This window comes from bacterium, assembly GCA_035307765.1.
Taxonomy (GTDB): Bacteria; Sysuimicrobiota; Sysuimicrobiia; order Sysuimicrobiales; family Segetimicrobiaceae; genus Segetimicrobium.
In genome coordinates this window covers 57672-115072 of record DATGHU010000007.1, presented here as the reverse complement: position 1 = coordinate 115072, position 57401 = coordinate 57672, and the positions used below count along the sequence as shown (strand labels likewise).

General features: G+C 68.5%; 53 protein-coding genes and 1 tRNA gene (2 of these 54 cut by a window edge). 44 read left to right on the top strand and 10 right to left on the bottom strand.

Annotated elements, in window-relative coordinates; all coding sequences use genetic code 11:
- The 11 genes from VKV57_02830 to VKV57_02780 form a co-directional block, all read left to right on the top strand.
- Window positions 1-442 carry the 3' portion of an ABC transporter substrate-binding protein gene (locus VKV57_02830; GenBank protein HLW58841.1) on the top strand. The gene continues 434 nt to the left of window position 1, outside the view, so 442 of the gene's 876 nt are visible here — the last part of the coding sequence; the start codon falls outside the window, past its left edge; the stop codon is at window positions 440-442.
- A 51-nt stretch (window positions 443-493) separates the two neighbouring features.
- Window positions 494-1741: a M20 family metallopeptidase gene (locus VKV57_02825; protein HLW58840.1), complete on the top strand. Its 1248-nt coding sequence runs from the start codon at window positions 494-496 to the stop codon at window positions 1739-1741.
- Window positions 1722-2843: a mandelate racemase/muconate lactonizing enzyme family protein gene (locus VKV57_02820; protein ID HLW58839.1), complete on the top strand. Its 1122-nt coding sequence runs from the start codon at window positions 1722-1724 to the stop codon at window positions 2841-2843. The genes VKV57_02825 and VKV57_02820 overlap by 20 nt, the downstream gene beginning before the upstream one ends.
- 41 nt (window positions 2844-2884) lie before the next feature.
- Entirely contained in the window at window positions 2885-4249 is a 1365-nt protein-coding gene (locus VKV57_02815) for an aspartate aminotransferase family protein (GenBank protein HLW58838.1), read from the top strand.
- Complete coding sequence (locus tag VKV57_02810) at window positions 4246-5655, top strand: neutral/alkaline non-lysosomal ceramidase N-terminal domain-containing protein (GenBank protein ID HLW58837.1); 1410 nt, start codon at window positions 4246-4248, stop codon at window positions 5653-5655. Before VKV57_02815 ends, VKV57_02810 begins: the two co-directional genes overlap by 4 nt.
- A 112-nt stretch (window positions 5656-5767) precedes the next feature.
- Window positions 5768-7369: an ABC transporter substrate-binding protein gene (locus VKV57_02805; GenBank protein HLW58836.1), complete on the top strand. Its 1602-nt coding sequence runs from the start codon at window positions 5768-5770 to the stop codon at window positions 7367-7369.
- A gap of 48 nt (window positions 7370-7417) precedes the next feature.
- A complete protein-coding gene (locus VKV57_02800) occupies window positions 7418-8368 on the top strand; it encodes an ABC transporter permease (GenBank protein ID HLW58835.1) in 951 nt (316 codons plus the stop codon).
- Window positions 8365-9258: an ABC transporter permease gene (locus VKV57_02795; GenBank protein ID HLW58834.1), complete on the top strand. Its 894-nt coding sequence runs from the start codon at window positions 8365-8367 to the stop codon at window positions 9256-9258. Before VKV57_02800 ends, VKV57_02795 begins: the two co-directional genes overlap by 4 nt.
- A gap of 6 nt (window positions 9259-9264) precedes the next feature.
- Window positions 9265-10287 (top strand): succinylglutamate desuccinylase/aspartoacylase family protein, encoded by a 1023-nt coding sequence (locus VKV57_02790; protein HLW58833.1) that lies wholly within the window; start codon window positions 9265-9267, stop codon window positions 10285-10287.
- Between the two features lie 34 nt (window positions 10288-10321).
- A complete protein-coding gene (locus VKV57_02785; protein ID HLW58832.1) occupies window positions 10322-11722 on the top strand; it encodes a hypothetical protein in 1401 nt (466 codons plus the stop codon).
- 29 nt (window positions 11723-11751) lie between these two features.
- Window positions 11752-12621: a creatininase family protein gene (locus tag VKV57_02780; GenBank protein HLW58831.1), complete on the top strand. Its 870-nt coding sequence runs from the start codon at window positions 11752-11754 to the stop codon at window positions 12619-12621.
- Between the two features lie 52 nt (window positions 12622-12673).
- On the opposite strand, the gene VKV57_02775 is transcribed toward VKV57_02780, so the two are convergent.
- From VKV57_02775 to VKV57_02760, 4 genes are all read right to left on the bottom strand, one after another.
- Complete coding sequence (locus VKV57_02775) at window positions 12674-13549, bottom strand: fumarylacetoacetate hydrolase family protein (protein HLW58830.1); 876 nt, start codon at window positions 13547-13549, stop codon at window positions 12674-12676.
- Window positions 13550-13574: 25 nt separating this feature from the next.
- Entirely contained in the window at window positions 13575-13925 is a 351-nt protein-coding gene (locus VKV57_02770; GenBank protein HLW58829.1) for a 4a-hydroxytetrahydrobiopterin dehydratase, read from the bottom strand.
- 161 nt (window positions 13926-14086) lie between these two features.
- Complete coding sequence (locus tag VKV57_02765) at window positions 14087-15928, bottom strand: ABC transporter ATP-binding protein (GenBank protein ID HLW58828.1); 1842 nt, start codon at window positions 15926-15928, stop codon at window positions 14087-14089.
- Entirely contained in the window at window positions 15925-17670 is a 1746-nt protein-coding gene (locus VKV57_02760; GenBank protein HLW58827.1) for an ABC transporter ATP-binding protein, read from the bottom strand. The genes VKV57_02765 and VKV57_02760 overlap by 4 nt, the downstream gene beginning before the upstream one ends.
- A gap of 203 nt (window positions 17671-17873) precedes the next feature.
- Here VKV57_02760 and VKV57_02755 point away from each other — a divergent pair, with 203 nt between their 5' ends.
- Both VKV57_02755 and VKV57_02750 read left to right on the top strand, forming a co-directional pair.
- Window positions 17874-18473, top strand: a complete 600-nt coding sequence (locus VKV57_02755) for a hypothetical protein (protein HLW58826.1) — start codon at window positions 17874-17876, stop codon at window positions 18471-18473.
- Window positions 18474-19110: 637 nt separating this feature from the next.
- Window positions 19111-20442: a M24 family metallopeptidase gene (locus VKV57_02750; protein HLW58825.1), complete on the top strand. Its 1332-nt coding sequence runs from the start codon at window positions 19111-19113 to the stop codon at window positions 20440-20442.
- A 33-nt stretch (window positions 20443-20475) separates the two neighbouring features.
- On the opposite strand, the gene VKV57_02745 is transcribed toward VKV57_02750, so the two are convergent.
- Complete coding sequence (locus VKV57_02745; GenBank protein HLW58824.1) at window positions 20476-21876, bottom strand: pyridoxal-dependent decarboxylase; 1401 nt, start codon at window positions 21874-21876, stop codon at window positions 20476-20478.
- Between the two features lie 220 nt (window positions 21877-22096).
- On the bottom strand, window positions 22097-22867 hold the full coding sequence (locus VKV57_02740) for a DMT family transporter (protein ID HLW58823.1): 771 nt from the start codon (window positions 22865-22867) through the stop codon (window positions 22097-22099).
- A gap of 414 nt (window positions 22868-23281) precedes the next feature.
- On the opposite strand from VKV57_02740, the gene ssb reads away from it, so the two are divergent.
- The 7 genes from ssb (at window position 23282) to VKV57_02705 (ending at window position 30858) form a co-directional block, all read left to right on the top strand.
- Entirely contained in the window at window positions 23282-23716 is a 435-nt protein-coding gene (gene ssb, locus VKV57_02735) for a single-stranded DNA-binding protein (GenBank protein HLW58822.1), read from the top strand.
- 304 nt (window positions 23717-24020) lie between these two features.
- On the top strand, window positions 24021-24899 hold the full coding sequence (locus VKV57_02730; protein ID HLW58821.1) for a replication-relaxation family protein: 879 nt from the start codon (window positions 24021-24023) through the stop codon (window positions 24897-24899).
- Window positions 24896-26524 carry a type IV secretory system conjugative DNA transfer family protein gene (locus tag VKV57_02725; GenBank protein HLW58820.1) on the top strand — a complete coding sequence of 543 codons (1629 nt, stop codon included), beginning with the start codon at window positions 24896-24898 and terminating at the stop codon, window positions 26522-26524. The genes VKV57_02730 and VKV57_02725 overlap by 4 nt, the downstream gene beginning before the upstream one ends.
- 287 nt (window positions 26525-26811) lie before the next feature.
- Window positions 26812-27948 (top strand): FAD-binding oxidoreductase, encoded by a 1137-nt coding sequence (locus VKV57_02720; GenBank protein HLW58819.1) that lies wholly within the window; start codon window positions 26812-26814, stop codon window positions 27946-27948.
- Window positions 27945-28721 carry a TatD family hydrolase gene (locus tag VKV57_02715; protein HLW58818.1) on the top strand — a complete coding sequence of 259 codons (777 nt, stop codon included), beginning with the start codon at window positions 27945-27947 and terminating at the stop codon, window positions 28719-28721. Before VKV57_02720 ends, VKV57_02715 begins: the two co-directional genes overlap by 4 nt.
- A 265-nt stretch (window positions 28722-28986) precedes the next feature.
- A complete protein-coding gene (locus tag VKV57_02710; protein ID HLW58817.1) occupies window positions 28987-30129 on the top strand; it encodes a M48 family metalloprotease in 1143 nt (380 codons plus the stop codon).
- An 18-nt stretch (window positions 30130-30147) separates the two neighbouring features.
- Window positions 30148-30858 carry a 2-phosphosulfolactate phosphatase gene (locus VKV57_02705; GenBank protein ID HLW58816.1) on the top strand — a complete coding sequence of 237 codons (711 nt, stop codon included), beginning with the start codon at window positions 30148-30150 and terminating at the stop codon, window positions 30856-30858.
- A 7-nt stretch (window positions 30859-30865) separates the two neighbouring features.
- Here VKV57_02705 and VKV57_02700 read toward each other — a convergent pair whose 3' ends face one another.
- Window positions 30866-31498 (bottom strand): glycosyltransferase, encoded by a 633-nt coding sequence (locus VKV57_02700; protein ID HLW58815.1) that lies wholly within the window; start codon window positions 31496-31498, stop codon window positions 30866-30868.
- Window positions 31499-31629: 131 nt separating this feature from the next.
- Here VKV57_02700 and VKV57_02695 point away from each other — a divergent pair, with 131 nt between their 5' ends.
- Window positions 31630-32601, top strand: a complete 972-nt coding sequence (locus tag VKV57_02695) for a polymer-forming cytoskeletal protein (GenBank protein HLW58814.1) — start codon at window positions 31630-31632, stop codon at window positions 32599-32601.
- 51 nt (window positions 32602-32652) lie between these two features.
- On the opposite strand, the gene VKV57_02690 is transcribed toward VKV57_02695, so the two are convergent.
- The gene (locus tag VKV57_02690) at window positions 32653-33639 is read right to left on the bottom strand and encodes a transposase (protein ID HLW58813.1); all 987 of its coding nucleotides are present in this window, start codon (window positions 33637-33639) and stop codon (window positions 32653-32655) included.
- 156 nt (window positions 33640-33795) lie between these two features.
- Here VKV57_02690 and VKV57_02685 point away from each other — a divergent pair.
- From VKV57_02685 to VKV57_02675, 3 genes are all read left to right on the top strand, one after another.
- Window positions 33796-33871: transfer RNA gene (locus VKV57_02685), tRNA-Arg, on the top strand.
- Window positions 33872-34028: 157 nt separating this feature from the next.
- Entirely contained in the window at window positions 34029-34427 is a 399-nt protein-coding gene (locus tag VKV57_02680) for a cytochrome c (protein ID HLW58812.1), read from the top strand.
- Window positions 34428-34814: 387 nt separating this feature from the next.
- Window positions 34815-35867: an ABC transporter substrate-binding protein gene (locus VKV57_02675; GenBank protein ID HLW58811.1), complete on the top strand. Its 1053-nt coding sequence runs from the start codon at window positions 34815-34817 to the stop codon at window positions 35865-35867.
- A gap of 30 nt (window positions 35868-35897) precedes the next feature.
- Here VKV57_02675 and VKV57_02670 read toward each other — a convergent pair whose 3' ends face one another.
- On the bottom strand, window positions 35898-37211 hold the full coding sequence (locus tag VKV57_02670; GenBank protein ID HLW58810.1) for an amidohydrolase: 1314 nt from the start codon (window positions 37209-37211) through the stop codon (window positions 35898-35900).
- Between the two features lie 279 nt (window positions 37212-37490).
- Here VKV57_02670 and VKV57_02665 point away from each other — a divergent pair, with 279 nt between their 5' ends.
- Window positions 37491-38645, top strand: coding sequence for a M20 family metallopeptidase (locus VKV57_02665; protein HLW58809.1), 1155 nt, complete (start codon window positions 37491-37493; stop codon window positions 38643-38645).
- A 54-nt stretch (window positions 38646-38699) separates the two neighbouring features.
- Here VKV57_02665 and VKV57_02660 read toward each other — a convergent pair whose 3' ends face one another.
- Window positions 38700-39473 (bottom strand): methyltransferase domain-containing protein, encoded by a 774-nt coding sequence (locus VKV57_02660; protein HLW58808.1) that lies wholly within the window; start codon window positions 39471-39473, stop codon window positions 38700-38702.
- A 59-nt stretch (window positions 39474-39532) separates the two neighbouring features.
- On the opposite strand from VKV57_02660, the gene VKV57_02655 reads away from it, so the two are divergent.
- The 19 genes from VKV57_02655 to VKV57_02565 all read left to right on the top strand — a co-directional run.
- The gene (locus VKV57_02655) at window positions 39533-39946 is read left to right on the top strand and encodes a hypothetical protein (GenBank protein ID HLW58807.1); all 414 of its coding nucleotides are present in this window, start codon (window positions 39533-39535) and stop codon (window positions 39944-39946) included.
- 442 nt (window positions 39947-40388) lie between these two features.
- Complete coding sequence (gene ilvB / locus VKV57_02650) at window positions 40389-42119, top strand: biosynthetic-type acetolactate synthase large subunit (protein HLW58806.1); 1731 nt, start codon at window positions 40389-40391, stop codon at window positions 42117-42119.
- 53 nt (window positions 42120-42172) lie between these two features.
- Complete coding sequence (gene ilvN, locus VKV57_02645; GenBank protein ID HLW58805.1) at window positions 42173-42658, top strand: acetolactate synthase small subunit; 486 nt, start codon at window positions 42173-42175, stop codon at window positions 42656-42658.
- 14 nt (window positions 42659-42672) lie between these two features.
- Window positions 42673-43722, top strand: coding sequence for a ketol-acid reductoisomerase (gene ilvC / locus VKV57_02640; protein HLW58804.1), 1050 nt, complete (start codon window positions 42673-42675; stop codon window positions 43720-43722).
- 36 nt (window positions 43723-43758) lie between these two features.
- A complete protein-coding gene (locus tag VKV57_02635; GenBank protein HLW58803.1) occupies window positions 43759-45294 on the top strand; it encodes a 2-isopropylmalate synthase in 1536 nt (511 codons plus the stop codon).
- Between the two features lie 5 nt (window positions 45295-45299).
- Complete coding sequence (cimA, locus tag VKV57_02630) at window positions 45300-46883, top strand: citramalate synthase (protein ID HLW58802.1); 1584 nt, start codon at window positions 45300-45302, stop codon at window positions 46881-46883.
- A complete protein-coding gene (gene leuB / locus VKV57_02625; GenBank protein ID HLW58801.1) occupies window positions 46880-47962 on the top strand; it encodes a 3-isopropylmalate dehydrogenase in 1083 nt (360 codons plus the stop codon). The genes cimA and leuB overlap by 4 nt, the downstream gene beginning before the upstream one ends.
- Before the next feature lie 170 nt (window positions 47963-48132).
- Window positions 48133-49149, top strand: a complete 1017-nt coding sequence (locus VKV57_02620) for a 2-dehydropantoate 2-reductase (GenBank protein HLW58800.1) — start codon at window positions 48133-48135, stop codon at window positions 49147-49149.
- Window positions 49150-49161: 12 nt separating this feature from the next.
- Window positions 49162-49485, top strand: coding sequence for a YerC/YecD family TrpR-related protein (locus VKV57_02615; protein HLW58799.1), 324 nt, complete (start codon window positions 49162-49164; stop codon window positions 49483-49485).
- A complete protein-coding gene (locus VKV57_02610) occupies window positions 49482-49895 on the top strand; it encodes a cytochrome c-type biogenesis protein (GenBank protein HLW58798.1) in 414 nt (137 codons plus the stop codon). The genes VKV57_02615 and VKV57_02610 overlap by 4 nt, the downstream gene beginning before the upstream one ends.
- 151 nt (window positions 49896-50046) lie before the next feature.
- Window positions 50047-51327 carry an ATP phosphoribosyltransferase regulatory subunit gene (gene hisZ, locus VKV57_02605; GenBank protein HLW58797.1) on the top strand — a complete coding sequence of 427 codons (1281 nt, stop codon included), beginning with the start codon at window positions 50047-50049 and terminating at the stop codon, window positions 51325-51327.
- A complete protein-coding gene (hisG, locus tag VKV57_02600; GenBank protein HLW58796.1) occupies window positions 51324-51968 on the top strand; it encodes an ATP phosphoribosyltransferase in 645 nt (214 codons plus the stop codon). The genes hisZ and hisG overlap by 4 nt, the downstream gene beginning before the upstream one ends.
- 15 nt (window positions 51969-51983) lie before the next feature.
- The gene (gene hisD / locus VKV57_02595) at window positions 51984-53294 is read left to right on the top strand and encodes a histidinol dehydrogenase (protein HLW58795.1); all 1311 of its coding nucleotides are present in this window, start codon (window positions 51984-51986) and stop codon (window positions 53292-53294) included.
- Window positions 53291-53881 carry an imidazoleglycerol-phosphate dehydratase HisB gene (gene hisB / locus VKV57_02590; GenBank protein ID HLW58794.1) on the top strand — a complete coding sequence of 197 codons (591 nt, stop codon included), beginning with the start codon at window positions 53291-53293 and terminating at the stop codon, window positions 53879-53881. The genes hisD and hisB overlap by 4 nt, the downstream gene beginning before the upstream one ends.
- On the top strand, window positions 53878-54504 hold the full coding sequence (gene hisH, locus VKV57_02585; protein ID HLW58793.1) for an imidazole glycerol phosphate synthase subunit HisH: 627 nt from the start codon (window positions 53878-53880) through the stop codon (window positions 54502-54504). The genes hisB and hisH overlap by 4 nt, the downstream gene beginning before the upstream one ends.
- A complete protein-coding gene (gene hisA, locus VKV57_02580) occupies window positions 54482-55204 on the top strand; it encodes a 1-(5-phosphoribosyl)-5-[(5-phosphoribosylamino)methylideneamino]imidazole-4-carboxamide isomerase (protein HLW58792.1) in 723 nt (240 codons plus the stop codon). The genes hisH and hisA overlap by 23 nt, the downstream gene beginning before the upstream one ends.
- A gap of 4 nt (window positions 55205-55208) precedes the next feature.
- On the top strand, window positions 55209-55967 hold the full coding sequence (hisF, locus tag VKV57_02575; GenBank protein ID HLW58791.1) for an imidazole glycerol phosphate synthase subunit HisF: 759 nt from the start codon (window positions 55209-55211) through the stop codon (window positions 55965-55967).
- Between the two features lie 16 nt (window positions 55968-55983).
- On the top strand, window positions 55984-56664 hold the full coding sequence (gene hisIE / locus VKV57_02570; protein HLW58790.1) for a bifunctional phosphoribosyl-AMP cyclohydrolase/phosphoribosyl-ATP diphosphatase HisIE: 681 nt from the start codon (window positions 55984-55986) through the stop codon (window positions 56662-56664).
- 14 nt (window positions 56665-56678) lie between these two features.
- On the top strand, window positions 56679-57401 hold the 5' portion of the coding sequence (locus VKV57_02565; GenBank protein HLW58789.1) for a metallophosphoesterase family protein. 12 nt of this gene lie beyond the right edge of the window; 723 of the gene's 735 nt are visible here — the first part of the coding sequence; it begins with the start codon at window positions 56679-56681; the stop codon falls past the right edge of the window.

Sequence of the window (57401 nt, the reverse complement as noted above, 5' to 3'; positions counted from 1 at the left end):
CAAGGGGAACCCCAAGAACATCCACACGGCGGCCGACCTCGCCGGCAAGATCGTGGGGACGGTCCGCGGCAGCTTTAACCACGACCTCCTGTCGCGGCGGAAGGATCTGAAAGAGCTCAAGCTCTACGCCACGAACGACGCGGAATTTGCCGACCTGCTGGCGGGGCGGATTGACGTGTCGATGGAGGACGACATCAAGGTCGGCCTGTTCATCAAGAACCACCCCGGCGTGCCGATCGAGTTTGCCACCGGCTATTCGCCTTCGCTGGAAGAGTACGGCTATGCCCGGTACGGGATCCGGAAGGACGACGTCGACCTCAACTTCGCCATCTCGCGCGCCATCGACGAACTGCGCGGGAAGCGGGACGGGATCCCCAAGATCCTCGAAGACGGCGGCCTCGGCCTCCGGAATATGTGGTACTGGCCCGTTGTGACCAAATAGGCGCGGTCGTGGGGGCGGCCCCGGGCCGCCCCCACGACTCGGACCCCGGTGATGATGCCGATGCCCCACGGACCGGTCGACCGGCAGGAGGTCGGCGAGGACGCGGACCCCGAGCGCATGGCCGCCTTCCTCCTGGAGATGGTGCGGATTCCCAGCCCGACCGGGGACAGCGGCGCCGCGGCGCGCCACTACGCCGAACGGCTCCGAACGCTCGGCATGGCCGTCGAGATGATCGAGGAGTTCCCGGGGGCGCCGAGCGTGGTGGCGCGGATGCCCCTGGATGGTCCCGGTCCCGTGCTGGAGTTCAACGGGCACCTCGACACGGTGCCCGTCCCCCATGCGCCGCCCCGGCGGGAGGGGTCGCGGGTCTACGGCCGCGGTGCGGCAGACATGAAGGGCGGCCTGGTGGCGATCTGCGAGGCGGTGCGCCTGCTCTCGGCGCGCCGGGAGGCCCTGCGGGGCGAACTGCTGGTGGTCGCGCACGGGCTGCACGAGGCGCCGACGGGCTACGGGGAGGATCTCGAGGCGCTCGTCCGGCGGGGGGTGAAGGGCGACGCCGCGATCGTCGCGGAGGGGGCCAGCACCATCCTCCCGGTCATCGGCAAGGGCAATGTCGTCTTCGAGGTGACGATCCGCCGCGACGGCGAGGGCACCCACGAGGTGCGCACGCCGCCCGGCACCCCGAATCCGCTGCTGCTCGCCGTCGAGGTGGCGCGGGCGATGGCCGCCCGGTCCCGGGAGCTGGCGTCGGCTCCTCTGCCGCACGTCGGCCCCGAGACGTACTTCGTCGGGATGCTCCACAGCGGCGATTTCTACAACCGTTTCCCCACGGCCGCGCAGATCACCGGCACGCGCCGGTACGGCGTCCGGACCGGGTTCGCCCGCGTGCGCCAGGAACTCGAGGAGCTGGTCGCGCGCGCCGTGGAGGGTCACGACGTCGTGTGGGAGGTCCGGGCGCAGCGCGACCGCGATGCCTTCGAACTCGATCCGCTCTCTCCGATCGTCGCGGCGGTGCGGAGCGCCTACCGGGAGGTCACGGGGCAGCCGCTGCCGCTCGGCGGGGTGAGCATCGTCGGGGACGTTTCGATCTTCGTGAACGACGGCGGCATCCCCGCCGTCTACCACGGTCCGCAGGGCGCGGGCGCCCACGGCGACGTGGAATGGATTGAGGTGGACGAATTGGTGCGCGCCGCGCGGGTGTACGTACAGGCGGCCCGCCACTACTTGGGCGGCGGGCCGGGGGCGGCAGCGGACGAAGCGTCCGAGCAGAGGAGGGGGCATGAAGATCACCAACGTTGAGGCGATCCCTCTGCGGATTCCCGATCTGGATTGGACCCGCGCCGACGGCATCCAGGACGACGTCATCGTGCGCGTGCACACCGACGCCGGGATCACCGGAATCGGCGAGGCCGACGCTTCTCCCGATGTGGTTAAGGCGATCGTGGACGCTCCGGAGTCGTGGATGCGATCCCGGGGACTCGCGGGCGTGCTTGTGGGAGAGGACCCGCTGCATACGGACCGGCTGTGGGACGCGATGTACCACGGTACCCTCTGGATGGGCCGGGGCGGGGTGACGATCGAGGCGATCAGCGCGGTCGACCTCGCCCTCTGGGATATCAAGGGCAAGGCCCTCGGCCTCCCCGTGCACACGCTCCTCGGCGGCGCGCGCCGGGATTCGATTCCGGTGTACGCGAGCATGCTGTTCGAGGCGGATCTCGGCCTGATGCGCGACCGCGCGCAGCGCCACATCGCCGAGGGCTACCGCGCCGTCAAGTTCGGCTGGGGGCCGATGGGCCCGGACCTGGCCACCGACGTCCGGCTCGTCCGGGCGGCGCGGGAGGCGATCGGGGATGCCGCGTTGCTCGTGGACGCGGGAGCTCCGTGGACGGCGCGAGAGGCGATCCGCCGCCTCGATGCCTTCCAGGAGTACCAGCCGTTCTGGCTGGAGGAGGCCCTCGCCAGCGACGACCTCGACGGTTGGGCTCGGCTCACCGCCGCCTCGCGCGGCACGCGCATCGCCACGGGGGAGCAGGAGACCCTGGCGGAGGCGTTCCGGAACCTGCTGGAGGTGGGCCGCGTCGACGTCATCCAGCCGGACCTGGCCCGCGCCGGGGGGTTCACGCAGGGCCGTCGGATCGCCGATCTCGCGGTCGCCCACCACGCGCTGTGCGTGCCGCACGCCTGGAAGTCGGGCATCCTGGTCGCCGCGACGCTCCACTTCGCGGCCACCTTGGCGGAGATCCCGTTCGTCGAATACACGGTGGCGGAGTCGCCGCTGCGGCGGGACCTCGTCCGCACCGCCGTCCGCGTCGAGGACGGGGTGGCACAAATTCCGCAGACGCCCGGCCTCGGCGTCGAGTTGAACGAAGAGATCGTCGAGCGGTACCGGTCGGACCGCTAGGGTCGACGGGGCGCTCGGACTCGCAGGAGCGGGGAGGCTCGATGGGGATGGATGCGACGCAGACGATCCCGCACATCTTTCTCGACTTCATGCAGATGCGGGAGTTCGCCAAGGACCCGCTCGTGTTCGCCGGCGGCGAGGGGATCCGCCTCACCGACACCGCCGGGCGGCGGTACATCGACGGTCTCTCCGGCGTGTTCGTCTGCAGCCTGGGGCACGGCAACATGCCGGTGATCGAGGCGATGACGGCCCAGGCTCGGCAGCTGGCGTTCGCGCCGCCGCTGCACGGCACCAGTCTGCCGGCGCTGCAGCTGACCGAGCTCCTCCTGCGGATCGCCCCACCGGGGGTGGGAGCCCTCAAGCTCCTCAGCGGCGGTTCGGAGGCGACGGAGTCGGCGATGAAGCTGGCCCGCCAGTACCATCAGCAGACCGGGCACCCGCGCCGGTATAAGATCATCAGCCGGTACGGCGCCTACCACGGGGGCACGATGGGCGCGCTGTCCGCGGGCGGCGGCCGCGACCGCAAGTCGGTTTACGAGCCGCTCGGCGTGGGGTTCATCCACGTCCATCCGCCGTACTGCTACCGGTGCCCGTTCGATCAGACCTATCCCGGGTGCGGGCGGACCTGCGTCGGCCTGATCGAGCGCACGATCGAGGCCGAGGATCCCGAAACGGTGGCGGCGGTGATCGTCGAACCGATTTCGATTTCCTCGGCGGGGTTCGTCGTCCCGCCCCCCGACTATCTCCCGCGGCTGCGCGAGATCTGCACCCGACACGGCGTCGTGCTCATCTACGATGAGATCATCACCGGGTTCGGCCGCCTGGGGACGATGTTCGCCTCCCAGTTCTACGATGCCGTCCCCGACATCACGTGCTGCGGCAAGGGGATGAGCGGCGGCTACGCGCCGCTCGCCGCGATCTTGATCCGGGACCGCATCGCCGAGGCGTTTTACGGCGAGGCCGATGAGAACCGGCAGTTCCACCACGGCCACACCTATGCCGGGAACCCCGTCGCCTGCGCCGCGGGGGTGGCGGCGCTGACCCAGTTGATCGAACGCGATCTCGTCGGGAACGCGAAGCGCCAGGGGGAGCGCCTTCGGGCGCGCTTGGTCGAACTTGCCGATCGCTATCCGATCATCGGGGACGTCCGGGGCGCCGGGCTGCTCCAGGGCGTCGAGTTCGTGCAGGACCGCCGTACCCGGGCGGCATTTCCCCCACCGGCGCGCCCCGGTAAGCTCGTGGAGCGCGCGGCGCGCGAGCGGGGGATGATCCTGCGCTGCGGGAACGAATTCGCCGCGTTCGCCCCGCCGCTCGTCGTCACGCCGCAGGATATCGATGAGATGTGCGCGATCCTCGGCGAGAGCATTGCGGTCGCCCAACGGGCGCTGGTGGGGGTCGGGGCGTGACCCCCGGATTCCGCGCCGGCGCCGGCCGGGCGATCATCACACCGCCGCTCGTGGTCCCGCACGCCGGTTGGGGGGCGCAGACGCACCTCTACGCGGACGGCGTCGAGACCGATCTCTGGGCGACGGTCCTGGTGGTCTCCGATGGGGAGGAGACCGCGGCCGTCGTCGACCTGGATCTGGTCGCCGTCACGATCGCGGACGCCGAGGCGGTGCGGGCCGAGGTGGCGCGCGTCCTCCGGCTCCCCCCCCAGAAGGTCCGGGTGGCCGAGACCCACAACCACGCCGGCCCACCCCCTGGCACCTGGGCGTGGATGGAGGAGGGGACCGCGGCGCTCCGGCGCTATTATGAGCAGCTCCCCGATCTGGCCGCGGGAGCGGCGCGCATGGCGATGGCGCGTCTCCGGCCGGCCCGCGTCGCGGTGGGGGCGGGGGACAGCCGGGTCGCCGTCAACCGTCGGGAAACGGCCCCGGGCGGGCGGGTGGTGACCGGGGTCAACCCGGAGGGGGTGATCGATCCTCACGTTCTGGTGGTTCGCATCGACGGCGCGGACGGCGCCCCTCTCGCGGTGATCGCCGGGTACACGATGCATGCCACGACGATGGGTCCCACGAACCGGTACATCAGCGCCGATTGGCCCGGGCACCTGAAGCGGGTGGTGGAGGGGCTCACCGGGGCGACGTGCCTGTTCGCCCAGGGGGCGACGGGCAACGTCGGGCCGGGGCCGGAGGGATTCACCGACGATGCGCGGGTGATTCGAAAACTGGGGGTGCAGGTCGGGTGCGAAGCCGCCCGCGTCTACTTCGCGCTGGCCGTCCCGGCGGTGCAGTACCGGCACGAGCGGGTCTGGGAGTCCGGCGCGCCGCTCGGCAAGTGGACGGGGGTGCCGGTGGCGGAGCCCGTCCCGGTGGTGCGGGTGTCCTCGCGCGAACTGCGTCTCCCGCTTCGCCCCCAGCCTGCCCTGGCGGAGGCGGACGCGCAGGCCGAGGCGGCGCGCCGCCGCCGGGAGACGCTGGTGGCGCATGACGCGCCGGCGGCGGAGATCGAGGCGGCCACGTTCGCCACCAAGCGGGCGGCGATGGCCCGGGAGCGGGCGCGCGCGTTTGGGGGACGGCCCGATCTGCCGGTTGAGCTGCACTTGCTCCGGATCGGCCCGGCGGTGCTGGCGGGGATCCCGTGCGAGCCGTTCGCGGACATCGCGCTGGCGATCAAGGCCCGCTCGCCGTTCCGCCACACCTGGTTCGGCGGGTACGTGGGCGGGTGGTCGGGGTACATCCCCACACCCGCGGAGTACCCGCGCGGGGGGTACGAGGTCGAGACCTCGCCCTTCGCGCCCGAGGCGGCCGGGCGGGTGATCGACGGGACGGTCGCGGCGCTGCACGACATGCACCGGGAAACGGTGCGCTAAGCTCGCCAACGAAAATGGGGCCCGCCCGGGCGGGTCAGCCGTCCCCCCGGGTCCGGTCACCACGAAGATCCAGCCGCCCGGGAGCACCCCGGGAGGCCAGAAGGGGGAGCCCATGGACGCGACGAGGATCCGAGGCACGATGGGGTGTGGGGTTCTCAGCCGGCGGGATTTCCTGATCGGGGCCGCGGCACTGGCCGGGGCGGGAGGGGTGTCGCTCGGCGTCGTCGGAGGCGCGCACGCGGCGAGCGCGCCGAAGCGGGGGGGCAAGGTCACCTGGGGGATGACGTCGGATCCGGTGGCGACGATCCCCTTTGGCGCCGTCAACGGATCGAACTTCGAGATCACGTCGCTCGTCTACGAGTCGCTGTTGGGGTGGGACCGCCAGTTGAGCCTCAAGCCGGCGCTGGCCGAGTCGTGGGAGATTCCCGACGACAAGACCTACATCTTCCGGCTGCGCAAGGGGGTGAAGTTCCACAGCGGCAAGGCGCTCGACGCCGCCGACGTCAAGTACTCGCTCGACCTGCAGAAGACCCCCCCGCCCCCCGGGGTCACGCAGAGCTACTATCCGAAGATTGCCGGCGTCGAGGTCGTGGACAACTACACGGTGCGCGTGGCCATGACCCAACCCGACGCCACGATGCTGGGCTATCTGGCCTGGGGACGATACTCGTGGATCATCCCCAAGGGGCTGTACGACCGGATGGATCTGCGCACCCACGCCGACGGGACCGGGCCGTTCAAGTTGGAAGAGTACATTCCCAACGACCATACGCGCTTGAGCCGGTTCAAGGATTACTGGCGGCCCACGCTCCCGTACGTCGATGAGATCACCATGAAGGTCCTGCAGGACGAGCAAGCCCGGGTGGCCGCGCTGCGTTCCGGGGCGATCGATGGGGCATCCGTGACCGCCGACTCGGCCGCCACCCTTCGGGGCGACCCGTCGCTGGAGACTTTGAAGGGGTTGACCGCCGTCTTCCGGGAGCTGGAATTCACCCTGAAGAACGACGGCAAGCCGTGGGACAACGTCAAAGTTCGCCAGGCGGTAAGCGCGGCGATCAACCGTCAGGAGATCATCGAGAAAGTGTACGGCGGCGACGCCGTGTACACGAGCAAGATCCCGCAGGGCTACGGGGCGTGGCCCCTCTCTCAGGATGCCCTCAAGCTCAAGTGGGAGCGCTACGACATCCCCCGGGCCAAGCAGTTGATGGCGGAGGCCGGATTCGCGAACGGCTTCTCGGTGACGGTGCAGTCGATCGCGCATCCGATCGATTATACGCAGAACGCCGAGGTGATCAAGGACCAGTTGAAGCTGATCAACGTCAACGTGACGGTGCAGCCGCTCGAGATCGGCACCTTTGCCCGGAACAACGGCCGGGGAGAGTTTGAGTGGCAGTCCACCGGCCGGGGGATGCGCGGAGACCCCAGCGGGTTCCTCGCCGATTTCGATCCCGCGGGCGACGTGTACAAGGCGTGGTATCAGGCCGGGTACAACAACAAGGAGTTGACGGACCTGTTCTACGAGGGCCTGCGCACCACCGATCGGGCGAAGCGGCTCCAGATTTACCGGCGGCTGCAGGAGATCGTGCTGACGGAGTGGCCGGCGATGCCGCTGGTCAACCCGATGAAATATCAGATCGTGCGCCGGCGGCTGAACGGATACTACGTGTCGTACGACGACACGGAGCGAGGTCTGATCGGGGCCTGGGTGGAGTGAACCCCACGCGTACGAATTCGGGCGACGGCTAGTCGGTGGAGGGGGGGCGTGGCTCGGTTTGCTCTGCACCGGTTGCTGCTCGTCGTTCCGACGCTGGTCGGGATGTCGGTGCTGATCTTCGCCATGGTCCGTCTGCTCCCCGGCGACGTCGTGGACGCGATGCTCGTCGGCGACGCCAGCGCCTCCGCGGGGGCCAAGCAGGCGGTCCGCAAGGCGCTGGGCCTGGCCGATCCGCTGCCGCTCCAGTATTTCCGCTTCGCCGGGGGGGTGGTCACCGGCAGACTCGGCACGTCGTTGACGAGCGGCGAGCCGGTGGCGAAGATCATGGTGCGGGCCATTCCGATCACGGTGGAGCTCGCGGCGCTCGCCACGATCACGGCGACCGCGGTGGGTGTGCCGCTGGGGGTGGTGTCGGCCGTTCGCCCGAATACCGGGGTCGATCTCGCGGCCCGCGTGGGGGGATTGGTCGGACTCTCGCTGCCCAACTTCTGGTTCGCCACGCTGGCGCTGCTCGTCACCTCCGTGTTCTTCCACTGGATCCCGCCCGTGACCTGGATCCCCCCCTGGCAGGACCCTCTCGGGAACCTCGGACAGATGGCCCTGCCGGCGCTCGCCATCGCCGTGTACCTGATGGCCGCGGTGATGCGGATGACGCGGGCGAGTATGCTCGAGGTCCTGCGGGCGGACTACATCCGCACCGCCCGGGCCAAGGGCGCGCCGGCGGGTGTGGTGATGTTCCGGCACGCGCTCCGGAACTCGCTGATTCCGGTGATCACGGTGATCGGATTTCAGGTCGGAACGCTGATGGGCGGAGCGACGATCGTCGAGGTGATTTTCGGCCTCCCCGGGATGGGCTACACGCTGGTGCAGGGGATCTTCACCCGCGACTACACGGTCATCCAGTTCACGGCGCTCTTTCTCGCCGCCGTGTTCGTGATCGTCAACCTGTGCGTCGATCTCCTCTACGGGGTGCTGGATCCCCGGATCGAACAGGCATGACCGCCCAACCGTTGCTCGATATCTCCATCGGCGCCCACTCCCGGATGGGTACACCGCGGCTCTGGGGGCAGGTTTCCCGCCTGCGGCGGAACACGATCGGCGTGCTCGGAGCCGCGATCATCCTCGTCACCGTGCTGATCGCACTGCTGGGACCCCTGGCCTGGCAGCCCGACTACGCCAGCCAGGCTTCCCGGCGGCTGCTCGCGCCGGCCGCCGGCCATCCGCTGGGGACCGACGAGCTCGGTCGGGACGAGTTGAGCCGGATCATCCACGGGGCGCAGGTCTCCCTCCAAGTCGGGATGATCTCGGTGGTGATCGCCCTCGTCGCCGGGACGGTGATCGGGGTCGCCGCGAGCTTCTACGGACGGGCGGTCGACGCGGCGCTGATGCGTGGGGTCGACATCATGTTCGCCTTCCCCGGCCTCGTCCTGGCGATCCTGATCGCGGGGCTGCTCGGCCCCAGCCGGACCAACGCGATGATCGCGATCGGCATCGTCTACGCCCCGGCCTTCGCGCGCGTCGTCCGGGGGTCGGCGTTGAGCGTGCTCAGCCTCCCCTATGTCGAGGCGGCGCGAAGCCTGGGAACGTCGGACGCCCGCATCATCGTCCGGCATCTCCTCCCCAACATCCTGGCGCCGCTGATCGTGCTCACCACGGTCTACCTGTCCACGGCGATCCTCGCCGAGGCCGCGCTGAGCTTCCTGGGGCTGGGGACGCAGCCGCCCGAGCCCTCGTGGGGGAGCATGCTGAACGCCTCGCGCTCCTACATGGAGCGGGCGCCCTGGCTGGCGATCTCGCCGGGGCTGGCCATCATGACCGTCGTGCTCGGCTTCAACTTTCTGGGGGACGGCCTGCGGGACATCCTCGACCCTCAACTCCGGGATGCATAGGAGACCATGAGCGACTCGCCGATCATCGCCAGCGTGGATTTCGACAAGCCGGGCAAACAGGTCGGCCGGCTCCAGATCCCTCGGTCCACCAACGAGAGCGGGTGGTCGAACCTCTTCGTCCCCCTGATCTGCCTCGCCAACGGCCCCGGGCCGACCGTGGTCGTGACGGGCGGGGTGCACGGGGACGAGCCCGAGGGGCAGATCGCCGCGCTCGCCCTGGCCCGGGCAGTCCAGCCGGCCGACGTGCGCGGACGGTTGATCATCCTCCCCTGTCTCTCCCCGGAGGCCTCGCGGGCCTACACCCGCCTCTGGCCGAGCGGGGCAAACCTCAACCGCAGCTTCCCCGGCTCTCCCGCCGGGCCTCCCGACGCGCAGCTCGCCGACTATCTCACCCGGATGTTGTTCCCGGTCGCGGATGCCATCTGCGACATGCACAGCGGCGGGCGATCGATGCGCTGCCTCGCGTGGTCGGAGGTGCACCTGGTCGACAACCGCGGGCAGCGGGCCCGGATGGTCGAAGCGATGCGGTCCTGGATCACCGCGTACCACTTCGTGTACATCAACATCGCCGGGGGAGGGCTGCTCGTGGACGAGGCCGAGCGGCAGGGGAAGGTGGTCGTCGGGACCGAGCTCGGGGGTGGGGGCCACGCCACCGCGGGGATCCACCGGTTGGCGGAACGCGGCCTGAGGAACTTTCTCAGGCAGACCGGCGTGCTGGCCGGCCCGGTGGAGACGCGGGCGTCGCTCGGCCTCCCCGAGGCCGTGGTCCTCCGCGCGCTGGATCCTGGCGACTACCACCTCTCCCCGGAGAGCGGCCTGTTCGAACCCCTGGTCGAACTCGGCGAGACGGTGGGGGGAGGACAGGTCGTCGGCCGGCTCCACTTCCCGGATCGGCCCGATCGCGCGCCGACGGAGATCGTCGGCCAGACCTCCGGGACCGTCTGCTCGCTGCGGGCGATCGCGGCGACGACGCAGGGCGACTGCGTGATGGTGGTGGGGCACCCCTGCCGGCACGAGGAACTCCTCTGAACGGGGGCTCGGTGAGGGACGGGGGGCGATGGGGGTGAGGACCGCGATCCAGGTGGGGGTGGGCGAGGCCGACATCACCCCGCCGTACGGGCTGCCCCACGGCCTGTGGCGTCTGCGCACGGGATTGGCCGTGGGGAAGCACGAGCCGCTGCTGGCGCAGGCCGCGGTCTTCGATGACGGGGAGCGCACCGCCGCGGTGGCGGCCGTGGATCTGGCGTTTGTCACCCGTGAACTCACCGACGCGGTGCGCGCGCGGGTTCACGAGCTGACCGGCATGCCTCCCCAGGCCGTCCTCATCAACGCCTCGCACAACCACAGCGCCCCGAGCCTCCCCCGGGCGGCCGCCCGCGCCGGATTGGGGACCGTCCCCGCGTTCGGGCGGTACGAGGCCCTGCTGCCGGATCTGATCGCCGGCGCGATCTACGGCGCGCACGTCCACCGCCGGCCCGCGCGAGTCGGCGCCGGGAGCACGCATGCGCCGGGGCTGTCGATCAACCGCGTCCGGCACGAGGTGCCGGTCGACGACACCGTGTCGGTGCTGCGGGTCGACGACGCGGCCGGTCGGCTGCTGGTCGTGATCGCCGCCTTCGCCTGCCACCCGATCACCCTGGCCGGCCACACGCGGCTCTGGAACGCGGAGTTCCCCGGTCCGTTCCGCGCCGCCGTCCGGGCGGCGCACCCCGGGGCGGCGTGTCTGTTTCTGCAGGGGTGCACGGGGGACATCGGCCCCTGGAACTATTGGTTCGGCAACGCGGAGGCTCTGCCGCAGACGTATGCGCACCGCGACCGGCTCGGCGCGGCGCTGGCCGACCACGTCCTCCGCCTCCTCCCCGAGATCCGCACCGTGCCCGACCGGAAGATCGGGGTCCGCGCGCGGCGGCTCGCGCTCCAACGGCGGCGGCTGCCCTGGGCCGACGCCGAGGTGCTCGCGCTCGAGGCCCGCCTGGCCGGCCGGGCGGAACCGGCGTATCCGGAGATCTGGCCGGACGACCTGCACACGATGAACTCCGCGCAGCGGTTCCCGCTGCTGTATCAGAAGGGCGCCGCGGCGATGTACGCCGACATGGTGCGCCGGCGCGACGAACCGCTCGACGTGGAACTGCAGGCGATCGCGATCGGCGATGTCGCCGTGTCCGGCAACCCGTTCGAGTTGTTCAACGGCTGCGGGCAGGAAATCAGGCGGCGGAGTCCGTTCCCCACCACGTTCCCCCTCGGCTACTGCAACGACTACCTCGGGTACTTGCCGGGGACCTCCGAGTTTGACCTGATCCCGCAGGTCTCGCTGGAAGAGATTCTCGACCAGGACCGGCATCGCTGGGCGTACGGGCTCACCAACACCAATGTCGCGCGGGGGGAGGCGGACCGCGTGATTGAGGCGAGCGCCCAGCTCCTGCGGGCGGTGCGGCACGGCCTGGCGGGGGACGACCGACGATAAATTCGCACCATCCTCAAGGAGGGGAGACGATGAGTTCCTCGGAGTCAGTGTCGACGCAGTACCGCTACGACCTCTTGACCTGGCCGGAGATCAACGAGGCCGTGGCGATGAAGAAGGTGGTGATCCTGCCGGTGGGGGCGACCGAGCAGCACGGCCATCATCTTCCGCTGGACACCGATTTCAAGCTCGCGTCCTCGGTGGCCTACGAGTCCGGCCGCCGCTCGCCCGGGGACATGCTCGTCATGCCGCCGGTGCCCTATGGGTACACCCACCACGTCCAAGACTTCCCCGGTACCATCAACATCGAGCCCGCCACCTTCATCAGATACCTCGTGGATATCACCCGGTCGGTGGCCTACCATGGTTTCAAGCGGATCATCATCCTCAACGGCCACGGGTCCAACCATCATCTGGTCGAGCAGGCGGGCCGGCAGACGATTATGCAGACCGACGCCCTCTGCGTCACCCTCAGCTGGTGGCAGCTCGTCGGCACGTTCTGGAACAAGGAATTGCGAACCTCCGTGATTCCCGGAGGATGCGCCCACGCCTGCGAACTCGAGACGTCGATGTACCTTCACGTCGATGAGGCGCACGTGCACACCGACAAGATCAAGGACCACCTCGCGGATTACAAGGCGCTCCCCGGCGAAGAGCGGTGGCATTTCAGCGACCTGACCGAGAGCTCGGTCGCGACCCTGATCGAGTGGACGTCGACCTACACGCCGACCGGCGTGATCGGCCAGCCCGAGCAGGCGACCAAGGAGAAAGGGCGGCGGGTGTTTGACCACGCCGTCACCCAGCTGGTGGAGATGGTGCGCTGGTTCCGGACGCGGCCGGCCCCGCCGCGGCGGGAGCGGCACGCATCGCCGCCGACCTTCGCCCTGCCGTTCGGCTTCTAGCCGCGCGGGTCGAGTGAGGTTGTTCCTCGAGCCCGCGCGGCGTCGGCGTCGGCTACGCCGGACCGTCGGCTGAGGCGGGGTTGGCGAGCGTGCCGAGTTTGGCGATGGTGATCTCGACCCGGTCTCCGGGCTTGAGGAACACCGGGGGCTTTCTGGTGAACCCCACCCCTCCCGGTGTGCCGGTCGCGATCACGTCGCCGGGCTCGAGCGTCATCACCCGCGAGAGCTCGGCAACGAGGTCGAACACCCCGAAGATGAGATGCCGGGTGTTGGACCGCTGCATCTCCTGGCCGTTGAGCCGCAGGCCGACGTCGAGGACGTGCGGATCGCCCACCTCGTCGGGGGTCACCAGCGCCGGGCCCATCGGCGCGAAGGTGTCGAACGTCTTCCCGATAAACCACTGGCTGGTGCGGAACTGCCAGTCCCTCGCGCTGACGTCGTTGACGATCGTGTAGCCGGCGACGGCGGCGCGCGCCGCCTCGGGGGTGACGCGCCGGCACCTGGCGCCGATCACGACCGCGAACTCTGCTTCATAGTCGACCTGCTGGGACTCCGGCGGGAGCGCGATCGCCGCCCCCGGGCCGATGACGCAGGAGGGAGCCTTGGTGAAGAAGATCGGCACCTGAGGGATCGCCGCCCCTGTCTCCTCGGCGTGGTCGCGGTAATTGAGCCCCACGCAGAGCATCTTTGGAGGGCGGGGGATGGGCGCGAGCAGCCGGACCGAGGCGAGGGGCAGCCGTGCCGACGCCGGCGCCGCCCCGGCGACCTCGCGGGCGCGGGCGATGGCCGCGGGGCCGCCGCTGAGGAGCGCCAGCATCGTCGCCGGGCCGCCGTCCTTGCCCCACGCGCCGCGGAGGTCGATCACCACGTTGTCGCTCTGAACCCCCACGCGAGCTTCGCCGCGGTGTTCGAAGGTCACCAGTCGCATCCGTCTCCCCCCTGTGCGCGAGCGTCTACCGCGGCCGCCGGGCGGTGTACACGCGGTCGATCTTCGCGGCCATCACAAAGTCACTTTCGGTGAGGCCGTCGATCTTGTGGGTCCAGAGGTAGGCCCGGACTTCCCCCCAGCGGACGTAGAGATCGGGGTGATGCTGTTCCGCCTCCGCGACCGGGGTCACGGCGTTGACGAAATCCACGGCCTCAACGAAGTTCCGAAATTTGAACGGCTTCACAAGCTTTTTGTGCTCCTCGACCTGCCAGCCGTCGAGTTGCGCCAGAAGCGGCGCGATCTGCGCCGCCGTCAGGGGCGGGACGCCTCCCAGGCAGGGAACACACTTCTTGTCGGCGAGCGGGCTTGTCGCCATGGTGGACCATCCCTCCAATCCCGTCGCGGGTGCCGGTCTGCGGGTCCTGAGAGGCGGCAGCCCGGCATCCTGCGGCCAAGTGGACCCGGCGGGCTCGAATACGTGCTCATTCGCCTCGGGGCGGGACGAGGCCTCTCCGCGCGGCGCCGGAACCCCGAGGATCAGGTCGCGCGCGGGTCGGCGATGATCGATTCGGTCCGTTCCTGATCCTTATACTGCAGCTGGTAGAGTTTGGCGTAGATCCCGCCCCGGGCGAGCAGTTCGCGGTGGGTCCCCTCCTCGGCGATCCGCCCCTTGTGCAGCACGATGATCCGGTCGGCGTGCTGGATCGTCGACAGCCGGTGGGCGATGATGATCGAGGTCCGTCCGCGGAGGAGTGTGGCCAGCGCCTGCTGGATCAACTGCTCGGTGTCCGCGTCCACGCTGCTCGTCGCCTCGTCGAGCACCAGCACGATCTCCGGGTTTTGGGCGATCGCCCGGGCAAACGCGATCAGCTGCTTCTGCCCGACGGAGAGGCGGGCGCCGCGCTCCTGTACCTCTGTGCCGTAGCCCTGCGGGAGTCCGTCGATGAACCGGTCGGCCCCGACGTAGCGGGCGGCCTCGCGGATCTGCGCATCGGTGATCGCGGCGTTGCCCAACCGGATGTTGTCCGCGATCGTCCCGGAAAAGAGGAACACGTCCTGCAGCACGAGGCCGATGCGTCGGCGCAGGTCACGCTGGCGCACCCGGCGCACGTCGACGTTATCGATGCGCACCTGTCCCCGCTGCGGATCGTGGAAACGCGTCAGCAGGTTGATGATGGAGGTTTTCCCGGCCCCGGTGTGCCCGACGACGGCGACGGTCTGCCCGGGCTCGATGGTGAAGGACACCCCCCGCAAGACCCAGCCCTCGTCCTCTTCGTAGGCGAACCAGACATCCCGGAACTCGATCCGTCCCTCCACCCGGGGAAGCTCCACGGGGTCCGGGGGGTCCTGCAGGGTGACGGGTTCGTCGACCAGCCGGAAGATGCGTTCGGACGATGCCATCGCCGCCTGGAAGATGTTGAACTTGTCCGAGATGTCCCGGATCGGCTCGAAAAAGCGGTCGGCGTACTGGAGCGCGGCGACGAGGACCCCCAGCGTCACGGCATGCCGGACGGCCTGTCCGCCTCCAAACCACAGCAGCAGGGCGACGGCGATCGTCCCCACGACCTGGATCGCCGGGTAGAACTGCGAGAAGTTGCGCGTCGCGGAGAGGCTCGCGTCCAGGTAATCGGTGTTCAGGGCCTCAAACTTGCGCAGGCTCTCCCGTTCGTGCGTGAAGAGCTGGACGACCGTCACCCCCATGAACTGTTCGTTGAGGTAGGCGTTGATTCGCGCGAGGCGGGTGCGCACGGCCCGGTAGGCGTCTCTCGCCCGCAAGCGGAACTGCTCGGTGATCAGGTAGACCAGCGGCAGCACAGAGAACACCACGAGCGCCAACCGCCAGTCCATCCACAGCATCACCGCCATGATCCCGAACAGCGTGGCGATATCGCCGAAGATCGCCACGACCCCCGACGTAATCAGCTCGTTGAGGGCGTCGACGTCGTTCGTCACGCGGGTGAGCAGTCGGCCCACGGGCGTCCGGGCGAAGAACCCGATGGGCAGCTCCTGCACGTGCCGGAAGATGTGCATCCGCAGGTCGTACATTGCCCGCTGCCCGACGACCTGCATCAGGTAGCTCTGGAGCCACCGGGCGATGAACCCGATCCCGAGGACGCCCAGGTAGAGGACGGCGATCTGCGCCACCCCGCGCAGATCTCCCGCCCTGGCTCCGCCCGCTGCCCCCGGCACGATGTACCGATCGATGGCGATCCGGTACAGGTAGGGGCCCACCAGATCGGTGAACGAGGCCAGGAGGAGGAGCGCCACGGCCAGCCCGGTCACCCCGCGATACGGGCGCACGTATCCCAGCAGTCGCCCGATCAGCCTGGCATCGTAGGTCTTTCCGAGAATGTCGTCTTCTTGAAAATGGACGCTCACGGCGCCGGATCCTCGGCCTCCAGGGCGTCCCGGATCAGCTGTTTCTCAACCAGCCCCGTGTAGAGCCCTCCCTGCGCGAGCAGCGAGGCATGCGTGCCCTGTTCGACGATGCGTCCTTCGTTCAGGACCACGATCAGATCGGCGTCTTGGATCGTGGAGATCCTGTGGGAGATCAAGAGCACCGTCCGCGACGCTTTGATCCGTCTGAGTCCGGTGAGGATCATCTCCTCGGTGTGGGTGTCCACACTGCTCAGCGCGTCATCCAAGATGAGGATGCTCGGATCGCGGAGGAGCGCGCGGGCGATCGCGGTTCGCTGCTTCTGGCCGCCGGACAGGGTTACCCCGCGCTCGCCGACGACCGTGGCATATTTGTGGGGGAACTCCTCCACGTCCCCGGCGATCCCGGCGACGGCCGCGGCGCCGGCAATCGCGTCCTCGGTCGCGGTGGCGTCGCCGAGGGCGATGTTCTCGGACAGCGTGTCTGAGAACAGGAATGTTTCCTGCGGGATGATGCCGATCGCTCGCCTCAGCGACGGGAGGGCGATCTCGCGGACGTCGTGGCCGTCGATGAGGACCTGTCCCTCGCTCACGTCGAAGAGACGCGGGATCAGGTTGACCAGCGTGCTTTTCCCCGCTCCGGTGGGGCCGACGATCGCGACGCTGCTCCCCGCGGGGATGGAGAGGGTGATGTGGCTCAGGATCGGCGTCGTGCCGTAGGCAAAGGTCACGTCGCGAAACTCGATCCGGCCGTGTGGGGCGTCGAGGACGACGGGGTTCGGGGCGTCCGCGATCCGCGGAGACTGCATGAAGATTTCGTCCAGCCGCTCCATCGACGCGCGCCCCTGCTGCCAGAGGTTCGTGACCCACCCCAACGCGATCATGGGGAAGCTGAGCCGGGCCAGGTAGTAGGAGAACTGCACCATCTGGCCGAGGGTGATCCGCCTGCGGATCACGTCGCTTCCTCCCTGCCAGAGGAGCAGGACGGCCGCGATGCCGAGGATGAGCCCGATCGCCGGCCAGAGCGCTCCTTGAATCCTGGCCAGCATCAGGTTGGTGTCGACGAGCTTTTCGTTCTCCACGCGGAAGCTGGCGGTTTCGGCGTCTTCTTGAGCGAAGGCCTTGACGACGCGGATGCCGCTGAAGTTTTCCTGCGCCCGGGCGGAGAGCGCGCTGAACTGTGCCTGCACTCGGTCGAACCGCTGGTGGATCTGCCGCCCCAGCGCCACGAAGAGCACGGTGACCAACGGGAGGACCGTCATCGTCCATACCGTCAGTCGGCCGTCGATCGAGAACATGAACGCCACGGAGACGATCAGCATGACGGTGGTATGGCAGGACCGCATCAAGCCCACCCCGGCGAATCGCTGGACCGCCCGGATGTCGTTGACCGCGCGCGCCATCAGGTCTCCGATCTTCGCCGCCTGGAAGAATCCCAGGTGCATCCGCTGTAGGTGCGCGAAGTAGTCCCGTCGCAGCTCCGCCTCTATCCGGTATGCTGCGCCCAGGATCTGAATCCGCATGGTATAGTTGCAGGCACCCTCCAGCAACGCCAGGAGCACCAGGACGCCCGCGTACGCGAGCAGCCGCGTGCTCGACACGTTTTGCCGGATGCCGTCGATGGCGAGCTTCAGCGCCCACGGGGAGAGCTGGGCCATCAGGATCGATGCGAGCACCGCCGCATACCCCCAGAGGTACGCACGCCGGTGCCGCTGGATGTACTCCCAGAATCGTCGGCTGAGCATGAGGCTCCTGCGGATCAGCGGTCGGGGACGTTACCGGCGATTATACCACTCCGCGCCGCACCGGTCGTCCGTCCTCCGCCGCGCTGGGTCCCCCTCGCCGGTCTGCGAAATTACGGATGTGACGGAACCGTTGCATGGACGAGGAACCATGAGAGGGGAGCGGACGGCGTGCAGGGAATGACTCCTGGCGCGGAGGGTCGCCGATGAGACGGAAAAGCGCTGTGGCACTGGCAGTGCTCGTGAGCGCGGTCATCCTGTTGGGAGAACCCGGGGGCGCCGCCCCCGGCGTCAAATCGGTGGGGGTGGTGGATTTCTACTCCCCCACTCCGCTGGGGGTGTTTGTCGGCGTCTTTCCCGAGCGCTTCGCGGCCGACGATCTCTCCGCGCAGCTCGCGCGTGCGGCGAACGGGCGGTTCACCGTGATCCCTCGCGGGACGATGGAACGGGCGGAGGGGTCGCTGCGGTGGCAAGATGTGGACGTCCTCCATTACGATCGCCTGGGTGTGCTGGCCCGCTCGGTAGGGGCCGATGCGCTGATTTTGGGGTGGATCCCGCTGCTGTCCGTCGATGCCGGCGGCGGCGGCATGGCGATCCCCCCCGACGGGGAGGGCCCGCCGAACGCCGAGGTCAACCTTGTGATCCAGGTGTTTGATGCGGCACAAGGACGCCGCGTGGCCGAGACCCGGCAGGCGGCGTCCGCGCTCGGCACCACCCGTTCCCTCCTCACCCAGCGGGTCCTGCACGATGCCCTGGTGCCGGCCGTCGCGCCGGTCGCCGACGCCCTGACCGCACCCGCTCCGTAATGCCGCGCCGCGCTGAGCCGGCAGCCCGCTCCCCGCTCCGGCGTCCGCCGTGGGGGGCGGGCGGCGGAAGGGGTTCTCGGTGAGGCACACAAATGCACTGGGATGGCCGTTGCGGTCCCGCCCCTTGACCTGAGCCCTTCTCCGGATGTGCGCAGGGGTCTGCTCACGCGCCGGACCCTGCGCGCCTTTCACCGGCGCCCCGTCGGCGCTGACACGCGTGCCTCGATCCTCGACGCGGCACGCTGCGCGCCGGCCGCGGGCGACCGCTACCCCGTGCGATTCATCGTGTTGGATGACCCCGCGCTCAAGCGGAAACTCCAGCGGCTGACCCGCGAGTCGAAGGACATCTCCAATCACTGGGAGGGGCTGTTCAAGCCGTCGGGGCTGCGGGGGTATGTGCAGACGTGGGCCTCGACCCCTTTTTGTATTGCCGTCTGTGCGGATTCGGTCCTAGGACCCCGCCACATCCACAACACCTGGAACCACCAGATCGCGATGGCCGCGGCGACCGAACACCTGGCGCTGGCGGCTCGATGTCACGGGATGGCACTCGTGATGTACACGCACTTCTCCCACGAGAAGCTGAAAGCAGCTCCTGGACATTCCATTCGAGTGGGACACGATCGGGGTGATGGGGGTGGGCTCTCCCGATCTCAAGCGCATCAACCCGAAAATCCTGGAAATTTCCCTCACCCGCTTGCCGCTTCGCGATCTGGTCTCATCCGAGCGGTACGGCGCTCCGGCGCCGCCCGAGCTTCTGGTTGAGCGTGACGCGGCGTTTCCGCTCCCCGCCCTGCGGACCACGATGACCGGGCTGTGCCGGAACACCCAGTTCGTCGAGCGCCCCATTCCCGCGGAATATCTCTTCGAGGTGTTGCGGGCGGCACGCTGGGCGCCCTCCGCGGGCAACTTCCAGCCGATTCGCTACGTGACCCTGCGCGACCGCGCACACCTCGCCCGCCTGCAGGATCTCGCGGAGGAATCGGTTCGGATCTCCGGTCATTGGTTCCCCGAGTACAAGCAGAGCCGCGGCGAGCATCCCGAGTGGAGTGGGGTGCCGGCCGCGATCGCGCTCATCGCCGACCCGTCCAAGGGCGGGCCGCACATCCACGGCGAGGCGACGCACATGCTGGCCGGAGGGTTGGCTGCGCAGAACATGTGGTTGATGGCCGAGGCGCTGATGCAGGAAGCCCGGAAGATCAAGACCCAGGATGAGATCACCCTGACCACCACCGCGGTGATGATGGTGGACGCGGCATACGAGGAGCTCTTTCGCGCCCTCCGCCCCGGAATGCGCGAGAACGAGTGCGTTGGCTTGGTGAGTAAGGTGCTCTACGATCTGGGCTCGGAGCACGTCGGGGATCCGGCGTACTTCGACATCCTGCACAGTTACAATGGCTATCGCACCTGCTACTACCGGACCTTTTGTGTCGGCAGCGCCTCCCCCGCGATGGTGGACGCCTACAAACGGTGCCGGGACTATCTGGACAGCGCGTTGAGTCTGATTCGGCCGGGGGTCACCACGGCCGACGTGGTCAGGGTTTGGCCCAAGGCGAAGGAGTTCGGGTTCGCCAACGAAGAGGCGGCGTTCGCGCTCCAGTACGGGCACGGGGTCGGGCTCTCCATCTGGGAAAAGCCAATCTTCAGCCGGTTGGTCTCACTGGATCACCCCGAGGTGATAGAGGAGGGGATGGTCTTCGCGCTGGAAACGTTCTGGCCCGCCTCAGATGGTTGGTCCGCGGCGCGGATCGAGGAACAGCTGGTCGTGACCAAAGACGGATGCGAAGTGATCACCCGCTTCCCGGCGGAACAGCTCCTCGTGGCGGGGACCCGTTACTGGACCGTCGACGGGCCGCTCCCCACCACGCGGGAGACGCAGTCCAACCTGAACCGTCCGTCGGGGACCCCCAAGGACCGAGTGGCCGCCGGCGCCCGGCACGAAGGCAGCGGCGCGGGCGGGCGTCGGTAAAGAAGACCCGCGTCACCGCCTGACGCACACCGGTTACAGCGTGCGCGCCGCCCGGGCCCCCGCCGCCTGGACGAGGTCCACCAGGGCATCGAGGTCCTCGGGCGAGGCCCGGGGATTCACGATGCAGGCCCGAAGCACGAACCGGCCGCCCAGCGTGGTGCTGGAGAGAAAAGCCTGGCCGCCCAACTGGATCTCCTCCAACACCGCTCTGTTGACGGCGTCGAGTCGGGGATCGTCCCCACGCAGGGGGGACGGAGCGTACCGGAAACAGACGATGCTGAGGCCTGGAGGAGCTGACAGTTCCAAGGTGGGGGTCGCCTCCACCCTGGCGGCGAGATGCTCGGCGAGGGCGATGTCCCGCTCGATCGCCTCGGCATAGCCCCTGAGCCCGTGGTGTTTGAGGGCCATCCAAACCTTGAGGGCCCGGAACCCTCGGGTCTGCTGGAAACCGAACTCGCTGAACCACGGGGGGCCTCCCACGCCGGCGGGACTGCCGTCGGTTCTAAGGTAGGGAGGGATCAGGCTGAACGCGTCGCGCATCACGGCCGCGTCCCGCACGAGCACCAGGCCGGCCTCCACCGGCACGTACATCCATTTGTGGGGGTCCACGGCGATACTGTCCGCCAGCGCGATCGGCGCCAGCGCCTCGCGGTACCGCCCGGTGAGGATGGCCGGCGCGCCGTACGCCCCGTCCACGTGAAGCCACAGGCCGTACCGCCGGCATACCCCGGCGAGGTCGTCAAGAGGGTCGATCGCCCCGCTGTTGACGGTGCCGGCGCTGGCGACCACGGCGATGGGTTGGGCGTGGTCGCGCAGATCGCGCTCGATCGCGGCTTCCAGGTCCGGGACCCGCATGCGGAAGTGGGCATCCGACGGAATGATGCGCAGGTAGTCGCTTCCGATCCCCAATAGTTCGACGGCCTTGCGCACGCAGCTGTGCCCCTCGTCGCCCGCGTAGACGGTGAGCGGGGAGGTTCGGCCCTGGACGCCCCGCGCCCGGACGTTCGCACCCGCCTTGGCGTGGCGGGCGACCGCCAAGGCGGTGAGTGTGGCCATCGAGCCTCCGCTGACCAGCAGGCCCATGCTCTCCCGCGGGAAACCCAGCATCGACTTGAACCAATTCAGCACGAGCCGCTCCACGTAGATGGCCGCGTGATTTCCACCGGCGCAACTGGGATTCATCGCCGCCGCCAGGGCTTCGGCGAAGATCCCCATGACGGCCGGGGGTGAGTTGACCCAGCCGTAGAAGCGCGGGTGGCCGTTGCCGAAGGGATACGGCTCGATCCGGGCGGCAAACTCGTCGAGGATCGCCAAGGGCTCTGCGCCCTCCAGCGGAGCGGCGTCCTCGACATACTCCCTGGCGAGATCCTCGGGAAGCGGCCGGAACACCGGCCGCTCTGCCAGGGTGCTCAAGTGTTCGGCGATGAGATCCACCACCCGGTGGCCGACGTGCCTGATCTCCTCCGGGGACCACTCCCATCGCGAGTTCGTCTCCGATCGGAAGGAGAGTCGAGATGAGGACCTCTCCCCACATCCTGACGATGGCAATCCCTCGCTGGCCCCCACGGATCTCCTCCTCTCACGGACCTTCGGGCGGCGGCCCGCGGGCCCCGCTTGTTGTAGCGTATCGCGCGGCGTCGGGCGGCGCCAGTGCTCAGGCTGCGATCAGCGGGATGGCGATCAGCACGGCCGCCATCCCAATCGCCTGTGCCCGGGTGATGTGCTCCTTGAGCATCCCGCGCGCCAGGAGGACCGTGGTGGCCGGGTAGAGCGAAGAGAGGACGGCAGACACGTCGAGGCGGCCGACCTGAGAGGCCAGCAAGAAGAAAACGTTGCCGCCGACATCCAATCCCCCGGCCAGGGCCAACACGGGGATCAACGACATCGTCGGGACCCACCGGCGGCGGCCGAGCAGGGCGGTGGCGGACATGAGGGCCACCGAGGTGGCCTTAGCCGCGGCCAGCGGCCAGAACACGGCGGGCGCGCCGACCTGATGGATCAAGATCAAGAACGCGCCGAAGCCAACGCCGGCCAGCACCGCAGCGCCGATCCCATCGAACCGGTCTACCCGCCCGCCCCCCTGGGAAATACGCCAAATTCCCGCGATCGCCATGGCGAATCCCACGAGCCTGGGGGTCCCGGGGATTCCTGCGGACAGGACCCCATAGAGCACCGGGAGGGCGGCGGCAACGACTGCCGTGATCGGGGCCGCGACCCCCATCTGGCCAACCGCCAGAGCCCGATATAGGGCGGTCAGCCCCACCCCGCCCGATAGTCCGGCCGCGCTCGCCCAGATCAGGTCGGCGATGGTCGGGAGCGGTTCGGTACGGATGAGGGCCAGGGAGACCAGAAAGAGCACGCCAGCCGCTTGCGAGATGACCACGACTCCCAGCACATGTGTCCGCCGGGCGGTCAGCCCTCCCACGAAATCGCCGGCCCCCCATGACACAGCAGAAGCCAGGCCCAGGATGGAAGCGAGTAGGTCGCGGCCGATCGGCTCGACTCCCCCACGGTTGCCGTAGATGTCCCAGCGCCTGCCGAAACGGGGGCTCCCGCCTTCCAATTCCCGGACCCGGTGGGCCGACGTCCCGCCCCTGGTGCGGAGATCTCCTCGGATCGGTGCTGAAGGAGCGCAGGTGACGGGAACATTTGTAATAGATATTTTGATATCTTGACATCTTAACATCTCACTGGTATGCTGGGCCCACTGATTGACGACGAACCTGTCGCGGGCCAGTGGCGGCGGCGGGTGGGAGCGGGGCGGCCCTTCGTGGAGCCCCAGTGCGCAGGGCACGAACGAGCACGGGTGTGGAACGCAACCCATGAAGGAGGTGGCACGATGTTGAACCGCATCCACCTGATCGGACGGCTGACACGCGATCCGGAACTGCGGTATGTGACCAATGGGCACCCGATGGCGCAGTTTACCATTGCCGTCGACCGAGATTTCAGAAACTCAGCGGGGGATCGGGACGCTGACTTTATTCACTGCATCGCCTGGCGGAAACTGGCGGAGCAGGTGGGACAGTACTGCGCCCGAGGCCGACTCGTGGCGGTGGAGGGTCGTTTGCAGACTCGCGCCTACGAGGCCCAAGACGGTTCTCGGCGGCGCGTCACCGAGGTCGTCGGTGACCGGGTCTGGTTTCTCGACAGCCCGCGCGGCGAGGGGGAACACGCCGTCGGGGGAGTGACGAGAGAAGGTTCGACGGATGGGCCGGACGATGCTCAGCCCGACGTCATGGAGGACGTCGAGGTCGCCTCAGCAGACTCCTAACCTCGATTCCCTGCTGATCCGCGCGGACGGGGCGCCTTTCGCGGGGGGCGCTTCACCCTCGGAAGCGTCGAGGATCCCGTACGCCTCGTCCGTGCGGGGTAGGCAGCCCCGGAATTCTCGCGGCTGATCCGCCCCGGCGTAAAGGTCGTCCCGCAGTCCGCCACATACCCGTCCCTCCCAGTGCCGCGCACCGGTTTGGTCCTTTGCTAGCCTGCTCGTTCTAGGTCCACCCGACGTCACCACCTCTAGGTGGGACCACCCTCGACCGGATGCCGGTCGGGGTATTTGATGTTGGAGAAAGGGGATGATCGAGATGGCCGTGATGCCTGCTGCCGCAATCATGCGATTGACCCCGCGCGATCGTGCGCTGCTGGAGATCCTGAATGAGCTGCGCTACCTGACCGCGGCGCAGATCCGCGCAGTCTGCTACCCATCGATTTCCGTGCGCAGCGCCTCTCACCGGCTGTCGCTGCTGGGCCGGCACGGGCTGCTCACCTGCCTCACCCACAGAGCGTTCGACGACCGGCGCGCATTCTGGGGCCTCGCCCCCCTCGGCCGCGCCGCGGCGGGGGGGCTCGCCGAGGCGCCGGCAGACCGGGCCCGAGCGTGCGCCGTGGCCGCCCTGCAGATCGATCACCTCATTGCGACCAACCAGGTGTTTTGCGATCTGTGCGCTCTGCACCACACCGGGCGGCTGGGGGCCTTTCGGTGGCTTGGCGCACAACACGCCCAGGTGGACTTGGGCGACACCCACCTCGTGTCCGATGCGGTGATCCTGATCGCTTCCCCGGGCGGCTGTGTGTGGATGTACTGCCTCGAACTCGACCGGGGCACGATGTCACCCCTGGCCCTCCGGGCGAAGTTCGCCCGCTACCGGCTCCTTCACCAAATCGCGGACCGCCGCCGCGACGATCCGCTCTGGGACATCCGCGCGACGAGCTGGGTGCTGTTCGCCTGCAGCGACACCGCGCGTGCCGCCCAAGCCGCGCATTTGGCCGGCGAGTGCGGCGTGGAACGATTGTGGGCGGGGACCGCGGCGGAGGTCGCCGGGGGGCTCGCCGCCTCGGTGGGGGGAGAGACGGCTCCATGGCCTGGAGATCTGCCTCCTGGTCTGGCCGGGGGGATCCTCCCCCCAGGACACAGCATCCGCCGACCGGCGGAGCGGGAGGAAGGGCTCCGATGACGCGAAGAGGCCTCGTGCTCGTCGCTCTTCCCGCTATGCTGCTCATCGTCTGGATGGGGCTGCTCCGCTCTGCCCCGATGCTCTGGGTGAGCCTCGCCAGTGCGGCGGTGCTCGCGGGATTGCTCCGCTCCACCGAGAGGTCCGGCGGCGCACCGTGCCCGCTTGCTGTGGGGCGGTGGGCGGATCGGGCGGAGGCCGGGGCCTTGATGGCCCCCGGCCCGTTTCTTCTCGGCCTGTGGGGGGAACTGCGGACGCCGCTGTACCTGACCGAAGAACGGCTGTCCGGACACGTGCTCGTCGTCGGCCCATCGAGGAGTGGGAAGACCGCCGGTGCGATCGCACCCAACCTGCTCCTGCGGGATCCCGCGCGCGAGAGCATCGTGGTGCTGGACGTCAAATCCGGCCCCCGGTCCCTCTGGAACGTGACCGCCGGACGGTACGGGGCGAGAGCATACCTGTTCTGCCCGCTCTTTGAGGGATCCATCGGGTACAATCCACTCGCTCGGGTCGAGTCGATCGGGGGGGCTCAACGGAAGGCCGCGCTGCTCGTGCAGAATACGACGCCGCGCGGTCTCTCCGGGGACGCACGCGTCTATGCCGCGGCGACCGCCGATCTTGCGACGCTGCTGTTCCTCCACGTGCAGCAGGACCGCCCCTCGGGGGGAAACACGGTCGGGGCGGTGTACCGACTGGCCATGGGCGGCCCGACGCTCCTGCGGGAGCTCCTCCGGGAAAGCCGCATCACCGAGGTCCGCGACCGCCACGGGATCTTCTCGGCCCGCGAGCGGCGCGTCCAGGAAGCCGCGGTCACCGGCCTGCTCGAGCGCCTTGCGCCGTGGGCAGACCCGCTCGTGGTCGAAGCGACGGCGCACGATTTCGATCTCGGGCAGATCGGTCAAACGCCTTCCGCGCTGTACATCCTGATGCCGGAGACGGACGGCTCGCGCCTGCAGCCGATTGTCGCGTGGCTGATCGCTGACCTGCTGGACGACCTGGTGGAGCAGTCGGAACGCATCGGGCTGCGGTGTCCGGTACGATTCTATCTCGATGAATTCCGCCAATTTGGCTACCTGCCTGGCCTCAGCGAAGCACTCCCCACCCTGCGGGAGCGCGGCATCAGCATGATGCTGGGGGTCCAAGTCCTGAGCCAGATCGAGGAGGTCTACGGACGGGTGGAGGCGCGCACCCTGGTCGGCAACACCGAGACGAAGCTTCTGTTTCGAGCGGGCGATCTGGAGACCGCACGGACGATCAGCGCCTGGATGGGGCAGACGACGGTGCCGACCGTCTCACTGACGACCAGTGGCCGCGGGGGCCAGAGCGCCACGATCTCTCCCCGCGTGCGCCCGCTGATGCCGCCCGAGGAGCTCACGCGGATGCCCGACGGGGCGGTGATCGCCCTGGCGGGATCGTCTCCTCCGCTGCCCCTGTGGCAGGCCCGCTACTTTGCGATCCCAGGGTTCGTCGTGCCGACCCCGCCGTTCCCGCTCCGGCGGAGGGCGGAGCCGCCGCTTGCCATTGTCCCTCCCGGCCCATCCAAGACGGCGGCGCGCCGGCCGGCGCCGCGGCCGGCGGGTGGGGTTTCCGTCCGACCCTCGATCGGCGGCACCAGGATGAAGACGTAAAACGCATAGGGGCGGCCCTCGCGGGACGCGCATCGCGCTCCCGGGAGGGCCGCCGCGCGAGGGGTCACCTTCTCCCCGCGTCGGTGCGGATGAGCCGCGGGCGGTTGCGGTTCGATGTCACGTCGGCGCCGCCCGCGGGACAGCCCGCCCGACCACGGTGTGAAGCCCGCCGTGCCCCCGGGCGGCGGGGGGATGCTCGCGCGGTGACGATCGGAGGAGACCCCTCCAAGGCGTAGAACCCGAGGCAGCGGCGGTGAGTCCCGAGGCACCGCCCCGGAGGGAGCGGGTTGGAGACAGCCGACGTAGTGATCATCGGCGGCGGAATCATGGGTGCTTCCACCGCTTTGTTCCTGGCTGAAGCCGGCGTGCGAGAGGTTGTGCTGCTTGAACGCGCCAGCGTGGGCGCGGGGGCCAGCGGGCGCGCCGCCGGCATGATGGTGCTGCAATCGCGGTCGGAAGAGGCCCTCAGGTTTCAGATGGAGAGCGTCCGAATCCACCAGCGGTTTCGTGACGAGTTCGGGACGGATCTTCAAGAGCACGGGAGCCTGCTGCTGTGGTGCTCCCCACAGGCGGCGGCGGACGCACGTGCGCTGGTCCCGATGCACCAGCGAGTCGGGGTGTCCGTCGAACTCCTGACGCCCGACGAGATCCAGCGGCGGTTCCCCTATCTCTACACGGAGGACGTCGCGGTGGCGACCTATTCCGCCGCGGATCCATGGGCCACACCACTGCCCACCGTCAAGCGCATCGCGGAGGCCGCCCGCGCCCGCGGGGTGCAGGTCCGAGAGGGGTGCCAGGTGTTGGGTGTCGAGGCTGAGCGGGGCCGGGTCCGGCTGGTGCAGACCACGGCCGGGGTGATCCATGCCCCGGCCGTGGTGAACGCTGCGGGGGCCTGGGCGCGGGAGGTTGGGGCGATGACTGGGGTGGCCGTTCCGGTCGCCCCGAGAAAGCGGCAGGTCTTTGTGGTCGATCCCGCCACGGTCCTTCCCTCGGGGGGGCCGTTTATTATGGAAGAAGAGAAGGACTTTTACTGCAAGACCAGAGCGGAAGGCCTGATCATGGTCCAAGGACAAACGGTGGGGGAGACGTACGAGACCACCGTGGAGTGGGGGTATCTCGACCAGGCGCTTGAGACCACGGTGCGCCGGATTCCCTCCCTGGCCACCGCCCCGATCACCGGAGCCTGGGCAGGGATCCGCCCGATCTCCCCGGACGGCCGTCCGTATCTTGGCGCCGTCCCCGGCCTCGACGGGTACTTTGTGGCCGGGGGGTTCGGTGGGCAGGGGTTCACCCAAGGGCCCCTCGGCGGGAGGGCGATCGCGGAGCTGATCACGACCGGACGGACGGGCGTGGATCTGTCTCCCTACCGGGTGGACCGAGGGGAGGGACACCACGCGCCGGCCGCAGGCGGCGCCTCGCCGTGAGCGGGTGGATCGACGCACACGTCCACCTGGATGCCGCGGCGTTTGACGTCGATCGCGACGCCGTGGTTGCGCGGGCGATTCAAGCCGGCGTTGGGTTGATGGTGTCCGCGGGAACATCAGCGGAGAGCAGTGAACGCGCGGTTGTGCTGGCCGAGCGGTATCCGTCCGTCGTCGCCGCCGTGGGAATCCATCCCGAAGGGGCCGAGGGTGTGACGGCCGGGACCGTGAAGGCGGTCGCGGCGATGGCGCGGCACCCCCGGGTCGTGGCCATCGGCGAGGTCGGCCTCGACTATTACCGCAACTCCGTTCCTCGGAACGCCCAGATCGAGGTCTTCCGCGCCCTGCTCCGCCTGGCCCGAGAGGTGAACCTGCCCGTGATCGTCCACGATCGCGACGCACACGAGGACGTCGAGCGGATCCTGGTCGAAGAGGGGGTCTCCCGGGTCGTCCTGCACTGCTTCGGCGGAACACTGGAGCGGGCCCTCCGCTGCACCGCGGCCGGATGGACGCTCTCGTTTGCCGGTCCACTCACCTTCCCGAAGTCCGCGGAGCTCCGCGATGTGGCGAAGGCCGTGCCCCTGGACCGGGTCTTGGTGGAGACCGATGCCCCCTACCTGGCTCCGCAGCCCATGCGAGGGCGGCGGTGCGAGCCCGTCTTCTTGCTCCACACCGCGCGGGTCCTCGCGGATCTGCGTCAGATGGAGGAAACGGCTCTCGCGGCGGCGCTCGCACAAAACGCCAGGCGAGTCTTCGCCCTCACCGGTGAGGAGTGAGCGCACCCTGCGGTCTTCAGGGCATGCCCTCCCTGTGGAAGGAATTCGCCGCATGCCGGGACGAGCGCCCCGGCGGGACTAGGTTCGCGAGATCCTGGGCATTGAGGAAGAAGGCGCGCCGGGCCGACGCGTTGGAGACAGGCCTCCCGCTGCGGCGGACGTTAGAAGGTGGTGGGTTGGTGCTCCGGGAGGATATAATTCGTATAGACGGCGCAGGATCGGCCCGGCGCAGCTGCAGGTCGGTCCGGGAGCGCATGGGCGAACGATGTTCCGAAACCTGCATCTCTCAGAGTTGACTCATCGGATCGGGGTGGCCGTCGTGGGAGTGGCGTTGTGCGCCCTCGTCTGGCCCGCCGCTGTGCGCGCCGACCAGACCAGCGATGAAGTCAAGCTCGGCGCCCAAATCGCCAAGGAAATCGAGTCCCACTACCGGGTGGTGACCGACCCGGAGATGGTCGAGCGGGTCAACCGGGTCTCCGCCGCTCTGGTCCGGGCGGTGGATCGCCAGGACCTGACGTACCACTTCAAGATCCTCGATATCCCGGGGCCAAACGCGCTCAGCCTCCCCGGAGGGTATGTCTACGTCACCAAGGGAATGATGAAGTTCGTCCGATCGGACGACGAACTCGCCGCGGTCCTGGCCCACGAACTGACCCACGTCGCGCACCGCCACTACTATATTCAGGAGGCGCGTCAGAAGCGGGCCATCCCGGCGATGGTCGTTGCGGCGGCCCTTTCCGTGCTCGCCAGATCGGCGGTGCCGCTCGCCGGCGCGCAGCTCGCCGTTCAGGGCGCGATGTCCGACTATCAGCGGGATCTTGAGAAGGAAGCCGATCTTACCGGGATTTCCTACCTCGTTAAGACGAGCTACTCCCCGGTGGCGATGCTGACCCTGCTGGAACACCTCGCTCAGGTGGACAAACTGACGGGACAGCCGGATGTGAGCCTGGTTTTCTACGACCACCCGAAACCGGATGAGCGGGTCGTCTACGTCGAGCAGGATCTCAAGTCCCGCGGCATCCCGATCGTTCGACGGATCCCCGAGGGCTACCTCAGGCTTGCGCTCGCGCCCGCGACCCCTGCCGCCGGGCAGCCGGTGACGGTGCTCGTCGACGGGCGGCCGATCATTCAGCTGGGAGCGACGGTGAACGGGCAGGACCCGGCCGAGCGGGCCCAGACGCTCATGGCCGGGCTGAACGCGTTCTTCAACACCGACCCCGAGCCGTACGACGTGCGGGCGGTGGCTCTGCTGGACCGGTGGTCGGTGATCGGAGGACAGACGCGGCTATTCGAGGTCACACCCGAGGACGTCGCCTACGCCAAGGGGACGCCGAAGGGCCTTGCGGAGACGGTTCGGGCTCGCCTCGCTGAGGCGCTGGCGGCGACTCCCTACTATAGGAAGTTCTAGGATCCTGTGGAACTGCACGTGGCGTTCCTCCCAGAGGAGGTGGGGCCGGTTCGCGGCCGGACCATCGTCGTCATCGATGTGATCCGGGCGACGACGTCGGTGCTGGCGATGCTGGAGCGGGGGTGCGCGGAGGTGCTGATCGCGCCCGAGGTTGAGGCGGCCCGACGATACCGTGAGGCCCACCCGCAGGTACTCCTGGCGGGGGAACAAGGGGGGGTCGCTCCCCCGGGGTTTGACTTCGGGAACAGTCCCCCGGCGTTTGCGGGCGCCGATCTCGCAGGCCGGCGGGTGGTGTTTGCCACGACAAACGGCACCCGCGCCATCCGCCTGACGCGCGAAGCCTCGGTGGTCCTGCTCGGCTGCCTGCGCAACCGATCGGCCGCCGCCCGTGAGGCGGTGGCCGCGGCGGAGGGTCCAGGGATCACGCTTGTCTGTGCGGGGCGCGAGGGCCGATTCAGTCTTGACGATGCCTACACCGCGGGGGCGATTGTCGACGCGGCGGTAGCGATCCCGAGCGCCCACGGCCCGATTGACCTGACGGACGCGGCGCGTGCGGCGCACGCGCTCTATCAAAGCAATGCGGATGCCGCGATGGTCTTTCGGCAAACCCGGGCAGGGCAGAACGTGATTGCGATCGACCTCCCGGGTGACCTCGACTACTGCGCGGAGCAGGACCGGTCCGTGCTGGTACCGAGGTTGGGGGAGCGCGTGCGGGTGGTCGCCCCGTGAAGCGGGATCAGGCTTTGGCGCGGCCGTTGCGGCCGCTCCATTTGGCGATCTGCCATGTGGCTTTCAATTTGCCGACGTAACCGCGAAACAGTCCGTGTTTTTCTTGTTTGGGGACGTGGGTGAGATGGCCCAGCGATACGGTGCACGCACGCAGGCCCGACGATTTCAGGTGCCTACTCAGAACGGCCTCAATGCCGAAGCCCGTGTTCTCGAGATCGGGAATGGCCTCGAGGACTTCACGGCGCAGAGCCCGCTGACCCGAGAAATTTGGAAACAGCGTCTGCATCAGGTCGCGCTTAATCTGGCCGATGCTAACTTCCGCGGCCCCGCTGAGCACAGGTCGCAAGAGGTCTTCCACGTGCTGGGTGGTCAGTCCGACGAGATCGCCGTCCAGGAGGACGATAAATTGCGCGTGGGTCGCTCCGAGCCCGGCGGCGATCGCGCCACCCTTCCCCAGGTTCTCAGAGAGTTCGATCACCCGGGCGCCGTGCCGACGGGCGGCCAACACCGTCGAATCCCGGGAACCATCGCTGACGACGATCACATCGTCGACCAGCCGGCATCGCCTCGCCGCGCCGACGACGTCCCCGATGGTTCGTTCCTCATTGAACGCCGGTATGATCGCCGCGACTCGAGGCATATTCCCCCCTTGCGCCGGTCTAATTCCGCGATGGGGGGTGAATTCCTGCTGTTGAACGAGCGGAGGGGGACGTGTCGGTGGATACGATGTGCAAACATTGCGCAGCAATGAGGAGGGCGGTCGCATATGCCGTGCTCATCTCCGCAACCGCACTCCTCGCCGGTTCCCGACCGGCGGGAGCGGCGGAGCTGCTTCTCCGGGTCGGCGATCTCCAGGTGCCCGCGGGGACGATCGTGCGCGGAGACGCGATTGCGGTGGGGGGGACGGCGACCATCGACGGTACGGTTGAAGGCGATGCGGCCGCTCTTGGGGGAAGCGTCGAGGTCACCGGGCACATCGAAGGATCAGTCCGCGCCCTCGGGGGCAACGTGATCCTTCATTCCGGGGCGGTAGTCGACGGGCAGGCTCGGGCGATCGGCGGAACGGTCGAGCAGGAACCGGGCGCCTCTGTTGGAGGGGCTCAGCCGCAGGCGGGGCCGCTGCCCCAACTGCCGCCGCTGCCGTCGCCTGGGCCCCGCGCGTTTCCCCTCCCGCCGCCGTGGGTCCATCCGTTTCCCGCTCCCGGTCCGTGGTCCCCCTGGCCGTGGGGGTCGGCGGGCTCGATCCTCGCGCTGAAGTCATTTCTCTCGCTCCTTTACCTTGGCGCATTGGCCACCTTTGTGGGATCGGCCTGGCTCGTCGCCATCCTGTTCCCCGGGCTCACGGCCCGCCTGGCAAAGGTGATGGAGAGGGACCCACTCGGAACGTTTGGGATCGGGCTCCTGGGATGGCCGATCGCGGCGATGCTGGCCCTTATCTTGGTGATCAGCGTGATCGGGCTGACCGTGGCGTTCCTGGTGCCGGTGGCGGTCCTCGTCGCTCTGCAACTCGGAACGACCGCGGTCGCCCTCCTCATCGGTCAGCGCGTTCGGCGGTCGGACGTGGCCCACGAGGTGGTGATCGGGGCCGTGATCCTCGCCGTCGCGTTCAGCATTCCCCGTCTAGGATGGCTGTTGGTACTCGCGGTGTCGACCTGGGGGCTTGGGTCGGTGTTCCTGGCGATACTGGAGGGGCGCCGGTCGCGGTCGGTTCCCCCGCCCCCGGCGTTCCCACAGCAATCATGACCTCTCCGGCATTCCCTCACCCTCCCGGGATGGGCATCACTTCGGGTAGTGTCAAGGTTTTTGTGTAGATTCCCACGAGAGAGGACGCCCCGCGGCATGTTGATTGAACGCCCAGATCACGGCAAACATGATGCGATCGCAACTGGCCGTATTCGTGAAGCAGGACATGGGGCGGGTGCGCCGGCGGACCTCGCGGAAGGCCCGTTCAATCGCGTTCGTGGTCCGCACGTTGCGCAGGACGTGGACCCAGCAGGCTTGGCGCGGGACCTGCGGATAGACGAGGGGGAGGGCGGCGTGCAAGCTGGCATGGCCGTCGGTCGTGATCAAGCGCAGCGCCGCGCCGGTGAGGCCCTGGCAGGCGAGATTGATGAGGAAGGGCTCCCAGGTGGCCTGGCATTCTTGCCGGACGAGGCGGTAGTCGAGGAGTTCGCGGCGGCCGGTAGCGGTGAGACCGTAGGCGACGAGGGCATGGCGCCGCCGGGTGCCATCGGGGGTTTTGACGCGGAGCGTGACCGCATCGAGGAAGAGATAGCGGTAGTGATCGGCGAGGCGACGGACATGAAAAGCCGCCACGGCCTGATCGAGGGCCTGGGTGATCTTCGACACGGTGGCGGGACTGACCGTATCGCCCAGGAGGGGGGCCAGGATCGGGCCCACCCGGCGGGTACTGAGGCCACCGAGGAAGACGGCGTGGACGAGGCGATTCACCTGGTCCGTGCGCGGTTGGTAGCGCGCCACCACGGAGGGCTGGAAACCCGCATCCCGCGCCCGGGGGATCTGGAGATCTGGGATGGTGCCCCAGGTCGTGGTGAGGTGCCGGCGGTAGACCCCATTCCGGTAGCCGACGCGGCCATGGTCGCGGACATACCGGCCGGCATGGAGATAGGCGTGCAGCTCGTCATGCATGCGGTTCTCCAACAGGAGCTTGACCGTCCGCAGCGTTTGCTGCGAGACGCCGCCCCACAGGGTGGCCGGATCCTTGACCTCCCTCCACAGATCGGCTACGGTAAGATCGGTCAGTGGTCGTACACTGGCCATGGGCGTATCCCTCCCTTGACTTGGTTGGCCCTAGGTTTGGGGTTGGGGATACGCCCTCTCTCATCGGAGCCCTGCCTTTTACACAAAGCACTGTACACTACCTCACTTCGGGGTGGGCCGACTCTCTTTCGCTTCCTTTGTTATAATAGGGACGACGCGCCCGTAGCTCAGCGGATAGAGCGTCGGCCTCCGGAGCCGTAGGTCGGGGGTTCAAATCCCTCCGGGCGCGCCAAATTATCAAGCGTTTCCGAAAGCTGACTCCGGGCGCGGTGTCCGATTTTGCTAATCACCGTGCACTCGGTGAGCGCACAAGGTGGGCAACATCTGGGTGGAAGGTCGAGAATGGGAGGCCCGCCGGAGCAAAAGGCAAGTGGGAGGTGGGATTGGCCATGTCTCTCAAACTGTGGCTGGCGCTTTGGATCGTCCCCGGTGTACTGGTGTTGGCCTTGATTGGGGGGCCATCTTCCCCGGTGACCGGAGCAACCTCCATGATGACGACGAATCTGTCCGGTCAGCAGTTGTTCACCTTAGCCTGCGCGTCCTGTCATGGCATGACGGGGGCTGGACATAAGTTCACGCGCAAAGGGCAGACGATCGAGGTCCCCGCGATCACCTATTCCGAATTGTCGAAAGCATATGCCAAGGACTTTGATAAAAAAGCGCGTGCGGCGATAGTGGAAGGACTTGACGAAGAGGGCAAGCCCCTCCACCCAATGATGCCACGGTGGACGATGCTCTCTCCGGCGGATGTGAATAAACTCATCGCCTACATGAAGACCCTGAAGTAACACAACTTCCTCGATCCCGAGCGCGAAGGTAGGGAGATCTCCTCCTTCTCGGTTTGCCCCCGAGCATGCACGGACGGCCGCGCCCGCAGTTCTCGATAATCCCGAGGGGCTTCATTCCCCGGCTCGCTCCGGTGGGACATTTCTCGCCGGCGGATCAGCGCAGCGGGCTCGAGAAAACAAGGCTCTTGATCCTCCAATAGCGAACGGACTTATCAAGAAGCCGTCACCCACCTCCGGTCGCGTCAGGCGGGATCCGCTCCGAGCGGCGCGTCGAGGTGGTTCTCATCGCCCGATTCGACGGAGCGTGTGCGGCTGGGCGTGTCGTGCGAAAGAGCCGTGGGGATTGCACGGCTGGATGTGGGAAGAGGACGGGACGGAGGTGAGGGGATGGGGGATGATCGGATCACACTGTTCACGCATCCGTTCAGCAGGCGGGGTCTGATCAAGGGAGGAGCTGCGGTCGCTCTCGGGTGGGCCGGAGGACAACTTCCGGGATTGCTCCCCCCCGCGAGTGCGCAGGGCATGACCGGTCTCTCCGAGCAGCTCGGCTGGCTGGCCAACGCGCAGATGGCGGGCGACTTTGTGGCGGTTGGCAAGGGATACTTCAAAGAGGCGGACATCGACCTCAAGATCCAGCCCGGGGGGCCTAACATCGACGCGGTGCAGATCGTTGCCGGGGGCCGGATTCCGATGGGGAACGCCTCCTCGGTGGCGGTCCTCGTGACGGCGAGGAGCCACGGGTTGCCCGTCAAGGCGTTCGGCACCGTGCTGCAGAAGCACCCGTTCGCGTTCATCTTTATGACGAAGTCCGGGATCCACACCCCGCACGACTTCATCGGCAAGACGATCGGCATCCAAGCGACCGCGCGGCCGCTCTTGGAGGCCGTCCTCGCCAAGTACCAGATCCCGAGCGATAAGGTGAAGGTGCTCTTCGTCGGCGGAGACACCCACCCCCTGGTCACCGGGCAAGTGGACGTTATCACCGGCTGGATCATCGATGCGCCTCAGATCGAGGCGGTGCGGCAAGCGGGGAGCTTCAGCTATTTCCCTCTGTGGGATCTCGGGATCAAGCTGTACGCCTACACCTACTTCACGACGGATCGAGTGCTGAGCGAGCGGAAGGATGTGCTCGCCCGGTTCCTCTCCGCCAGCGCCCGGGGGTGGATCTACGCGGCCGAGCACCCGGACGAGGCGGTGGATTTCGTGATGAAGCAGACCACCGGCCTCGACCGCACGCTGGAGCTCCAAACATGGAAGAACGAGATCCCGTACATGACCTCGCCGCTCACGAAGCAGCATGGGTGGGGATACATGGAGCCGAAGGTGTGGACCGCGATCAGCGACACCTACTACGGCCTCAAGCAAATTCCAACCGCGGTCGCTGCGTCAGATGTGATGACGGACGAGATCGTGGAGATGGCCAAGACACCCAAGGTGTGACGCGCGTCGGCGCGGCAATCGAGGGGGCGGTCAGGCCTCAGACCGCAGGCGGCGCCAGATCTTCGCCGTTTGGGTGAGCAGTTCGGTCACGTCAAGGTGGATCGGCTGGCGGTCTCGGATGAGCCGCCGGCCATCCACCCACACGTGCCGGACGTCGTGGCCCTTTGCCGAGTACACGAGCGTCGCGGCGATGTTGTGCCACGGCTGCAGGTGGGCAGCTTCCATCGCGATCGCGATCAGATCCGCGCGCTTGCCGGGCTCGAGGCTGCCGGTCTGCGCCTCGATCCCGAGGGCCCGGGCGCCATCGATCGTCGCCATCCTGAGCAGCCGATCCACCGGGACCGCGGTGGGATCGTCGGCCCCCACTTTGCCGAGCAAGCCGGCGGTCTTCATTTCATCGAAGAGGTCCATTCCGTTGTTGGTGGGGGCCCAGTCGGTGCCCAGCGCCATCCGGACCCCGGCCCGCACCATCGCGGCCGTCGGCGCGACGCGCGCTTCGATCTTGGCGTTGCTGGCCGGGCAGTGGGCGACCCAAGTGGCGGTGTCCGCGAGCAGCCGGATCTCCTCCGCATCAATATAGAGGCAGTGTGCCGCGACGACGTCGGGGCCCAGCACGCCGTTCTCGTGAAGGCAGCGGACGGCGCCCGCGTAGCCACGTGCGCGGACCGCGGAGAGCTCCGCTTCTGATTGGGCGCAGTGGATGAAGATTCGGGCCCTTGTCTCGTGTGCCAGCGCCCGGATCCGCCGCAGCAGCGCGTCGGAGCATGTGTCCGGCGCGTGCGGGCCGAGGCCGCAGTGGATCCGACGGGCGGGATCGGTGCCCCACCGTTCGACCAGAGCGAGCGCCGGGTCGAGTTCGAGCGCTCGATCGACGTCGTAGACGGTATGGCAGAGGACGGCCCGCATGCCCAAAATGTCGAACCCCTCGGCGATCGTCGCCATGTGGCCAAAACGATCGGCCGCCGTCGTGACGCCGTTGAGAAGCATTTCCAGGCCGCCGAGCAGCGTGCCCCAATAATAGTCGTCCGGACGGGCGCGGTCCTGGTGGGGGAGGGTGTACGCGGAGCGCGTCCACGCGTCGCGGGGGAGATCCTCCGCCAGCCCGCGGAACAGGGCCATGCATGTGTGGGTGTGGGCGTTGATCAGTCCCGGCATCACCAGGTGATGCCGGCAGTCCACCAGGATATCGCCGGGGCGCTGGGTTGCCGTTCCGGCGATCACCTGCGCGATCCGGTCCCCTTCGATCACGACGGTTCCCGGCGCGAACACCTCGGCTTTCGCGTTCATCGTGACGACGGTGCCCCCGCTGAGGATCTGTCGGGGTGCGCCACCTTCCTGGGGCATGGGGTGGGCTCCTGTTTCGTCGGCCGCCCCGGCGTGACAGACGTCGGCCGAGCGGTGCGGACGCTCATGCCGGAGGGCCATGGGCGCATGGTTTGCCGTGGGTGCGGGTGTTCTCCTTCCGCCGCTGCAGGCAGGCGCGGGGGAGTGCTCGGCGGTCGCGCGTTGCGCCCCGGACGCCTCGCACGGGGGCAGGGGAGGGTTGCGCGGGCAGTGAACGGAGGACTGCCAAAGGGCCGGCAACGCCCCGCGTCAACGTCGAGCTTGAAGGAGAGGCGCCGCATGCCCCGTGCTTCGGAGGTGCAGGTGGACCCGCAGGAGGCCGTGGCGCTGCTCGCCGAGTGCGTCAGGGCGGAGAGCGTCAATCCCCCGGGCAACGAGGAGCGGGTGACTTCCCTGCTGAGCCGGCGATTTGAGCGGGAGGGGCTTCCCGTGGAGCTGCACCGGCTCTCCCCGGGCCGCGCCAACCTGGTCGCGCGCCTCCGCGGGAGCGGGGGTGGTCCGACGCTTGTCCTGAGCGGCCACACCGACACCGTCCCGCCGGGAGAGGCGCCCTGGCAGCACGGTCCGTGGTCCGCCGATCTCGCCGGCGATCGACTGTATGGGCGGGGCGCCTGCGACATGAAATCCGGCCTCGCGGCGATGGTGCTGGCGGTGCTCCTCTTGCGTCGGAGGGGCGTGCCGCTGCGTGGCGATCTCGTCCTCGCCGCCTCCGCAGGGGAGGAGGTGGATTGCCTGGGGGCCCGGTCGTTTATCGACACGGGAGGGCTCTCGGGGGTCGATGCCATCGTCGTCGGAGAGCCCACCGGAGGCGAAGTGGCCATTGCGCACAAAGGCGCGCTCTGGCTCAGGCTGACGACTCGAGGGCAGACAGCCCATGGGGCGATGCCGGAAAGGGGCGTGAACGCGCTGCTGCTGATGCACAGGGTCATCGACCGCCTCGAGCGGTTTAGGCTGCCCGCCGACGCCCATCCACTCTTGGGGCAGGCGACGATGAGCATCAACACGATCCAAGGAGGGCACTCCGTGAACGTCGTCCCGGATCGCTGTCGGGCGGAAGTGGACATGCGGACGGTGCCGGGATTGGATCACGCGGGTCTCGAGCGGGACGTGCGGGGGGCGCTGGGTGACCTGGGATTTCCGGTCGAGGTAGAGGTCTTGACGTCCAGGCCTCCCGTGCAGACGGATCCTGAGGCTCCGGTGGTCCGTCTGGCTCGGGAGGTTGTCACGCGAGACGGGACGGCACCACGGGCGCCGGTCGGGCTGGCGTACTTCACGGATGCCTCGGTGTATCAGCCCGCGCTCAAGGTGCCGGTCGTCGTATACGGGCCGGGCGAGGCGAGTGTCTGCCATCAACCCGACGAGTGGGTCGCGCTGCCGGCGTACCTAGAGGCGATCCGATTCTACGCCGCGCTGGCCCAGGCGTACCTATCCTGATCGCGGTTCGCGCGCCGCGGGGACGCGGCCGCTGCGGCGGTCCCGTCCGGTCAGCTACTGTTTGATGGCGAGGATGACGATTTCATCCCAGGCAAACTGCAGGCGGTCGCCGTCCACTTGAATCGCAAAGGCGGCCTGAGCTTCCGGCGGCGCGCCGCGCATCTGCTCGCGGAGTTCAGCCGCTTCACCTCGCGGAACGCCGCCCCGCTGAGCCCAGTCCTCGAACTCCTGCGGGACCTGAGTCATGGTCGCCGCCCGAACCCGCAGGCCGCTCTGTTCGAGCATCGCGCGCAGCCGGCTGGGCGGATGATTCGCCACGTGCGATCGGTCGCGCCGCAGTTCCCAGTCGTTCATGAGCCGGGCGAGCTCCGGGATCTCCGGGGCACAGGTGTCGTCGAGGACGACCCGTCCCCCCGTCTTGACGACCCGCGCCATTTCAGCGAGCGCCCTGGGCAGATCGGGAAAATGATGGGCGGCGACCCGGCACGTCACAATGTTGAAGGCGCTGGACCAAAACGGCAAGGCTTCGGCATCCCCCAGGCACAGGGTCAGATTGGAGACTCCCCGATCTGCGGCGAGGCGTCCCGCCTCCCGCAGCATTCCCAGGGTGAGGTCCAACCCCACGACCCGACCGACCCGCGGAGCGAGCGCCAGGGCGGTGAATCCGGTGCCGGTGGCGACGTCGAGTGCGCACGCCTCGGAAGTGGGGGCCGCGAGCCGGATCAGTTCGCCCAACCCCTCGGACTGGCTGTGGAAGGCGCTGACCGCATACCAAGACGCCTGACGCCCGAATTGAGCCCGAACCGCGTGCTTGGCGTGGTCGCTCATCAATCCCGCTCGGGAGGAACGATGGGTGACCGGACGAACCTTAGGATGGTGGTCCCTCGATGAGTCTCATCCACGGGCACGCCTCTCTCCTCTTGATGGGTCTCACGCTCGTCGGCGACGGGCTCTGCGTCGCGCTGGCGCTCTTCGGAGACCTGACCGGACGCACCCGCCTCCCGCACATTTTCTGGTGGATTCTCTGGGCGGCGCAGATTCCCCTGGGCATCCAAGGCATCCTCGGGATCGACCTCCTCGCTCGTGGCGCCCGCCCGCGGACCGAGTATCATCTCATGTACGGTGGGCTCATCGTGCTCACACTCATCGCCCTCTACGGCCTCCGACCTGGTGGGACCCTCCGATGGACTTTTGCCAGGGACGACCAGGCGTATAGGGAATCGCGCTGGATGCTCGTCCTCTGCTTGTTCCTCGCCGCCCTCGTGGGTCGCGCGTATATGACGGGGGCCGTGGGGCGATGACGTTGCCAGATCACGCCAGCGACGACCACGCCGTGCTCCCGCGAGGTGTCGCGTGCCTACATCCCGAATCCGCACGAGCCGACCGCAATTTCTTGACAAAGCAGGGCGAGTTTGGTACATTCTCCGAAAGCCCCACGAATATAGGCAATGACGAGAGCAGGACGCAGCACGCCGGATCCGAGAGAGCCGGGTCAGGTGTGAACCGGCATCCGGTGCTGCGAACTCTCATCTCCGAGCTGCGGGAACCAAAGGCGGACGAGGAGTTCGCCGAGTAGCACCCGCCGGAACCCACCGAGACGGGGGAGAGGGCCGTGCCGGGTCTCGACGCCCGGGCGGAACTAAGGTGGTACCGCGGGGAGTCCCGTCCTTAGAGGACTCCGCGCGGTTTGTATTTTTTTCGGGACGTCGTTGGCAGTTCCGGCGGGAAAGGGGATTGAGGATCATGGCCCGACAGACGGTGCCAGGAACGAGGACGGCGGGGACCAGCACGATCAAGCGGATGTCCGGGGCCCGCGCATTGATCGAATGCCTCGATCGGGTCGGGGTGGAGGTGATCTTTGGGCATCCCGGAGGCGCCGCCCTTCCATTGTACGATGCGCTGTACGATGCCCGTCAGATTCGTCACGTCCTGGTCCGCCACGAACAGGTTGCCGCGCACGCGGCGGTCGGCTACCACCGGGTGACCGGGAAGGTCGGCGTCTGCATGGCCACCTCGGGGCCCGGGGCGACGAATTTGCTCACCGGGATCACCGACGCGATGATGGACTCCGCGGGGATCGTCGCGATCACGGGACAGGTCAGCACCAAGGTGATCGGCACCGATGCGTTTCAAGAAGCGGACGTGATGGGGATGTCGATGCCCGTCACCAAGCACAACTGCCTCGTGCAGACCCCCGCCGACCTGCCACGGATGGTGCTGCAGTGCTTTCTCATCGCCGGCACGGGGCGGCCGGGGCCGGTGCTCGTCGACATCCCGAGGGACATTGCCGCCACCGAGGCGGACTTCGAGTTCCCCGAGCAGGTCACCCTGCGCAGCGGCAAAGTCCCCCCGGCCGTGCCGAGCCCGAATCAGATCGCCGCGGCGGCTTCGCTGCTCAGCCAGGCGTCGCAGCCGGTGATCTACGCGGGTGGGGGCGTCCTCAGCAGCAACGCCGCGGCCGAACTGACCGCGCTGGCCCGCAAGACCCGCATCCCCGTCACCACGACGCTGATGGGCAAAGGCGGGTTCCCCGAGACCGACCCACTGTCGTTGGGGATGCTGGGGATGCATGGGACGGCCTATGCCAACTACGCCACAAACGCCGCCGACGTGATCCTGGCCGTGGGCGTCCGGTTCGACGACCGAGTCACCGGCCGGCTCAAGGACTTCGCCCCAAACGCTAAATTCATCCACATCGACATCGATCCGGCAGAGATCGGCAAGAACAAGCCGGCGCACGTCCCGATCGTGGGGGATGCCAGGGAAGCCCTGCGCGTTCTTGCCGCTCAAGTCACGCCGCCGGACTGCCAGGCCTGGCACCGGCAGATCGCCGAATGGAAGGACCGCTACCCGCTCCGCTACCGGCAGGAGGGGGACGCGATCCTGCCCCAGTTTGCGATCGACGAGATCTACCGCGCGACGCAAGGGAAGGCCATTGTCGTCACCGATGTCGGGCAGCACCAGATGTGGGCGGCCCAATTCTACCGCTCCACCGAACCGCGCACCTGGGTCACTTCCGGTGGGCTTGGCGCGATGGGGTTCGGGTTCCCCGCGGCGCTCGGCGCGCAGATCGGGCGCCCGGACGCGCTCGTCTGCGCGATCGTCGGCGACGGCGGATTCCAGATGACGCTGCAGGATCTGGCCACCGCGGTGGAGTGGGGCCTGCCGATCAAGATCTACCTCATCAACAATGGATCGCTGGGGATGGTCCGGCAGTGGCAGCAGCTGTTCTACCGGGAGCGGTACTCGCATGTCTTCCTGCAGAATCCGGACTTCGCCAAGGTCGCCGAGGCGTTCGGCGCGGTCGGCCTCACCGCCCGGCGGCCGGAGGAGGTCGCCCCCGCGATCGTACGCTCGCTGGAGATCACCGACCGGCCGTGCCTGGTCAACTTCTTCTGCCGGCCGGAGGAGAACTGCTACCCGATGATCCCGTCCGGCCAGTCGATCAAGGAAATGATCATCGAGGGAAAGTGAGCACCGCCGTCGTTGACCTGCCGGGCGGCGCGCGCGGAGAGGCCCCCAGGCCCATGAAGCACACCATCTCGGTGCTTGTGGAGAACGCCCCCGGCGTCCTGATGAAGGTCGCCGGTCTTTTCCGGCGCCGCGGGTACAACATCCACAGCCTGGCGGTGGGCGTCACCGAGCAGCCGACCGTCTCCCGGATGATCATCGCCGTCGAGGGGGAACCGGAGATCCTCGAGCAGATCATCAAACAGCTCAACAAGCTGATGGAGGTCATCAAGGTCAACGACGTCACCGGCTTCAGCACCGTTGACCGGGAACTGGCGCTGATCAAGCTCAACGCGACCCCGGCGACGCGGATGGAGATCATGGAGATCTGCAACGTGTTCCGGGCCAACGTCGTCGACCTGACCGAGAAGACGATGACCCTGGAGGTCACCGGTCGTTCGGACAAGATCGACGCGATCCTCTCGCTGGTGCAGAAGTACGGCATTCGCGAGATGGTGCGCACGGGCCAGGTGACCCTGGTTCGGGGCACCCAGCCTACGTGAGGAGGGGCGGAACGATGCCCGCGAAGGTCTACTACGAACAGGACGCCAACCTGAATATCCTCCGGGGCAAGCGCGTGGCCGTGATCGGCTACGGAAGTCAAGGCCACGCCCATGCGCAAAACCTCGGCGACAGCGGGATGTCGGTGGTGGTCGGCCTCTACCGCGGGAGCCGATCCTGGGCGCAGGCCGAGCAGGACGGTCTCGAGGTGACCACGGTCCCGGAGGCCGCGGCGCAGGCGGACATCATCCAGATCCTGATCCCGGACGAGATTCAGGCTCGGGTCTTTCGCGAGGAGATCCAGCCGCATGCGACCCGGGGCAAGGCGATCGGGGTCTCGCACGGCTTCAGCATCCACTTTCACCAGATCGTGCCGCCGCCGGACGTTGATGTTTTCATGATCGCCCCCAAGAGCCCGGGGCACCTGCTGCGCCGGATGTTCGCGGAAGGGAAGGGGGTGCCGTCGCTGCTCGCGATCCACCAGGATTTCACCGGGAAGGCCAAGGCCACCGCCCTGGCCTACGCCCACGGGATCGGCAGCCTGCGCGCCGGCGTCATCGAGACGACGTTTCGGGAGGAGACCGAGAGCGATCTGTTCGGCGAGCAGTCGGTGCTCTGCGGGGGGATCACGGAGCTGATCAAGGCGGGATTCGAGACGCTGGTCAACGCCGGGTACGCCCCGGAGATCGCGTACTTCGAATGCCTGCACGAGATGAAGCTCATCGTCGACCTCATCTACGAGGGCGGCCTCGGGTTGATGCGCTACTCGGTCAGCAACACGGCCAAGTTCGGGGACTTCACCCGGGGCAAGCGGATCATCACGGAGGAGACCCGGGCCGAGATGCGCCGGATTCTCGCCGAGATTCAGAGCGGGACGTTTGCCAAGGAGTGGATCCTGGAGAATGAGGCCGGGCGCCCCGTGTTCAACGCCCGGTACCGCCAGGAGGCCGATCATCCCATCGAGGAGATCGGGCGCCAACTGCGCGCGATGATGCCCTGGTTGAAGCGGGACGTCGGCGGCGCGAAGCCGGCGGCCAAGAAATCCGAAGCGAAAGCCAAGCGCTAGCCTCCCGGACGACGGGGGACGCGCGGAGGACGGGCCATGGGAGCAACGATCCGGATCTTTGACACGACGCTGCGGGACGGCGAACAGTCCCCCGGGTTCACGATGAACACGGAGGAGAAGCTCGAGGTCGCCCGGGCCCTTGCGGCGATGCGGGTGGATGTGATCGAAGCCGGATTCCCGATCAGCAGCAAGGGGGACCTCGAGGGCGTCAAGTTGATCTCGCGCGAGGTCCGGGGGACGGCAATTGCGGGCCTGGCGAGGGCCAACCACGCGGACATCGATGCGGTGGTCGAGGCGGTGCGGGAGGCCGAACGGCCGCGGATCCACACCTTCATTGCCACCTCCCCGATTCACATGGAGCACAAGCTGCGGATGACGCCCGACCAGGTGTTGGAGGCGTCGATCGACGCCGTGCGCTACGCCCGCGGCTTTACCGACGACGTGGAGTTCTCCGCGGAGGACGCCAGCCGCTCGGACCCGGAGTTCCTGTGCCGCGTATTCGATGGGGCGATCAAGGCCGGGGCCTCGACGATCAACGTCCCCGATACCGTGGGCTACGCCACCCCCGAGGAGTACGCCACCTTGCTCCGGTCGCTGATGGAACGGATTCCCGGGAGCGACCGGGTGGTCTGGAGCGTGCACTGCCACGACGATCTCGGGCTGGCCGTGGCCAATTCGCTTGCCGCCGTGCAGGTGGGCGCCCGCCAGGTTGAGTGCACGATCAACGGCATCGGCGAGCGGGCGGGCAACGCATCGCTCGAGGAGATCGTGATGGCCCTGCATACCCGCCGGAACTACTACGGGCACGAGACGGCGATCGACACGACGAAGATCTACCGCGTCAGCCGGCTGATCAGCGCGATTACGGGGATTCCGGTTCAACCCAACAAGGCCGTGGTCGGCGACAACGCGTTCGCCCACGAAGCCGGCATCCACCAACACGGGGTGTTGGCGAACCGGGAGACCTACGAGATCATGACCCCCGAGGCGATCGGCATCCCGAGCAACAAACTGGTGCTGGGGAAGCACTCCGGTCGGCACGCCTTCAAGAATCTCCTCGAGGGCAACGGGATCCGGCTCTCCGAAGGAGAGTTGCGCCAGGCATTTGAGGCGTTCAAGGCGCTCTGCGACAAGAAGAAGCAAGTGACGACCGAGGACATCATCGCTCTTGTGGAAGGCGAGCGCCGCGGCGTCCCGCACACCTACGCCCTCAAAGCGTTTCGAATCTCGACGAGCAGCACGCTTGCGCCCATGGCCGAGATCACCCTGGCGCGGGGGAGCGAAGTCTTTACCCAGGAGGCCACGGGGGACGGCCCGGTCGATGCGATGTACAACGCGATCAACGCGATCGTGGGTCTCTCCCCGTCGCTGGCCGACTACGCGATCAAGGCCGTGACCGGGGGGACCGATGCGATGGGGGAGGCGACCGTCAAAGTCCGGGACGGGGACGGGCTGTTCATCGGACGCGGGACGAGCACCGATGTGCTCGAGGCGAGCGCGAAGGCCTACGTCGCCGCGGTCAACAAGATCATTTACGAACGGCAGCACTGGATGACGAACGTCTACGGGTAGCCCCGATGGCCTCCGTGCGCATCGCCCTGTACGACACGACCCTCCGGGACGGGACCCAGGGCGCCGGCATCACCCTGAGTGCTGCGGACAAGCTGCGGATCGCCGAACGCCTCGACGAGTTTGGCGTTGACTACATCGAGGGAGGGTGGCCGGGCAGCAACCCCCGGGACCTCGAGTTCTTCGAGCAGGCCCGGCGCCATTCGTGGCGCCACGCGAAGGTAACCGCGTTCGGCAGCACCAGGCGGGCCGGCACCCCGGCGGATCAGGACGAGAACTTGCGGGTGATGCTCGCGGCGGGCACCCCCGCGGTCGCGGTGTTCGGAAAATCCTGGGACCTCCACGTGCGGGAGGCACTCCGCACCACGCTCGAGGAGAATCTTCGGATGGTCGAAGACTCCGTACGGTTTCTCAAGCACCGGGGCGCGGAGGTCATCTACGACGCGGAGCACTACTTCGACGGGTGGAAGGCCACCCCGGCGTACGCGCTGGCCACGCTGACCGCCGCCCACCGGGGCGGCGCCGACGTCGTCGTGCTCTGCGACACGAACGGCGGGTGCCTCCCCTTCGACATCCGGGCGGGGGTGGAGGCCGCCCGGAGCGCGATCGCCGCGCCGCTCGGGATTCACACGCACAATGACGGTGAGGTCGGGGTGGCGAACGCGATCGTCGCGGTGCGCGCCGGGGTCGTTCACGTCCAGGGGACGATCAACGGAATCGGCGAGCGCTGCGGCAACGCCAACTTGGTCTCACTCATCCCGAACCTCCAGCTGAAGCTCGGGTACGACTGCGTGCCGGCTGCCTCGCTCCGCCGGTTGGGGGAGCTTTCCCGGCTCGTCAGCGAGCTGGCCAACATGGCCCCCGACGAATACCAGCCGTTTGTGGGCAAGAACGCGTTCGCCCACAAGGGTGGGGTTCACGTCAGCGCCGTGATGGCGCACCCGCCGACGTACGAGCACATCCCTCCGGAGGTCGTGGGCAACGAGCGGCGCGTCGTCGTCAGCGATCTCTCGGGCCGGGCCAACGTGCTGTACAAGGCCGCGGAGATGGGGCTGGACCTCAGCAAGGACCGGCCGGAGGTGCGGGAGATTCTGGCGGAGCTCAAATCCCTGGAGCACGCCGGGTTCCAATTCGAGGGGGCCGAGGCGTCGTTCGAGCTCCTCGTGCGTCGCACCATGGGCCAGCATCGCCCCGCGTTTACGCTGAAGGGGTTGCGCGTGATGGTGGAACGAGGCCCGCACGGCGAGGCCGCCGCCGAAGCGAGCATCCGGGTCGCGGTCGATGGCCAGGAGGAGCACACGGCGGCGGAGGGCAACGGCCCGGTGCACGCGCTTGATCGCGCGCTGCGCAAGGCCCTGGAGCGATTCTACCCGGAGATCCGCGGCGTGCGGCTGGTGGACTACAAGGTGCGGGTGCTGAACGCCGGAGCCGCCACCGCCGCAAAGGTCCGCGTGCTGATCCAATCGACGGACGGGGTTCGGACCTGGGGGACGGTGGGCGTCTCCGAGAACGTCGTGGAAGCCTCGTGGCAGGCGCTCGTCGACAGCCTGGAGTACGTGCTCCTGGGCGACCGGGCCGGGGTGCGCCCATGAACGCGGGGCGGACGAGGCGGGTCGCGGTGATTCCGGGGGACGGGATCGGGCGTGAGGTGATCGCGGAGGCCGTCCGGGTCCTCGCGGAGGTCGACCGGCGGTACGAGCTCGGCTTGGAGTTTGAGGAAGGGCTCGCCGGCGGCGGCGCGATCGACGCGGTGGGACACCCCATCCCGGAGAAGACGATTGACCTGTGCCGGCGGTCCGAGGCGATCCTGCTGGGTGCGTGCGGAGGCCCGAAGTGGGACCGGGGACCGCGCGAGCTCCGCCCCGAGCAGGCGTTGTTTACCCTGCGCAAGACGTTCGGGCTGTACGCGAACCTTCGCCCTGCGACCATCTCGCCGGCTCTGCTCAGCGCCTCGCCGCTTCGGCGCGAGGTGGTTGAGGGCGCCGATATCTTGATCGTGCGCGAGCTCACGGGGGGCCTCTACTTCGGGGCCCAATCACGGACCGGCCAGGGGGCGGAGGCGGTGGCGATGGACACCCTCCCGTACTCGGCAGTGGAGGTGCGCCGGGTCGTCCGCAAGGCCTGCGAGGTGGCCCGCCGGCGCCCTCGCCGCAAGGTCACCTCGGTGGACAAGGCCAACGTGCTCGAGACCTCCCGGCTGTGGCGCGAGGTCGCCACCGAGGTCGCGCGGGAGTTTCCCGATGTGACATGCGAGCACATGCTCGTCGACAACTGCGCGCTCCAACTCGTCTACCGTCCGAAGCAGTTCGATGTGATTGTGACGGAGAACATGTTCGGCGACATCCTGAGCGACGAGGCGGCGGGGGTGATGGGGTCGCTCGGGCTGATGCCCTCCGCCAGTTTGGGCGACCAGCCCCCGGGGTTGTTCGAGCCGGTGCACGGGACCGCCCCCGACATCGCGGGGCGGGGGATCGCCAACCCCCTCGCCGCGATCTTGACCGGGGCGCTCCTCCTGCGCCACGGCTTGGGCCAGGAGGCCCCCGCGGCGGCGATCGAAGCGGCCGTCCAGAAGGCGCTCAGAGACGGGTGTCGCACCGCGGATCTCGCCGGAGAACGACCCGCCCTCGGCACCGCGGCGATGACCGACGCGGTGCTCGCCCGCCTCACCTGATCCACGGCCGGTGACCCGGCCGTCTCCGGGCCGCCGCGACCATGACCGGCGTACACCCGCTCCTGATGTCCCGCCGGGTTGGCAGCGGTCGGTGCGCACTCCGCCGGAACGGCGGGATTTCGGCGGGGATGGGTGGCGAGGGTGCGCGCCGCTGCCTGTGAGGTGAGGAAATGAAGCTGCTCATCATGGGGACGGGCGGCCTCGGAGGGTACTTCGGGGGACTCCTGCGGCGCGCCGGCGAGGACGTCACCTTCGTGGCTCGCGGCGCTCACCTCGAGGCCCTGCGATCGCGCGGGTTGCGGGTCATTAGCCCGGACGGCGATTTTGCGCTGCGGGTGCAGGCGGCGGGGCGGGCGGACGGCGCAGGCCCGGTCGACCTCATCGTGTTCGCCGTCAAGACCTACGACGTTGAGGAGGCCGCGGAAGTCATCCGCCCGGCGGTCGGGCCCGAGACCGCGATTCTCTGCCTGCAGAACGGCGTCGAGACCGAGGACCGCCTGGGGGCGATCTACGGCCCCCGGCGCATTCTCGGCGGGGTAACCTATGTCTCCGCCGCGGTTGAGGCCCCCGGCGTGATCCGGCACACCGGCCCGACGGGGGACATCGTTTTTGGCGAGATGGACGGATCCATGACACCGCGCGTCCGCACGATCGAGGGGACACTCCGGCGGGCAGGTGTTGGGGCGGACGGAACGACCGAGATCGTTCGGCGCCTTTGGGAGAAGTTCGTGTTCATCTGCGCGAACGCCGGGATGACCGCGTCGGCGCGCGTGCCGGTGGGTGAGGTGTTGCGGCACCCCGAGTCGCGGACGATGTACCGGGGGCTGATGGAAGAAGCCGCCGCGGTGGGGGCGGCCCGGGGGATCCCGCTGTCGGGAGTGGTCGACCGACAGATACGGATCGCCGAAGAATTGGTGGCGGGGAAGGGGTTTCACACATTCTCGTCGCTGCACAACGATCTCGCCGGGGGACGGCGGATGGAGCTTGACGCCCTCTGCGGCGCCGTCGTCCGGATGGGACGTGAGTGCGGCGTGGCCACCCCGCTCAATTTCGCCGTGGTCGCGGTGCTCCGGCCACACGAACGGAGCGGTGCCGCGGCGCACGCCGGACGCGGTGCGGAGGAGGAAGAAACCGCCCAATCTACGAAGGCCGTCCGAAAGCTGCCCGGCGACCGAGCACAGGGCTGAAGGGACGTTCGCGTGGCCAATCCGAAACTTCGCGACCTCCTCGCTGACGGGCTCTTTCGAGCGGTCCTTCAGCTCCGGACCGTGGAAGAGTGCTACCGCTTCTTCGAGGATCTGTGCACGATCGGGGAGGTCAAGGCGCTGGCGCAGCGGTTTGCGGTGGCGCGGATGCTGGCCCACGGGAAGACGTACCAGGAGATCGCTTCACGCACCGGCGCGTCCTCGGCGACGATCAGCCGCGTGCGCCGCTACCTGACCTACGGGGCCGACGGGTATGTCCTGGTGTTGAAGCGCCTGGGCGAGCCGTCCGCCGCCCCGTCTCGGAGGCGGGGGCGGTGAGGCGGGCGACCTCCCTCGCCGCCTGGGTCCTCTGCGCGATCGCGTGCACCGCTGCCGCCGTATCGGCGGAGACGCTTGACGACCGGGCCTACGCCGTGGCCCGCCAATTGATGTGCCCGGTCTGCGTCGGCCAGACCGTCGCCGAAAGCGACTCCACCTTGGCGAGGGAAATGAAGACGATCATCCGCGAAAAGCTGGCGGCGGGGGAGACGCCGGACCAGATCCTCCAGTTCTTCGTGGGGCAGTTCGGGGAGAGCGTCCTGGCCGAGCCGCACCCCGGCGGCGCCGCCCTTCTCCTGTACGCCGGGCCGCCCGCCGCGTTGATCCTGGGATTGGCGATTGCGGTGCTCTACATCCGGCGGGGGAGGTCGAGGGGGGCCGCGACCAACCCATCGGCGCCGGGTGCCTAGGCTGTGCGCGGCGCTTCGCCGTGGGGGCGGGGCGCTTCTTCGTTGGACTCCATCCGAACGGTTGACACCTCGTCGCGGCGTGTGCTACGATTACACGGCACTTTGATACTGTATCGCTTTATCATGATAAAGAAAGGACCAACCGACCGGCATGATGCGACGTGAACGATGGCAACAGATCCCTTCGGGGATGCGCGATCTCCTCCCCGATGAATCCGCGCGGGCGCGGACGATCACCGACGGCATCATCTCGCGGATGCAGCGATGGGGCTACCACGAGGTGGTGACGCCGACGATCGAATATTTCGACACCCTGGTCCGCGGGGAAGGCACCGAGGCCGGGGATCGGCTGTTTAAGTTGGTGGACCGCGGCGGCGAACTGCTCGCGCTGCGGCCGGAGATGACGACGCCGGTCGCCCGGTTGGTCACCACCCATTTGCGCGCCCAACCGCTGCCGCTACGCCTGGCCTACGCCGGGCAGGTATTCCGCGGATCGGAGACGGGGTCGGGCCGGCTGCGGGAGTTTCCGCAGGTAGGGGCCGAGCTGATCGGGTCGGATACCCTGGAAGCCGACGCGGAGATCGTGGCCCTTGCCGTGGACGCGTTGGCCGCGTCGGGTGCCGTGGAATGTTCGGTCAGCCTCGGCCACGTGGGGTTTCTTCGGGGCGTGCTCGGCGCCCTGGGGCTGTCGGAGGAGGGCGCCGCGGAAGTGCGGGCGCTCCTGTACCAGAAAGACTTCGTCGGGCTCCGCGCGGCGCTGGATCGCTACGGCGTGCCGGCGGCGCGCGGCGACGCGTTGATGGCGCTGCCGACGCTGAGCGGTCCCCACGCCATCCAGGAGGCGCGTCGGGTGGCCGAGACGCGGGAGACCCGGGGTGTGCTGCGCGATCTCGAAGCGCTGGCCGAGATACTGGAAGCGTACGGGGTGGGCGGCGCCGTCCGGGTGGACCTCGGCATCATTCGCGACTTCGACTACTACACCGGCATCGTCTTCGAAGGACACACCGCGGTGCTGGGCTTTCCGCTGCTCGGCGGCGGGCGGTATGACCGGTTGCTCGAAGGGTTCGGCGCGCCGTATCCCGCGACCGGGTTCGCGGTGCGAGTCGACCGGGTTCTCGCCGCATCTCCCAGTCGTGACGAAGAGGGAGGGGCGGCCGATGTGGCGGTGGCGTTTACGGCCGAAGACCGAACCGAGGCGCTGCGGCTGGCTCGGGCGCTGCGGGAGCGGGAACTGTCCGTGACCGTGGAGATCCTGGGGCGGCCGTGGGAGGAGATGGCGCGGGGGGCGTTCGCCGCCGGCACGCCTCGTGCGGTGCTGGTGACCGGCGGGCGCGCCGTCGTCCGCGACGCGGACGGCCACGAGCAGTCGGTGGCGGTGGCCGACCTGCTGGCCGGCCACCCGGGGAATGGGAGTGCGCCGTGGGCCTCATGACCGTGGCGGTGGCCTCCGGTCGACTGCTCGAGGACTCGATGCGCACCCTCGAAGCCGCGGGCTATCTGACCGCGGAGACGTGGCGGACGACCCGCCGCCTCATTCTTCCATGTCTGGACCCGCACGTTCGATGCCTGATCGCCAAGCCCGCCGACCTGCTGACGTACGTCGAGCACGGGGCCGCCGATCTTGGGATCGTCGGTAAGGACATGCTCCTCGAGCAGGGGCGGGATGTCTACGAGCTGGTCGATCTCGGCTTCGGCGCTTGCCGCGGCATCGTCGCGTTCCCCGAGGAGAAAGCCGCGGGGTGGGAGGCGCTGAGCCCGATTCGGATCGCCACCAAATACCCGCGGGTCACCGAGCGGTACTTCTGGGGGCAGGGGCGGTCGGTGGAGGTCGTCGAGATGAACGGGACCGTCGAGCTGGCTCCCCAGGTGGGGGTGGCGGACGGGATTCTCGACCTGGTGATGACCGGCCGCACGCTGGTGGAGAACCATCTCCTGGAGGTGACAGAGGTGTTCCGCTCCTCGGCGCGGCTGGTCGTCAACCGGGTGAGCCTGCGAACCCGGGCGGAGGCGGTGCGGACCGTGGTGGAGCGAATGCGAGAGGCGGCCTCGGCGCGGGCCCGATCATCGGTGTAGAAGGAGAGGCCGGGGGTGGAGATTCAACGGCTGGCAGAGGTTTCTCCGGGACGGTTGCGGCAGATTCTGCAGCGGTCGAGGGCCGACGTGTTCGACGCCGACCGCGCCGCCCACGTGCGTGCGATTGTGGAGGACGTCCGGGAGCGGGGGGACCCCGCAATCGTGGAGCAGACGCAGCGGCATGACGGCGTGACCCTGTCTTCGGATCGCCTCCGGGTGGACCGCCAGGAGTTCCGCGCCGCCCACGAGGCCGTGGACGGCGGGCTCCGGACGGCCCTCGCCGTCAGCATCGACCGGGCGAGGCGGTTCAACGAATGGCTCCGTCCCGCCGCGCTGCGGCTCGAGGAGCTGGAGGCCGGCCTGACCACGGGCGTCAAATTTGCTCCCGTCGAGAGCGTCGGAGTGTACATCCCCAGCGGGAAGGGAGCGTTCCCGTCCACATTGATCACGCTGGTGACCCCGGCGATCGTGGCCGGGGTCACCGATGTCGCCGTCGTAGTCCCCCCCCGAAAGGACGGAGGCGTGGACCCTGCCGTCCTCGTCGCCGCGGAACTGTTGGGGGTGTCGCAGGTGTTTCGGTGCAACGGAGTCGCGGGCATCGCCGGACTGGCCTTTGGGACGGGGACGCTGCCACGCGTCGAACTCCTCGGCGGTCCGGGAAACCCCTACGTCACCGCCGCCCAGATCGCCGTGCAGGCCTACGGGGTACGCCTGCTCTCCTTCCTGGGCCCGACCGAGTCCATGATCCTGGCCGACGAGACGGCCGATCCGGACCGGCTGGCCCTCGATCTCCTCAACGAGGCAGAGCACGGTTCGGACTCCGCTGCGATTCTTCTGGTCACCTCGGCGTCGCTCGCGGTCGAGGTTGGGGAGCGCCTCCCCCGGTATCTGGCGCAGCTCCCCGCCGGGCGCCGGGAGTTTGCCGAGGCGGCGATGAGCCGGTACGGCGGCGTGCTCGTGGTCGATTCCGTGGAGCAGGGGGTGGCGTTCGCCAACCTCTACGCGCCCGAGCATCTGCAGATTGCGACGCGAGATCCGTTCGCCACGCTGCTGCAGATTCGCCACGCCGGCGAGGTTCTGCTCGGTCAGGACACCCCGTTTTCCGCAGCCAACTATGCGATCGGCGTGCCGGCGGCGCTGCCGACGAGCGGCTTCGCGCGCGTCGCCTCGGGGGTCACCGTGCTCAGCTATCTCAAGGCGACGTCGATCGCGCACCTCGACGCCGCCGGGCTCGATCGCGTGCGGCCGGTGGTCGAACGGCTCGGCCAGTACGAGGACTTCCCGGCGCACGTGCTCGCGGTGCGGGCCCGGAGGGAGCCGTCATGAGCCGCGTCGGCCGTGTGGCCCGCGCGACCGCGGAGACGCGCATTGAGGTGACGTGGAACCTTGACGGCACGGGGGCCCACACCGGGAGCACGCGGCTCCCGTTTCTCGACCACATGCTCGCCCAGCTCGCGCGGCACGGGCGATTTGACCTGGCCGTCGACGCCAGCGGGGACCTGGAGGTTGACGCGCACCACACCGTGGAAGACGTCGGCATCGCGCTCGGCCGGGCCCTGCGCGAAGCCCTCGCGGACGGCGCGGGGATCAACCGCTACGCCTCAGAGTACGCGCCGCTCGATGAGGCGTTGGTCCTGGCCGTGGTCGATGTCAGCGGGCGACCGTATCTCCACTATGCGATCCCCGTGCCCCGCCAGCGGTTGGGGGACTACGACACGGACCTCACCGAAGAGTTCTTTCGGGCGTTCGTGATGAACGCCGAGATCACCGTGCACCTCCTGCTCCTGCACGGGCGGAACGCACACCACATCATCGAGGCGGTTTTCAAAGCGTTTGCCCTGGCGCTCGACCGGGCGACGCGGGTGGATCCGCGGGTCCCGGGCATCCCGTCGACCAAGGGGACGCTCGCATGATCGCGATCGTGGACTACGGCGCCGGCAACCTCCGGAGCATCCGGCGCGGACTGGAGCGCCAAGGGCTCGAGGTCTGCGTCACCGACTCGCCGCGCTCCCTGGCCGAGGCGGATGCGCTGGTCGTCCCCGGAGACGGCGCGTTTGGCCCGGCGATGGCGCGCCTGCGGGACGCGGGATTCGTCGAGCGCATCCTGGCTTTCGTCGACTCGGGGCGGCCGTTTTTGGGGATCTGCCTCGGGATGCAGGTGCTGTTTGAGGAGAGCGAGGAGGACGGCGTCCACAGGGGGCTCGGCCTGCTCCCCGGTCGGGTCGTCCGCCTCTCCACCGGGGTCAAGACTCCCCACATGGGGTGGAACGCGCTGAACATCGTTCGCCCGTCCCCACTCCTGGACGGCTGCGCGGCGGGGATGTACGTCTATTTCATCCATTCCTACCACGCGATTCCCGGGAATCCCGCGCTCGTGGCGGCCACGGCCGACTACGGCGGGGAGCTGGCCGCCGTCGTCGGCAGCGGCAACGTCTGGGCCACCCAGTTTCACCCGGAGAAGTCGGGGGCGGCCGGCATCCGGATGCTGACCAACTTCGCTCGGTGGGCTGTCGGTGCTGGTGCTGCCGGCGGTTGACGTGCGCGGCGGACGGTGCGTCCGGCTCGTTCAGGGGGCGCCTGACCGTGAGCATCTCTACGACGACGACCCGGCCGCCGCGGCCCGTCGGTGGATGGCCTGCGGCGCCCCCTGGGTGCACGTCGTCGACCTTGACGGCGCGTTTACCGGCATCCAAATCAACGCGGAAGCGATCCGCCGCCTGATCGCCGCGGTGGAGATCCCGGTCCAGGTGGGGGGAGGGATGCGGGATTTGGGGACGGTCGAGCGGTGGTTGGAAGCGGGGGCCGCGCGGGTGATCCTGGGAACCGCCGCCCTGTCCCGTCGGGACGTGCTTGAGGAAGCGTGCGCGCGGTTCGGCCACCGGGTGGTGGTGGGGATCGATGCGCGGGGCGGCGAGGTGGCGGCGGAGGGGTGGGTGACCCGCACCGGACTGTCCGCGTCCGCCGTTGCCACGCAGGTCGTCGCGGCGGGCGCCCGGCGGATCATTTACACGGACATCGGCGCGGACGGGATGCTGGCGGGGCCGAACGTCGGCGCCATCGAACAAATCCTGCGCGAGGTCGACGTCCCGGTGATCGCCGCCGGCGGGATCGCTTCGGCCGGCGACATCCGGCGCCTCCGGCCGCTCGAGGCCCGGGGGCTGGAGGGCGTCATCGTCGGCCGGGCCCTCTACGAGGGGCGCGTCCGGCTCGAGGACCTCTTGGCCGCGGCCGCGTGAAGCGATGCTGGCGCGGCGAGTGATCCCCTGCCTCGACGTCGACGCAGGGCGGGTCGTCAAGGGCACGAGTTTCGTGAACCTGCGCGATGCGGGCGACCCGGTTGAACTGGCGGTCTTGTACGATCGCGAGGGTGCCGACGAGATCGTCTTCTTGGACATCACGGCCAGCCACGAGCGACGCGGGATCATGGAGGAGGTGGTCCGGCGGACGGCCGACACGCTCACGATCCCGTTCACGGTGGGCGGCGGCCTGCGTACCGTTGAAGATCTCCGCCGGATGCTGAACGCCGGCGCGGACAAGGTCGGCCTGAACACGGCGGCGATTCAGCGGCCCGAGTTGATTCGGGAGGCGGCCCTGCGCTTCGGCAGCCAGTGCATCGTCGTCGCGATCGACGCGCGCCAGGAGGCGCCCGGGCGGTGGGAAGTCTACACGCACGGGGGCCGGACACCGGCGAATCGAGACGCCGTCGCTTGGGCCCACCAGGCCGTGGACCTGGGGGCGGGGGAGCTGCTGATCACGAGCATGGACCGGGACGGGCACGAAGACGGGTACGATCTTGCCCTGACCCGGGCCGTCACGCAAGCGGTGCGGGTGCCCGTCATCGCTTCGGGGGGCGCGGGCCATCCCCGGCACTTCGTGGAGGTCATCGAGCACGCGGACGCGGATGCCGTGCTCGCCGCGTCCATGTTTCACTTCCGGCGGTACAGCATCTCCGAGGCGAAGGCCGAGATGGCCGCCGCGAGGATCCCTGTTCGCCGGTGAACGGGAGGACCGTGAGATGGACGAGAGCGGAAGCATACGGTTCGATGCGGACGGGCTGGTGGCCGTGGTGGCGCAGGATAGCGCCAGCGGCGAGGTGCTGATGGTTGCGCACATGGATCGGGAAGCCCTGCGTCGGACCCTGCAGACCGGAGAAGGATGGTACTGGAGCCGCAGCCGACGTCAGCTCTGGCGTAAGGGCGAGACGTCGGGGCACACTCAGCGCGTGACGGAGGTTCGGGCGGACTGCGACGGCGACGCGCTGCTGCTTCGGGTTGAGCAAACGGGAGCGGCGTGCCATACCGGGCACCGTTCCTGCTTCTACCGGGGGGTCGCGCAGCGAGACGGCGAGGCGGCCATCGCCGTCGACTCTACAGCGGTGGAGCCGGAGGGCCGGGCCGAGCGACCCGGCCGCGGTGACGCCGAGGTCCTCAGCGAGATCGCGGCCGTGCTCAGCGACCGCCGCGCGACGCCCCGCGGAGGGTCCTACACGACCCGGCTGTTCTCGGAGGGGCTGGCCCGGCTGAATGAGAAGATCATGGAAGAAGCCGCGGAAGTGACTCGGGCCGCCCGGAAGGAGACCCGCGGACGCCTTGTTGAGGAAGTCGCCGATCTCTGGTTCCACACGCTGGCCCTCCTGGTGTTCGTTGGGGTGAGCCCTGGCGAGGTGTTTGCCGAACTCGCGAAGCGGCGACGCTAGGCCGTTCCCTCCCCGTGCGATACGCCATCCTCTCCGACGTGCACGGCAACCTCGAGGCGCTGGAAACGGTGCTGGCCGACGCGGGCCGGCACCGCCCCGACGCCTTCTTGTGTCTCGGCGATACCGTTGGCTACGGGCCCAACCCCAACGAGTGCGCGTCGCGCATCCGGGAGCTCGGGGGAAGAACGATCGCCGGCAACCACGACCGCGCGGCCGTCGGCGCGCTCGACATCAGCGCCTTCAGCCCGCTCGCGCGCGCGGCGATCGAGTGGACGATCGAGGTCGTGACCGACGAGACCCGGCGGTGGATCATGACCCTGCCCGACAGATTGGAGGATCCCGACTTTCTCGCGGTCCACGGCAGCCCGCGGGATCCGATCGAAGAGTACATCCTCGATCTCCCCACTTCCCTGGCCATTTTCTCCGAGCACCCCTTCTCGCTCTGTCTGGTTGGGCATTCCCACGTGCCGGGTGCGTTCGTTCTCAAGGCCGATGGGACGCTGAGCGCCCGGGCCCTGCCGGACGGGAAACGGATGCGTCTCGCCAGTTCGGACCGCCACATCGTCAACGTGGGAAGCGTTGGCCAGCCCCGGGACGGTGACCCCCGCGCGTCCTACCTCATCCTGGAGACCGAACCGCTCACCGCCACCCTGCACCGGCTTTCGTACCCGATCGCGACGACCCAGGAGAAAATGGCGGCCCACAATCTTCCGGCGCAGCTCTCCCAGCGGCTTGCC

What these genes read in the sequence shown, in the direction of transcription:
- VKV57_02825 (HLW58840.1), top strand. Translation starts at nt 494, where the DNA reads ATGATGCCGATGCCCCACGGACCGGTCGACCGGCAGGAGGTCGGCGAG.
- VKV57_02820 (HLW58839.1), top strand. Translation starts at nt 1,722, where the DNA reads ATGAAGATCACCAACGTTGAGGCGATCCCTCTGCGGATTCCCGATCTG.
- VKV57_02815 (HLW58838.1), top strand. Translation starts at nt 2,885, where the DNA reads ATGGGGATGGATGCGACGCAGACGATCCCGCACATCTTTCTCGACTTC.
- VKV57_02805 (HLW58836.1), top strand. Translation starts at nt 5,768, where the DNA reads ATGGACGCGACGAGGATCCGAGGCACGATGGGGTGTGGGGTTCTCAGC.
- VKV57_02795 (HLW58834.1), top strand. Translation starts at nt 8,365, where the DNA reads ATGACCGCCCAACCGTTGCTCGATATCTCCATCGGCGCCCACTCCCGG.
- VKV57_02790 (HLW58833.1), top strand. Translation starts at nt 9,265, where the DNA reads ATGAGCGACTCGCCGATCATCGCCAGCGTGGATTTCGACAAGCCGGGC.
- VKV57_02780 (HLW58831.1), top strand. Translation starts at nt 11,752, where the DNA reads ATGAGTTCCTCGGAGTCAGTGTCGACGCAGTACCGCTACGACCTCTTG.
- VKV57_02775 (HLW58830.1), bottom strand. Translation starts at nt 13,549, where the DNA reads ATGCGACTGGTGACCTTCGAACACCGCGGCGAAGCTCGCGTGGGGGTT.
- VKV57_02770 (HLW58829.1), bottom strand. Translation starts at nt 13,925, where the DNA reads ATGGCGACAAGCCCGCTCGCCGACAAGAAGTGTGTTCCCTGCCTGGGA.
- VKV57_02760 (HLW58827.1), bottom strand. Translation starts at nt 17,670, where the DNA reads ATGCTCAGCCGACGATTCTGGGAGTACATCCAGCGGCACCGGCGTGCG.
- VKV57_02755 (HLW58826.1), top strand. Translation starts at nt 17,874, where the DNA reads ATGAGACGGAAAAGCGCTGTGGCACTGGCAGTGCTCGTGAGCGCGGTC.
- ssb (HLW58822.1), top strand. Translation starts at nt 23,282, where the DNA reads ATGTTGAACCGCATCCACCTGATCGGACGGCTGACACGCGATCCGGAA.
- VKV57_02730 (HLW58821.1), top strand. Translation starts at nt 24,021, where the DNA reads ATGATCGAGATGGCCGTGATGCCTGCTGCCGCAATCATGCGATTGACC.
- VKV57_02725 (HLW58820.1), top strand. Translation starts at nt 24,896, where the DNA reads ATGACGCGAAGAGGCCTCGTGCTCGTCGCTCTTCCCGCTATGCTGCTC.
- VKV57_02710 (HLW58817.1), top strand. Translation starts at nt 28,987, where the DNA reads ATGTTCCGAAACCTGCATCTCTCAGAGTTGACTCATCGGATCGGGGTG.
- VKV57_02700 (HLW58815.1), bottom strand. Translation starts at nt 31,498, where the DNA reads ATGCCTCGAGTCGCGGCGATCATACCGGCGTTCAATGAGGAACGAACC.
- VKV57_02690 (HLW58813.1), bottom strand. Translation starts at nt 33,639, where the DNA reads ATGGCCAGTGTACGACCACTGACCGATCTTACCGTAGCCGATCTGTGG.
- VKV57_02680 (HLW58812.1), top strand. Translation starts at nt 34,029, where the DNA reads ATGTCTCTCAAACTGTGGCTGGCGCTTTGGATCGTCCCCGGTGTACTG.
- VKV57_02675 (HLW58811.1), top strand. Translation starts at nt 34,815, where the DNA reads ATGGGGGATGATCGGATCACACTGTTCACGCATCCGTTCAGCAGGCGG.
- VKV57_02670 (HLW58810.1), bottom strand. Translation starts at nt 37,211, where the DNA reads ATGCCCCAGGAAGGTGGCGCACCCCGACAGATCCTCAGCGGGGGCACC.
- VKV57_02665 (HLW58809.1), top strand. Translation starts at nt 37,491, where the DNA reads ATGCCCCGTGCTTCGGAGGTGCAGGTGGACCCGCAGGAGGCCGTGGCG.
- VKV57_02660 (HLW58808.1), bottom strand. Translation starts at nt 39,473, where the DNA reads ATGAGCGACCACGCCAAGCACGCGGTTCGGGCTCAATTCGGGCGTCAG.
- VKV57_02655 (HLW58807.1), top strand. Translation starts at nt 39,533, where the DNA reads ATGAGTCTCATCCACGGGCACGCCTCTCTCCTCTTGATGGGTCTCACG.
- ilvB (HLW58806.1), top strand. Translation starts at nt 40,389, where the DNA reads ATGGCCCGACAGACGGTGCCAGGAACGAGGACGGCGGGGACCAGCACG.
- ilvN (HLW58805.1), top strand. Translation starts at nt 42,173, where the DNA reads ATGAAGCACACCATCTCGGTGCTTGTGGAGAACGCCCCCGGCGTCCTG.
- ilvC (HLW58804.1), top strand. Translation starts at nt 42,673, where the DNA reads ATGCCCGCGAAGGTCTACTACGAACAGGACGCCAACCTGAATATCCTC.
- VKV57_02635 (HLW58803.1), top strand. Translation starts at nt 43,759, where the DNA reads ATGGGAGCAACGATCCGGATCTTTGACACGACGCTGCGGGACGGCGAA.
- cimA (HLW58802.1), top strand. Translation starts at nt 45,300, where the DNA reads ATGGCCTCCGTGCGCATCGCCCTGTACGACACGACCCTCCGGGACGGG.
- leuB (HLW58801.1), top strand. Translation starts at nt 46,880, where the DNA reads ATGAACGCGGGGCGGACGAGGCGGGTCGCGGTGATTCCGGGGGACGGG.
- VKV57_02620 (HLW58800.1), top strand. Translation starts at nt 48,133, where the DNA reads ATGAAGCTGCTCATCATGGGGACGGGCGGCCTCGGAGGGTACTTCGGG.
- hisZ (HLW58797.1), top strand. Translation starts at nt 50,047, where the DNA reads ATGATGCGACGTGAACGATGGCAACAGATCCCTTCGGGGATGCGCGAT.
- hisG (HLW58796.1), top strand. Translation starts at nt 51,324, where the DNA reads ATGACCGTGGCGGTGGCCTCCGGTCGACTGCTCGAGGACTCGATGCGC.
- hisB (HLW58794.1), top strand. Translation starts at nt 53,291, where the DNA reads ATGAGCCGCGTCGGCCGTGTGGCCCGCGCGACCGCGGAGACGCGCATT.
- hisH (HLW58793.1), top strand. Translation starts at nt 53,878, where the DNA reads ATGATCGCGATCGTGGACTACGGCGCCGGCAACCTCCGGAGCATCCGG.
- hisF (HLW58791.1), top strand. Translation starts at nt 55,209, where the DNA reads ATGCTGGCGCGGCGAGTGATCCCCTGCCTCGACGTCGACGCAGGGCGG.
- hisIE (HLW58790.1), top strand. Translation starts at nt 55,984, where the DNA reads ATGGACGAGAGCGGAAGCATACGGTTCGATGCGGACGGGCTGGTGGCC.